This window comes from Ruegeria sp. HKCCD6604, assembly GCF_013110635.1.
In the GTDB taxonomy this organism is placed as follows: Bacteria; Pseudomonadota; Alphaproteobacteria; order Rhodobacterales; family Rhodobacteraceae; genus Ruegeria.
Window position 1 is genome coordinate 225,762 of record NZ_WVQW01000005.1, and the last position, 46,594, is coordinate 272,355.

The following is a 46,594-nucleotide window of genomic DNA, read 5'->3' on the forward strand; positions in this document are numbered from 1 at the left end:
CCCCAGCAAAAACCGCGCCCCTTGCTCCCAAAGCAGAAACTCAGCAGTCGGCGCCCGCTGCTGCGCGGTCAAAACCTGCGGCATCGGCAGAACAATCAAAACCGCAGGCGCGCAAAACGCGACCGCCGTCGAAACCGCCCGCAATGCCGGGAGCGGATACCAAAACAGACACGTAAACCGGGATCATCTGCTTGACACGGTCGGGCTGGCGCGCCAACGCTGCGCGTTATGATGGATCTTCGCCCGGTCGGATATGTGATTGGCTTGCTGGTCGCCATTCTTGGGGCGACCATGCTGTTTCCTATGCTCGCGGACATTATCGAAGGTCGCGGCGAATGGAATGTGTTCCTGGAAAGCGCGATAATCACAATGCTGACCGGATCCGTCCTGGCGATGAGTTGCTCGAACGGTGTGGGCGAGGGGCTGACCATCCGGCAGACCTTTTTGCTGACAACCGGCGTTTGGGTCGCGCTGCCGGTGTTTGGTGCAATCCCGTTTCTGTTCGGTGAAACCGAGCTGCGCTTTGTCGATGCCTATTTTGAGGCGATGTCAGGCCTTACGACGACCGGTTCGACCGTAATATCAGGGTTGGACACGCTGCCAAAGGGCCTTTTGTTGTGGCGCGGTATCCTGCAATGGCTGGGAGGCATCGGTATCATCGTCGTCGCGATGGTATTCCTGCCCGAATTGCGGGTTGGTGGCATGCAAATCTTCCGCTCGGAAGGATTTGAAACCATGGGGAAAATCCTGCCTCGCGCGCAGGAGATTGCGGGGCAGATTTCCCTGATCTACGTCTTCCTGACACTTGTATGCGTGCTGGTCTATGCCGCGTTTGGGATGAGCTTTTTTGACGCGTTGGTCCATGCTTTCACGACGGTGTCCACGGGCGGTTTCTCGAACTATGATGCCTCGTTTGGTACATTTTCAGGCCCGGCCGAATATGCTGCATCCGTCTTCATGATCTTGGCGGCTCTTCCCTTTGTGCGTTATGTGCAATTGGCCAATGGTCATACATCGTCACTGTTGAAAGACAGTCAAATTCGGGCGTTTCTGGCGACCATTCTGGTTCTGGTTGTCATCATGTCAGTCTTTCTGACCTCGGTCTTTCCCCATCACTGGGAACAGGCGTTCCGCGAGTCGTTGTTCAATATTACCTCGATCATCTCGGGGACAGGATATGCCAGTGTCGATTACATGGGGTGGGGCAGCTTTCCGATCATGTTGTTCTTCCTGATCGGATTGATCGGTGGATGCGCGGGGTCGACGGCGTGTTCGATCAAGGTTTTCCGGTATCAGTTGCTGTTTGCCTCGATCAAAAGCCAGATCAAACGGATCCGGTCCCCACATGGCGTGTTCATGCCGCTCTATGATGGAAGGCCGGTCGGACGGGACGTTCTGACCTCGGTGATGAGTTTCTTCATGTTCTTCGTTCTGTCGATGGGCGTATTGTCCTGGGCGTTGGCACTGACAGGTCTGGACTTCATTACTTCGGTGTCCGGGGCCGCGACAGCGCTGGCCAACGTTGGCCCGGGTCTTGGCGATCAGATCGGACCGGCGGGTAATTTCGCAGGTCTCAACGATACGGCCAAATGGCTGCTGACAACTGGAATGCTGGTCGGGCGGCTCGAGCTTTTAGCGGTATACGCGATCTTCACCGTTCAATTCTGGAGAGGCTGATGAAAAGACCCCTTGGCGCGCAAATCTCGCATATGCTCAAGGATCGTGGCGTGGATGTGATTTTCGGTATACCGGGCGTCCACAACCAGGAAATGTATCGTGGTATCGAAGAGGCCGGCATCACGCATGTTCTGGCCCGGCACGAGCAGGGGGCCGGATTCATGGCTGATGGTTACGCGCGCGCAACCGGCCGCCCCGGCGTCGCCTATGTGATCACCGGCCCCGGTTTGTGCAACATCATGACCCCGATCGGACAGGCCTACAGCGACTCGGTTCCGATGCTGATTCTGTCCTCTTGTCTGGATGAAACGCAGGCTGTCCGGGGTCAGTTGCACCAGATGAAAGATCAACGTGCTGCCGCCGGCACGGTTGCGGATTGGTCTGTACAGGCCAACTCTGCCGAAGCTGCCTATGGGCTGATAGAACGGGCGTTTGAAGAATTCGAGCTTTCTCGCCCGCGCCCCAAGCACATTCAGGTGCCCATCGCGCAGTTGCAGGCAGAGGCCGACCCCGCGCCGTTCCCCAACCAGCCTGCGCTGCGCACCAAAGCCTTGCCGCCTGACGTGTCATCGGTCGTGTCCATGTTGAACCTTGCCCGCAGGCCGCTGTTCATCCTGGGCGGCGGATGCAGGTCGAATGATTGGCGTCAGATTTTGACACAGCTGGGGGCGGCCTGTTTTACCACGTATGCCGGGCGCGGGCTGCCGGGCGCAAATTATCCGCTGGACTTCGGGTCCATGTTGCCGCGTCCCGGCAGCGCCGAGGTAATCGCGTCGGCGGATCTGGTCGTTGCGGTGGGGGCCGAGCTGGGCGAGATCGATTTGTGGCGGCAGGATTTGGGGCACAAGGCGACCTTGATACGCGTCGACCTCGACCCCGAAGTTCTTTCCGATCGCCATCGCGCCGCCATCAAGCTGCAAGTCGACAGCCAGAGCTTTGCCCGCGCCTTGTGGCACGCAACTCAGGACATGAAACCAGCAACAGGCTGGTCACCCGAGGAAGTCGCCGAGATGCGCGCCCGCTGGCGTGCCGAGGTGGATGCAGAGCGGCCCGGAATCGTGCCGATCTCGGATGCTTTGCGCGCTGCCATGCCGGCCGACACTATGATCTATTCGGACATGACGCAGTTTGCCTATGTCGCCAAAGAGGTATGGGACATGGCCTATCCTCATCACTGGCATCATCCGACGGGGTTTGGCACCCTTGGCTATGGGTTGCCCGCCGGTATTGGCGGGGCGGTTGCCCGGCGCGGCAAACCCACGGCGGTTATCGCCGGGGATTACGGGTTCCATTACACAATGCAGGAACTGGGCGTGGCGGTTGAGTTGGGATTGTCGCTGCCCATCATTCTATGGGACAATGGCAAACTAAAGGAAATCGAGGACAGTATGGTGCGCAGCCAGATCGCGCCCAACGCGGTCATGGCGCATAATCCCGATTTCTGCAATCTTGCCGAAGCCTTTGGTGCGCGCTCCTCGGCGCCTTCGAATGTGGCAGAGATGCAAAGTGCAGTAAGGGCCGCATTCGATGCGCCTGTGCCGACCTTGATCCACGTGACACCTGATATTCTGTAACGAAAAAGCGCCGCACTTTCATGCGGCGCTTTTTTGCTGAGGTGCTGTCGGATCAATCCCAGCAGTGAACCAGAACCGTCATGCCGGTTGCGCGCCGGTTCAACTCATTGGGTGATATCTGTATGGTTTCTTCGCTCGATTGACCGGACACTCCGGCCTCTGCAAGAATTTCGGTCAACCGATCAACGGTGGCCGCAAGGCTGACCGAAGCGGGCAGGGTGCGCCCTTCGGACGGTGTGGGCAACAACATTCCAACGACGTTGCCGCTGTCGTTGAAGACCGGGCCGCCTGCATCACCGGGTTGGGCGTTCAGCGCCAGACGCTTGACGCCGGTCTCACCGCTCAGCCCACGTATGTCCGCGACCTGCCCGTAGGTCAGGGTGGGGCCACCCAATGCGCCCTGATAGGAAAAGCCGGACACGGCCACCTTTGACTTGATGCGCGGCTTGGCGGCACTGAACGCGGCGACGCTCATGGGGGCGAGCGTTTTTGCAGGGCGCAGGACCGCCACGCCAAGTTCAGGGTCAGTCAGGGCCAGTTGAACCTCTTGATCACCATCCAGAGTGATCCGCGTGCAGCTCTCCGCGGCCTCGGAAACCGTCAGTACTGTCCCGTTCTCATCCGCGAAGAAACCAGAGCGCGTCAGCCGAGGCTTGCGGACCTGAAGGCCCGACACCAGATCGATGCGCTGTTCTGCGGAAGCACCGGCGGCGGCATCCAGAACCGCATCCGTCGTGCTGAAGCTGGACGTCATCGCTGACAGAACTCGCAGGCGACGTGCCTCGTCTCCTTCGGGCCAGACAAGGGTGAAGCCCTTGATTTTTCCATCGGCCAATTGCGCTTGCGTAAAGGACACTTTGCCGTTGCCGCGTCCTTCAAGGGTAAACCGGTCGCGGCCCAGTTCACGAGGGCCATTCAGTGGAACGATCTCAAGCGATTGCATCACCTCGTAAAGCGCGCGGAGCGTGTTCTTGTCCCCCTCCTGGCTGATCAGCAGCGCCTTGGCGTTCAGGTCAGAGCTGCTTTTGAAATGTGCGAAGGGGGCCTCATAGCGATCAAGGCTAACAGCGCCCAGAGGCATGTCGAGCACGATCCCGGCCTTGTCGTCGGAATACCGCTCCATTCCGACAGAGATCAGCGGCGCGTTGTATTCATCCATCAGGGCCTTGCGCTGCAACGTCGTCAGAACGCCCGTGGCGTCAAACCCGTTATAGCGCTGCCAATCGCTCATCGATCGGCGGGTGCCTTGCCCGAACGCACCATCAATGGTCGAGTTGTAAAACCCCGCCGCGCGCAGAGCCGTTTGCAGATCCTTGCGTTCCTGCGCGGTCAACAGACGTTCGGATTGAAGCGCCTGCGCACGGGTTTCATCCGAATCCTGTGGTGTGGCGACTGCCGGAGCTTCTTCCGGTTGTACCGCTTGTTCAATTGGTGCCGCGACGGTGCCACGGTTCAGCACGTTTGCCCCGATGGGCCAGAACTGTTGCCCCATCGCGCTGGAAAACGCGATGTAACTGTCGCGCGGGATCTGGCCTTCCGCCCGATAGACGCGCAGCACCTGTTCGGCGTCGGCCCGCGCATAGGGGCCGATCACGATCGCGTACCAGCCGCTGTTCAGGCGAAACCCGTTCACGTCCGGCAAAGCGCTGGCATAGGCCTGTGCCCGTTCCTGCGCTTCGCGCAGCGAGGGCCGCGCCTCGACCTGGACCCAGACGCCGGGATCTTGTTGTGCGGCTGCGGCGCGCAGGCCGACCAGAAGAAACAATAGGATTGCTGAAAATACGCGTGTCATAGTCTGCCCGTCTTATGCAGTGTTCGTGCTTTGGCGCAGAATACGCGAATTCATTTGCGAAAAGCCATGCCGCGAATGCGGGGAATTTACGGTGTGGCCCTGCAGATACAGGCTTGGCCCCAAGCCCCGTTGACGCCCCTTTGCCCCTTGCATAGGAAGGGCAAAACCGACCGGAACCGGGCGCAAAGGCGCCCAGAGGGAATGCCATGACCGAACCGACCAGCGCACCGCGTTCATTTCAGGAGATCATCCTGCGGCTTCAGACCTATTGGGCTTCTAAAGGCTGTGCCATTCTACAGCCCTATGACATGGAAGTCGGGGCCGGAACGTTCCATCCCGCGACCACCCTGCGCGCGCTTGGCTCGAAAGCCTGGGCTGCGGCTTACGTTCAACCGTCACGCCGCCCGACGGATGGGCGTTATGGCGAGAACCCGAACCGGTTGCAGCACTACTATCAGTACCAGGTGCTGATCAAACCCAGCCCACCGGATTTGCAGGAGCTGTATCTGGGAAGCCTCGAGGCGATTGGCATCGACATGGACCTGCACGACATCCGTTTTGTCGAAGATGACTGGGAAAGCCCGACGCTCGGCGCGTGGGGTCTGGGTTGGGAAGTCTGGTGTGACGGAATGGAAGTCAGCCAGTTCACCTATTTCCAACAGGTTGGCGGCCATGACTGCGCGCCGGTATCAGGCGAGCTGACCTATGGGCTGGAGCGTCTGGCCATGTATGTGCTGGGCATTGATCACGTGATGGACATGCCGTTCAATGACCCCCAGTCGCCGAGTCCTTTGACTTACGGCGATATCTTCAAGCAGACCGAAGAGGAGTATGCCCGCTGGAACTTTGACGTGGCCAACACCGAGGTTCTGCTGCGCCACTTCGAAGAGGCCGAGGCCGAGTGCGCCGCCATTCTGAGCCAGGAGCATGTGGACCCGAAGACGGGCAAACGCATCATCATGGCGCACCCGGCCTATGATCAATGCATCAAGGCCAGTCACATCTTCAACCTGCTGGACGCGCGCGGCGTGATCTCGGTGACCGAACGGCAGGCCTATATCGGGCGCGTCCGGGCGTTGGCCAAACAATGTGCGGATGCGTTCGTGCAGACCGAGGCCGCCGGGTTTCAGGCCTGATGAGGCAATCAGGCCAGTCCGGGCAAAAGTGCTTTGAGTCCGTCTGCGATCATGCTGACGGCAATGGCCGCAAGGATCATGCCCATGAAGCGGCTCATGATCACGCGCGCGTTGCTGGACAGGCGTTCAGCCAGCCATGCGGCGTTCCAGAACGTGATCAGAAGCAGACCGACCACGACAAGAAATACTCCCATAAAAACAAAAGCCTCGACCGTGGTTTTAACCTGATGTGCGTACAGGATCAGGGTGGTTATTGTGCCGGGGCCCACAAGAATGGGAAAGGCCAGCGGGTAAAAGGCGACCGTATCGGTTTCGGGGTAAGCTTCCTTCTCTCCTTTTGTTCCATGATGAGAGGTGCTTTCGTTTCCGTTCAGCATGTTGAGGCCGATCATCATAACGACCAGGCCGCCGGCGACGCGCAGGTGATTGACGCTGATGCCAAAAAGGCCAAGCGCCTGACTTCCGACCAGCGCAAAGGCACCGCCAAGGATCAGGCAATAGATCACCGTCTTCACCGCAATCTTGCGCTGGTCGGCAGCAGGCAGATCCTGAGTGACGCTCAGAAACACCGGCAGGTTGGAAACCGGGTTCATGATGGCAAACAATGCGCCGAAAAAACCGACAGCAAGCGTGGATTCCATGGTGTTGACCTCATTGATGCCTGTACCCGGACGAAACCTGTCCTATTTTACAAGAACTTGAAAGAGGCAGCCTGAAACATGACGGGAAAACTGCTGGCAATTGTTCTGTTGTTGTCGGCCTTGGTGGCCGGGGCCGGAATGTATTATTTGCAGATTTACGGTTTCTACTATGAGGTCGAACCGCAGCCCGGCCAGGACGTGGTCCTGATGACGGACCAAAGCGATGCGCCTGTCCCAATCACCTATTCGGACTTTCAGGCGATCGATGCAGACAGTTCTCCGATCCGCTACCGAGGCTGTTTTGAAACGGATCTGAAGCCGGATCAGATGGCCGGGTTTATTGCTGTTGAAAACCCAGAACCCTTGACCGCGCCGGGTTGGTTTGACTGTTACGACGCCGTTTCGCTGGGCGATGCACTGAAATCGGGGCAGGCGCAGGCGTTTTTGAGTGAGAAGAACATCCATTTCGGCGTCGACCGGATCGTGGCGATTACCAGGGATGGCAAGGGATATGTCTGGCACGCGTTGAACAACTGCGGTGAAAAAGCCTATGACGGTACGGTGGTGGGTGAGGAGTGCCCGAAACGCCCTGAAAACTGAGGAAAACCATGGCTGACGCCGTTTTGATCCCGGACTTCATTACTGCAACTCTGGGGTTTGCGGTGTATTTGTTGGGTGCCCGGATCAACGGCAAAGTCGCAGTTCTGAGGCAGTTCAATATTCCTGAACCGGTCACGGGCGGCCTTTTGGCTTCGCTCGTGGTTTTGCTTCTGTATCTCTTTGCCAATGTAGAACTGTCATTCGAGTTGCAGACCCGGGACGCTCTGCTGGTTCTGTTCTTTGCCGGGATCGGACTGAACGCGCGACTTTCTGACTTGATTGCCGGTGGTAAGCCTTTGTTGATCCTTCTGATTTTGACGCTTGTCACGATTGTTGCGCAGAACGTTATCGGCGCGGCAGGGGCTTCCTTGTTTGGCTATCCGGCGCAAGCTGGCGTTCTGTTCGGTTCGGCCGCGTTGATTGGTGGACACGGAACCGCAATCGCATGGGCACCCGAAGTTGCCAGCGCAACGGGTCTGGACGGTGCAACCGAACTTGGCGTTGCCGTGGCGACGCTCGGACTGGTGCTTGCTGCGCTGGTGGGTGGCCCCATCGCCCGTCTTCTGGTGGAAACACGAGGCCTGTCGCCGGACCGACCTGACGAAGAACATACGGTCGGACTGCCGGAAGAAACGACCGCAGCCACCGAAATTGACCATGTGACTATCATGCGCGTGCTGCTACATCTGAACCTTGCGATTATTCTGGGCTATGCGCTGGGCGAGGCGATTTCGGCCGCTGGGCTGAAACTGCCGCTGTTTGTGCCCTGTCTGATCATGGGCATCGTGATTTCGAATGTCCGAGCGGCCATCGCTCCGTCCGCGCCGCCGGTTGCACGGACACCGTCGCTGGCATTGCTGTCTGAATTTGCGCTTGGGGCCTTTCTGGCAATGTCACTGATGAGCTTGCAGTTGTGGACCATCGCGGAACTGGGTGTGGCAATTGCCGTGATCATGACGGCGCAAACGGTGTTTACGGTCGTCTTCGTGATTTGGGTATTGTTTCCCCTGATGGGCTCGAATTATCGCGGAGCGGTGCTGGCCGCGGGCTTCGGAGGCTTTGCCCTGGGTGCCACACCCACGGCGATTGCAAATATGACGGCAGTAACCAAGCGATATGGGCCGTCGCCTATTGCCTTTATCGTGCTGCCCCTTGTATCCGCCTTCTTTGTGGATATCGCCAATGCCATCGTCATTCAGACGATTGTGAACTTCTAAGGACCGACTATGCCCGACCTGCTGATCGAACTGTTTTCCGAAGAAATTCCCGCGCGGATGCAAACCCGTGCCGGTGAGGATCTGAAAAAGCGGATTACCGATGGTCTGGTCGAGGCCGGTTTGACCTATTCAAACGCGGCCGCACTGACCACACCGCGCCGCCTGACACTGGCGGTGGAAGGTCTGCTGGCGCAAAGCCCGACAATCCGGGAAGAGCGCAAAGGGCCCAAGGTTGGCGCGCCGGACAAGGCGATCGAAGGGTTCCTGCGGGGCGCGGGCCTGACCCGCGACCAACTGGAAGAGCGTGAGACACCCAAGGGCGCTGTCTATTTCGCCACCATCGAGAAACCGGGCCGCCCGGCCGCCGAGATCATTGCCGAAGTGCTGGAAGCCACCATTCGCAATTTCCCATGGCCCAAATCCATGCGTTGGGGCAGCGGCAGTCTGCGGTGGGTGCGCCCGTTGCATTCCATTCTGTGCATCTTGTCGGATGAATCAGGGGCGCAGGTTGTTCCGATGCAGGTCGATGGCATCCGTTCCGGTGACACCACGGCCGGTCATCGTTTCATGACCCCCAACCGGTTCTCGGTTACGTCTTTCGAGGACTATGCTGCCAAGCTGAAACGCGCATTCGTTTTGCTGTCACAGGATGAACGTGCCGAACACATCTGGAATGATGCGCAGAACATGGCTTTTGCCGCCGGTCTGGAAATCGTCGAAGACAAGGGACTGTTGGCCGAGGTTGCCGGGCTGGTGGAATGGCCTGTGGTGTTGATGGGGATAATCGACGAGGAATTCCTCGAATTGCCGCCCGAGGTGTTGCAGACCTCGATGAAAGAACATCAGAAGTTCTTTTCGGTGAAGAACCCAAAGACCGGCCGGATCGAGCGTTTCATCACCGTCGCCAATCGCGAAACCACCGACAACGGCGCGACCATTCTGGCCGGCAATCAAAAGGTGCTGTCGGCGCGTCTGGCCGATGCCAAGTTCTTTTGGGAAAACGACCTGCGCGTCGCCAAAACGGACATCGCCCAATGGACCCGCGCGTTGGAGAATGTGACCTTCCACAACAAGCTGGGCACGCAGGCCGAGCGTATTGATCGCATCGCTGCTCTGGCCCGTGAACTGGCCCCGGTGACAGGCGCGGATGCCGATCAGGCCGAAAAGGCTGCGCGTCTGGCCAAAGCCGATCTGAGTTCCGAGATGGTCTATGAATTCCCGGAACTTCAGGGGCTTATGGGGCGCTACTATATCAAAGCCGCAGGCGAAGACGCCGCCGTGGCCGCCGTAGCGCAGGAACATTATTCGCCTCTTGGCCCCTCGGATGACGTGCCGACCGCGCCACTGTCTGTAACCGTGGCTCTGGCCGACAAGCTGGACACGTTGACCGGATTCTGGGCGATTGATGAGAAGCCGACTGGATCGAAAGACCCGTTTGCGCTGCGCCGAGCGGCATTGGGGGTCGTAAGGCTAGTGTTGGACAACAATTTGAGAGTTGGCCTAACCTCTCGAACGATTGAGCGTCATTTGCTCGCTACTCTTATCGCGGTCAAAGGCAGTGAAGTACGTGCGAAAGGCGATGCTATTGGCCAAAGTGGGATAGCAGAATATCTGTCTAACGATCAGCTGAAGGAACTGGCTTACGCTGTCGTGGACAGCGATGGGGCGGCAACTGAAGAACAGCTTTTGGCACGACTGGACAAGGACAAGCTAAACCTCCTCTCCTTCTTCCACGACCGCCTCAAGGTCTTCCTCCGCGACGAGGGCATCCGCCACGACATCATCGATGCCTGCATCGCGATGGAGGGGAATGACGACCTCAACCTGCTGGTCAAACGCGCCCGCGCCCTGAATGCAGTGATCGCGACTGAAGATGGCGAGAACCTCGTGCAGGGGTTCAAGCGGGCCAACAACATCCTGACCCAGGCCGAGGAAAAGGACGGCGTGGAATACTCTTACGGTGCGGATGTGAAATTTGCCGAGACAGACAGCGAAAAGGCGCTTTTCGCGGCTTTGGATGGGGCGCAGACGCAAATCGACGTGGCCCTGAAATCCGAAGACTTCCCAACTGCAATGGCGGCGATGGCCGGGCTGCGCGGGCCGGTGGATGCGTTCTTTGAGGACGTACAGGTCAACACCGACAATGACGTGATCCGTCGTAACCGGTTGAACCTGCTCAGTCAGATCAGGCAGGTTTGTTCCAGCGTGGCCGATCTGTCGCGGATCGAAGGTTAAAACCTCGGGCACGCAGTGATGCGTGCCCACAACGCCCTTGCACGAAGGGCGCAAGCGCTTATGCTGCACGCAAATCAAAAGGTGCTGCAGTGCAGAATAATCCGCATACCACGCTCATTACATCCGATGCTCCGGTCACGGCCCATACCCATGGCGGGCGGGCCAAGTGTCTGCAACGGCTGGTCCGACTGGACCTGCCGGTGCCCCGGACCGTCGCCTTGTCGTTTGATGCGGTCCATCAGATTGCGGAAGGCGACGTTCCGAACCTTGACGCGATCCTTGAGCAATTCGATCCCACGACCTTGCTGTGCGTCCGACCAAGTTCTGAAGATCCCGACTGGGGTGGGCCCGGTGCGGTTCTAAACATTGGCATGAATGATGCACGCTATGTGGACCTGTCCGACACCATGGGGGCAGAGGCCGCTGCTGCGCTGTATCTAAGGTTCGTTCAAAGCTATGCGATTCACGTGGCGCGGCTGGACGCGGATGTGTTCGATGACATCGACATGGATGGCAGCGAAGGCTTGCGCCATTCCCTGCGCGCCTACGAAGATGAAACGGACGAAGCCTTCCCGCAGGACCGGGGTGAGCAGTTGATCGGGGTTTTGCGCTCGATGGCCCGTGCATGGGACGGGACATCCGCCCGGCTGCTGCGGCAGGCCAAGGGTGCCCCGGCAGATGCGGGTCTTGGGCTTGTCATTCAAGAGATGATCCCGGGCGTCGGGCAGGGTGAATGCGGATCAGGTGTGCTTCAACTGGTCGACTCGACCACCGGAATGCCGCAGATCACGGGGCGCTACCTGAGCCAGAGCCAGGGCCGGGATGCGCTGGGCGAAGATGTGGCAGCGCTGTTTCTTGAAAAAGACCCGCGAGGACCGTCGCTTGAAGAAGTCGCACCCAAGGCCTTTGCCGAGTTGAAAGAACAAGCCGCGCTGATGCGCGAAAAACTGCGCGAAGAAATGCAGGTCGAGTTCGTCATTCAAAACGGCAAAGTGCATATTCTGGATGGCGTCCGGGTTCAGAGAACGTCGCGCGCAGCGATGCGGATCGCCGTTCGTCTGGCTGAAGACGGGATCATACCGCCGCAAGAGGCGGTGATGCGTGTGGACCCCCATGCGTTGAATGAACTATTGCACCGGCAGGTCCATCCGGAAGCGCGGCGTGATGTGCTGACGACGGCCATCGGCGCCAGCCCGGGCGCCTCAACCGGAAAGATCGTGTTTACATCCGCAGAAGCGCAGGCCAGTGCCGCGCGCGGAGAGGCATGCGTTCTGGTCCGCCGCGAAACCTCGCCCGAGGATGTGCGTGGGATGCATGCCGCCGTGGCGGTTCTGACGGAAAAGGGCGGCATGACCAGCCACGCCGCCGTGATAGGTCGCGGACTTGGCCTGCCCTGTATCGTTGGTGCCTCAGACATGCGGTTCCAGACCAAAAAAAAGATGCTGACCGCACCCGATGGTCGTGTTTTCAAAACCGGCGATGTTCTGACCATCGATGGCAGTTCCGGTCAGGTGCTGGCAGGGCAGCCAGCCATGCTTGAGGCCGCGTTGGATGATTGTTTTCAGACATTGATGGCCTGGGCCGATGCCGAGCGTGATATTGACATCCGCGCCAATGCCGACACGCCGGCCGATGCGCAGACGGCGCGCAATTTTCAGGCTCAGGGGATCGGCCTGTGCCGGACGGAACATATGTTCTTTGAACCCGGTCGCCTGATCGTGATGCGCGAGATGATTTTTGCGCAAACGTCCTCGGGCAGGGCGGCTGTGCTGGAACGTTTGCTTCCGATGCAACGCGAAGACTTTGTTCAACTGTTCAGAATCATGGAAGGGCAGCCTGTCTGTATTCGCCTGTTCGACCCGCCCTTGCACGAGTTCCTGCCCACCACGCGCAGCGGTCAACGGGAATTGGCCGAGGCGCTGGATTTGCCGGTTTCCGATGTCGAACGCCGGGTCAATGCGATGACTGAATACAACCCGATGCTGGGTTTGCGCGGCGTTCGTCTGGGCGTAACGGTGCCGGAAATCTATGACATGCAAGCGCGCGCGATCTTTGAAGCCACGCTTGATGCCAGAAAGAACGGCGCCCCGGTCGTGCCCGAAGTGATGATCCCGCTGGTCTCTGCGAAACGAGAGGTCGAACTGGTCAAGTCCCGCATCGATTCGGTGGCGGCCGCGGTCGCGTCAGAACGAGGGCAGGAATTTGAATATCGGCTGGGTGTGATGGTTGAAACCCCGCGTGCCTGTCTGCGCGCAGAAGAGATCGCCCCGCAGACCGCGTTTATGAGTTTCGGTACCAATGACCTGACGCAGATGACATATGGTCTGTCCCGCGACGATGCTGGCCGTTTCATGTCCGCCTATGTTCGCCAGGGTGTCTTCGGCGAAGATCCGTTCCACGTTCTTGATCCGGATGGGGTCGGGGAATTGCTGAAGCTGGGAGCCGAGCGGGGACGAGCCGCAAAACCGGATGTAACCCTGTCCGTTTGCGGAGAACACGGCGGAAACCCCGAATCAATCGCCATTTGCAGGGATCTGGGGTTCGACTATGTTTCGTGTTCGCCGTTCCGGGTTCCTGTCGCTCGGCTGGCTGCCGCTCAACTGGCGATTTCCTCCAGACTTGGGGGTTGACAGGGGCTGAAAACCCAAGGATTAGTGGGTTGTCAGAATACTCGCAGGCGAAATTTATCTTCGCTGCGGGCAAGATTCCACTTGCATTTTCCGAATGACTGGACCTTTGCGCTCGATTGCGTTAGATGCCTCGTCGCGCCCGCCGGGGGAGGGTATGGCGCGTGAAGTGCCTGTGCGAGGTTATCTGATGCTACGTTACATAATGGCTGTTGCCACAATGGCGGCAACCGTGCTGCCGAGTGCGTCCTTCGCCGAGAGGGAAGCAATTGATACTGCAAAGAAAGAACTTGTCGCCCGCAGCGAATTGCCGGCGCAAAGCTTTCGCGACTATTTCAAACTGTTCCAGCCGCGCAAGGCGGCCAAACCTGTTGAAGTAACATACTCCAAGGATTGGCTTGACCAACAGCCCAAGGCGACCGGTGACGAAAACTGGAAGTGCCTGTCCGAGGCGCTGTACTTCGAAGCGCGAGGCGAAAGCGTGCGTGGTCAGTTTGCGGTGGCCGAGGTTATTCTGAACCGGGTCAAAAGCAGCCGCTTTCCAAGCTCACTGTGTGGTGTGATCCGCCAGGGCACCGGCAAGAAATACCAGTGCCAGTTCACCTATACATGTGACGGTCGCAAAGAGGTCATCCACGAGAAGAAAGCCTATGAGCGCGTGTCCAAGGTCGCTCGGGCGGCCATTGATGGTATCGGCCATGAGCTGACCGAAGGGGCGACCCATTACCACACGACCGCGGTTCGGCCATCTTGGTCGCGGGTCTATAAACAGACTGCGCGGATCGGTGTGCACATTTTCTACCGCCACAACTATCGGACAGCGAGCAACTGATTGACGCACCCGCGCTGGAAGCTTGATGGCGCGTGGCAGGTCGCAGTCTATATTACGGGCCAGGAGGCCCGTAATGCTTTTCACCCGACGACACATTCTGAAAACAGCCGCCGCAGTCGCCATTTTGCCGGTCGCGGCCGAGGCTGGTTATCCGCCGCTCAAGGCGCGTCTGAGCCGACAGCGCGTTGCGCCCGATGGGTTTCCTGACACGACGGTCTGGAGTTACGGTGACACAGTCCCCGGTACGATCATAAAGATCGATCAGGGCGCACGCGTTCAGCGCAAGCTGGTGAATGACCTTCCCCAACCCACATCGGTGCATTGGCACGGAATACGCATCGATAACGCCATGGATGGTGTGCCCGGCCTGACGCAGGATGTTGTCGAACCGGGCGGCACTTTTGACTATGATTTCGTTGTCCCGGATGCGGGCACCTATTGGTACCACGCGCACAACCAGTCGATGGAACAAGTTGCCCGCGGGCTTTACGGGCCGCTGATCGTTGCAGAGGCCACGGCACCGGATGTCGATCAGGATCTGGTGCTGATGTTGGATGATTGGCGGTTGAACCCTGAGACCGCGCAGATAACGGATGATTTCGACAATGGCCATGATCTGAGCCATGCAGGTCGGATTGGGAACATCCTGACCGTCAACGGATCATTCGATCCCGCGTTTGCGGTACGCAGAAACGAGCGACTGCGACTTCGATTGGTCAACGCGTCCAATGCCCGGATATTTGATCTGGATCTTGATGGTCTTTCGGGGTGGATCGTCGCCTTGGATGGAATGCCCGTGGAAACACCGCTGCGGCTGTCGGGCTCTTTCCCGCTAGCACCTGCGCAGCGTGCGGATCTGATTGTGGATGTCGTCACCGAGGGCGAAACGGCAAGCCTGGTCAGCGTCGAAAGAGATGGTTCCTTTGGGCTGGCACGGTTCGAGGTTGGTGGATACGCTGCCGGGGCGCACAGGCACGGCGTGTCAGCATTGCCGTCTAACCCTTTGCCTGAGATCGGAAATCTTCAAAATGCCAGAACGCACCGGATGGTTCTGCAAGGTGGCGCAATGCGCTGGCTGGAAAGCGCCCGGCTGGGTGAAACGGAACTGTCAGGCCGCGAGCTGGCGCAGTTGGGCAAATTCTGGGCACTGAACGGTTACGCCGAGCGCCCCGAAGATCCGTTTCTGGATGCGGCCGTCGGTAGTTTGCACAGGATCGAGTTCGTGAATGAAACCGCATTTCCGCACGCAATGCATCTGCACGGGCATCACTTCCGGCTGATCATGGACGATGGCTCTCTGGGCCCCTGGCGTGATACCGTTCTGGTCGGGCGGGGACAGGCGCGCCAAATCGCATTGATCGCGGACAATCCCGGCAACTGGTTGCTGCATTGTCATATGCTTGGGCATGCTGCTTCGGGGATGATGAGCTGGTTTCGGGTCTCGTGACGCCGCATTCGGCGGTTGGAATGGCGCTTGTTTGAATGCTATAGGCCCTCGCGACGCCTATAGTAGGCAAACTATGCAACGAGCCCGAAAAGGCCTGACCCATGAGTTCTGAAATCCGTCTGGCATTCGCACACCCGTCCGAACGGTCCGAGGCGACGTCTCCTCGGGGGCCGTTGGATCGTATCTCGTTGCGCGACCATATCGTCGAAGTCGAAATTGGCGCCTTCCAGGCCGAGCGGGGAACAACCCAGCGGATCTGCTTCAACATCGTGGTCGAAGTCCGGCCTCTGACGGACCCGATTGATGATGATGTGGATCGCATCCTTTCATATGACCGCGTAACGGAATCCATCGCCTATGAGCTGGCAGCCGAGCGCCTGAACCTGCTTGAGACATTGGCCGAACGCGTTGCGGAACGCATCCTGCTTGAACCTCAGGCTGTAAGAGTCTTTGTTCGCATCGAAAAACTGGATCGGGGCCCGGGTGCGTTGGGGGTTGAGATCGTGCGCGGAAAAGACTCGGTCCATCATGAGGTGGCCGAAGAAGAACGTCCGCACCCCCGCCTTGTCTTCCTGTCGAATGACGCCATCGCCTCGGAGAACCTGAAGGGTTGGATCGATCAGTTGGAGAACCGCCAGCGCCCGCTGATCCTGTGTGTCGGGGCGTCCGACCTGGCCGCTCCGCAAACGGGTCATGCGATGACGCAACGCCGAATTGACCTGTTGGCAATTGAACAGAATGCCTGGGTTCTGGCGGCACGGGATCATCGCTGTGTGGTGGTTTCGACGCGGACCGAATTGGATTGGGCGATGAAGAATGGCCAGATCTGTGTCTGGGCCCCATCCAAGATCGTACTGGATGCCGTTGACGGCCCGTCTGCCGCCCCGTCGGATGCCGTGGCGCTGGCTGCATGGTTCGCGGCGACCTTTGAAGCGAGCGAAATGATGGTGATCGGCGGCGCATTGCCGACGGAACCCAAAACGCCCTTGCGCGCTGTTGCGGTGGATCAGGCCCAGCTGTGAGAACCTATTTCAGACCACTGGTCCAGCATGGAGCGACCCGTCCCACAGGCGCTGTGCCGCTGGCGGGCCAACCCCTTTGGTTCACTCATGCCGAGGCCCTGCGGCGCGGGTCCGAACCCGAAATCGTCGCGGCCTCGGACGTTCCGTCAGATTACCTGAGCCGTTTGAGCCAACTGCGGGCTGACGTGACGGGCCTTGATATGCAGCTGCCTCATATCATGGGGATTCTGAATGCCACGCCGGACAGTTTCTCGGATGGCGGTGTTCACAGCTCGGTAGATGCTGCTCGCGTGGCTGCGGTGAATATGGTGGCGCAGGGTGCCACGATTCTGGATATCGGCGGAGAGTCCACCCGTCCGGGTGCGGATTTTGTCCCGGCCGGGGAAGAGATCGCGCGAACCCGCCCGTTGATCGAAGCGATCCGGTCGGAAACAGGCGCTTTGATTTCCATCGATACACGAAAGGTCGATGTCGCCAAGGCTGCCTGCGCGGCCGGGGCAGGGTTGGTCAACGATGTCTCGGGCTTCACCTTCGATCCGGCGTTGGCACCGTTCTGTGCCGCGCATGGAGTGCCTGTCTGTGTCATGCACATGCAGGGTGATCCGGCGACGATGCAGATCAATCCGCGATACGACAATGTATTGCTGGATGTTTACGATTTTCTCGAAGGCCAGATCGCGTTGCTGGAACGTCTTGGCCTGAGCCGCGATCAGGTCGTTGTGGATCCTGGGATCGGGTTTGGGAAGACCGAGGATCATAACCTGACCCTTCTGCGCAATCTCAGCCTGTTCCACGGCTTGGGCTGCCCGATCCTGCTGGGCGTGTCGCGCAAGGGCTTTATTGGTAGCATCGGAAAAGAGCCTCGCAAGACTGCCCGCGCGCCGGGATCAATCGCGGTGGCTCTGGCGGGATTGTCTCAGGGCGTGCAGATCATCCGCGCTCATGACGTGGCCGAGACCTCTCAGGCCTTGCGCCTATGGGCTGCTGTCCGGTAATCCGGTCGCACAGCAAATCACGGAGTGACACCTATGCGCAAGCTGTTCGGAACCGACGGGGTGCGGGGCACCGCCAACACGCATCCGATGACGGCAGAGATGGCGTTGCGTATCGGGGCCGCTGTCGGGCGGTATTTCCGACGGGACGCGACAGGGGTGCACCGGGTTGTCATCGGCAAGGATACGCGTTTGTCCGGCTATATGCTGGAAAACGCGCTGACGGCCGGTTTGACGTCCACTGGAATGAACGTGCTGCTGCTGGGGCCCGTTCCGACGCCCGCCGTTGGCCTCATGACGCGGTCCATGAGGGCTGATCTGGGCGTCATGATCTCGGCCAGCCACAACCCTGCCGAAGACAACGGAATCAAGTTCTTTGGGCCGGACGGCTATAAACTGTCCGATCAGGCCGAGGTCGAGATCGAAAGGCTGATCGACGAAGGCGTCAGACCCGCCCAGGCGCAGAATATCGGCCGGGCACGCCGGGTTGATGACGCACGGTTTCGCTATGGCGAACGTGTGAAATCGTCGTTGCCGCGGAACGTCAGTCTGGATGGTTTGAAGGTGGTGATCGATTGTGCGAACGGCGCAGCCCACCGCACCGCGCCAGAAGTTCTGTGGGAGCTGGGCGCAGAAGTGATCCCCGTGGGAATCGCGCCCAACGGCAAGAACATCAATCTCAACTGCGGATCGACCAAGCCACAACTGGCCGCAGAAACCGTTGTCGCGCATGGCGCCGATGTGGGCATTTGTCTGGACGGCGACGCGGACAGGGTGGTTGTGGTCGACGAAACCGGTCAGGTGGCTGACGGCGATCAGCTGATGGCTTTGCTGGCGACGGCATGGAAGAAATCGGGCCAGTTGAAGGGCGACGCCCTGGTCGCGACCGTCATGTCCAACCTGGGCCTGGAACGCCACCTGACAGCGCAAGGGTTGCGTCTGGAGCGAACGGCCGTCGGTGATCGCTACGTGGTCGAACGGATGCGTGAAGGTGGGTTCAACCTTGGTGGGGAACAGTCCGGCCACATCGTGATGAGCGATTATGCCACCACCGGTGATGGGTTGATGGCAGGGCTGCATTTCCTGGCGGAAATGGTTCTGTCGGGGCGCAAGGCATCTGATCTGTCCAAGCAGTTCGAAACCGTTCCGCAGTTGCTGAAGAATGTGCGCTATTCCAGCGATCAAACACCGTTGGAGGTTCAAAGTGTTCAGGCGGCTATCGCCGATGCCGAGGCGCGGCTGAACGGGCAGGGCCGGTTGTTGATCCGCAAATCCGGGACCGAGCCTCTGATCCGCGTGATGGCTGAATGCGAAGACGATGGGTTGCTGACACAAGTTGTCGACAGCATCGTGGCAGAGGTCGAAGCCGCCACAAGCTAGTGCCCGAACAGAACCTTGCGCAGGCTGAACCATTGACTGATGGCCATGCCTGTCAGGATCAGCGCAAGGGCGATGAAAAAGCGCAGGGGCAGGGCCTCGGACAGAATCCAGGCGCCGAATACCATTGACCAGATGGGTACCTGATAGTTCACCAGTGTCAGAAACACGGAACCTGCGCTGCGGGTGATGGACACGCGCAGCAGGGTGGCGAACGCCGTTGGCACCAAGCCCAGCACGATCAGAGCAAGTGTGGGGCGCGTGCCTTGCCATTTGGGCAAGCCTTCGGTCATCAGCATGATTGGCACCAACAACGCAGCCCCAACCAGCAGGGTCAGCGCAGCAAGCGCCAACGGGTCGACAGGCGGACAGCGACGGGTCAAAACCGACGAAGACGCATAGCACAATGCGGCAGTGATACAGGCCAATTGGGCTAGGGGTTCGGCCCCTTGGCCAAGCTGTGCCAGACCGGGGCCGATCAATACCAAAGCTCCCGAGAAGCCCAAACACACGCCCAGCAGGCGACGTAGATTGAGCGGCTCATCAGAAAAGAAATGCGCAAGTGGCAATACCATCAGCGGAATGGCGGCCATGGATAGCCCCGCAAAGGCTGATGGCACGAATTGCTGCCCCCAGCTGAGCAGCATGAAGGGTACGGCAGTAGACAGCACGCCGATAAGGACAATCGAAACACTCAGCGCCGGCGTCAGAACCGGCAGCTTGCGACCGGTCGCCCTCATCATCAGCAACAGGGTAACTGCGCCCAGCGTAGTTCGTGAGGTGGCAACGGTGATTGGGCCATACCCTTCAAGTGCCATGGCAACGACCATGAAGGTCGCGCCCCAGATCAGGCCAAGCGTGAAGACGCCGCTCCAGTCCTGTTTTGTCGGCTGTTGAACCATTGATTGTCCTGTCGGAACGCGCGGGTGCGCCAGAAATTAAACCTGACCGGCTGTTTATGTGCCTTGCCGGGCCTTTATTCAAACGAAAAGGGCGGCCACATGGGCCGCCCTGTGACAGGCTTCCGCCCTTCTTAGTTCTTTTCTTTGTCGACCATCTTTCCGGCCGAGATCCACGGCATCATGCCGCGCAGCTTGGCGCCGGTTTCCTCGATCATATGCTCGTCATTGGCACGGCGCGCCGCTTTGATGGTCGGCTGGCCAACTGCGTTTTCCAGCATGAAGTCACGAACGAATTTACCCTGCTGGATGTCGTTCAGAACCTCTTTCATGCGCGCTTTGGTCTCGTCGTATTTCAGGATACGCGGCCCGGTGACGTACTGGCCGTATTCGGCGGTGTTCGAGATCGAATAATCCATGTTGGCGATGCCGCCTTCATAGATCAGGTCAACGATCAGCTTCACTTCGTGCAGACACTCGAAATAGGCCATTTCAGGGGCGTAACCGGCTTCGACCAGAGTTTCAAAGCCGCAGCGGATCAGTTCGACCAGACCACCGCACAGAACGGCCTGTTCGCCGAACAGGTCGGTTTCGCATTCTTCCCGGAAGTTGGTTTCGATGATGCCCGAGCGGCCGCCACCGATGGCCGAGCAGTAGGACAGGCCGATTTCCAGCGCCTTGCCGGTTGCATCGTTGTGGACAGCGACCAGGCAGGGCACGCCGCCGCCTTTGGTGTATTCGCCGCGCACGGTGTGGCCGGGGCCCTTGGGGGCCATCATGATGACGTCGACGCCTTCTTTCGGCTCGATCAGGCCGAAGTGGACGTTCAGGCCGTGGGCAAAGGCGATAGCCGCGCCCGGCTTGATGTTGTCGTGGACGTATTTTTTGTAGGTTTCGGCCTGAAGCTCGTCGGGCATGGTGAACATGATCACGTCACACCAGGCGGCCGCCTCGGCGATGCCCATGACTTCCAGGCCCTCGGCTTCGGCTTTCTTGGCCGAAGGCGAACCTTCGCGCAGCGCGATGACCAGGTTCTTCGCGCCTGAATCGCGCAGGTTCAGCGCGTGCGCGTGACCTTGCGAGCCATAGCCCAGGATAGCCACTTTCTTGTCTTTGATCAGGTTGATATCGCAATCGCGATCGTAATAGACGCGCATTTCGCCGGTCCTTTCTGGTTTGATTGCGGCGGTTGTATCTGCCTGTTCGCGCAATGGCGATAGGGTTGGGCTTGAGTATTTGCGAAAAAGATGAAGAATAATTCGCGCTAATCGGAGAATGTGAAAAAATCATGCTTGATGATATTGATCGGCGCATTCTGCGCCACTTTCAAGCAGACCCGAGCCTGACAACAGCGGAACTGGCCGATCTTTGCCGGATCAGCGCGGGCGTTTGCTGGCGGCGAATCGAAAAGATGCAGGCCGCAGGGATCATCGAAGGTCAGGAGGCCGTGATAGACTGGGCCGCGATGGGATATGCCGTCGAGGTTTCGCTTCGGATCACGCTCGACAAGACGCAGGCCCGAGCTTTCGACGATTTCACGCAGGCGGCGCGTGACGTGGCAGAGGTGATCGAAATCCAGACCTTTCTGGGTCGTGTCGATGTTCGTCTTTCCGTCATTGCAAGAGACATGAAGCACTATCAGCAGCTTTATCGCGACCGGATTCTGACCCTGCCGCATATTGCTGATATCGAAGCCCTTATGCACATCGCGCGGGTCAAGCGGGACGAGGTGCTGCCGGTATGATCGAGCTGGATGAGATTGATCGCCGTCTTCTTCGCGCGCTGCAACAGGATGCCACGCAAAGTGCCGGAGCATTGGGGCGCAGGTTCGGGTTATCCCAACCCGCCACCTGGCGTCGCATTCGCCGGCTGGAAGAGGCAGGAATAATCAAGGGCCGTCGGCTGCGTCTGAATGCCGAGGCGCTGGGATTCGGTGTGACAGTCTTTCTGGGCATCAAGCTGGGGCGCAAGGGCCAAGTCAGCCTTGAAGATTTTGAGCGCGCTGTCAGTGCCGTTCCCGAGGTGCAGACCGTCGAGCACGTGCTGGGGCTGTATGATTATCGACTGCGTGTCGTGGCCCGGGACCTGGCCGATTTCGAACGTGTTTTGCGGCGCCGGATCATGACTCTGCCAGGTGCAGGCGACGTCGAGGCCAACGTTCTGCTGAGCGAAGAACGTCTGCCCGGTCCCATCGGCTGAACAGAGTCAGTACTTGGTGCGGATGCAATAGCCCGGATGATGCGTCATACGCGCAAAGGTAAGCGGCCTGTCTTCTTTCCAGGTGGTGCGCTCCATTTGAATCATGGATGTTCCCGCCGTGGTGCCCATGAATTCTGCAAGTCGCGCATCTGCGGAAATGGCGCAGAAAGCGACTTCGGCATCGGTGAAAGGTGCGGCCGTCAACAGCCATTCATGTGGCCCCTGTTCGAACAGGTCGGCGTCCTCCACATCAGGTACGGCCTCGATGTTGATCCACCGTTCTTCCATCTGAAAGGGCCGATTGTCCGCATAGTGCATACAGATTACATGTAGAACACGCGCGTCCGGTGCCACGCTGATCTGCGAGGAAAGCCATCCAGGGCTGGTGACGACATTCCTTTCAACAAGCGCATAACGATAGTTTGCATTCTGGCTTTCGACCACTTGCCGCGCCAGTGACAATTCGAGTTTGGCGTGTTTGCTGGGCTCTTTCTTGACACGTGTGCCGCTCTTGCGTTTGCGCTCGACAAAGCCCTGGTCGGCCAGTTCTCTCAAGGCTCTGTTCACAGTGGCCCGGGCGCAATTGAACTCCTCTGCCAGCTGGGTCTCCGTCGGCAAAAGCGATCCTTGTGGCCAGACACGGCTTTCAATGCGTCGTTTTACTTCGTCTCGAACGAACTGGAAGCTGATCCGCTTTTGTATCGTCACGGGTGAATCTATCCCTTCAAGTATAAAGTGTGCGCATCTGTTCAGAAGCAAGTAGAAGTGTAAAGGGGAAGTGACACTGGTTGGCGTCATTTTCGTGCTTTCACGAATTTAAGCGAAAAAAATTAAGTGTTTGTTAAGCTTTACGTTGGGTCAAATTTTACCGCGAAGGGGCTTTACCCGCACTGACAAAGCGGACAAGACTTCGAAAACGCTTTGGAGAGGATGCGCCATGCCAGGCTTGCTGGAAACCGTTGACCCGAACGGGCTCGAAGAATTCTCGGTCGTATTTACGGACCGCTCGCTGAACCATATGTCGCAGAAGTTTCAGCAGGTGATGCGCGACATTTCGGATATGTTGAAGGGCGTGTACAACGCGGATGGCGTCGCCGTTGTTCCCGGCGGTGGAACCTATGCCATGGAAGCGGTCGCCCGACAGTTCGCGCGCGGCGCAGATGTGCTGGTGGTTCGCAATGGATGGTTCTCGTACCGGTGGAGCCAGATCATTGAAAGCGGGTCTCTGACAAACTTGACCACGGTCATGAAGGCGCGCGAGACTGGCAATTCCAGCCCATCGCCTTTTGCGCCTGCTCCGATCGAAGAGGTCGTCGCCGCGATTCGCGAACAAAAGCCCGGTGTTGTTTTTGCTCCGCATGTTGAAACGTCGGCGGGGGTTATTCTGCCGGGTGACTATGTGACCGCGCTGGCAAGCGCGGCGCATGAGGTGGGTGCGTTGATGGTGTTGGATTGCATTGCGTCGGGTTGCGCCTGGGTGGACATGAAAGCCACCGGTGTCGATGTTCTGATCTCGGCGCCGCAGAAAGGGTGGAGCGCTTCGCCATGTGCCGGTCTGGTTATGTTGTCTGAACGCGGAGAGGCACGTCTGGAGCAGACCAGTTCCGACAGTTTCGCCCTTGATCTGAAGAAATGGCGGCAGATCATGCAAGCCTATGAAAACGGCGGCCACGCCTACCACGCCACGATGCCGACCGATGCGTTGCTGGCCTTCCGCGACACCATGGCAGAGACACGTGAATACGGGTTCGAAAAGTTGCGTGCGGCGCAGTGGGCGCTGGGTGACGGTGTGCGATCGATGCTGAAGGACAAGGGTGTCGTTTCGGTTGCGGCCGACGGTTTCGGCGCGCCCGGAGTTGTGGTCAGCTACACCTCGGATCCCGAAATCCAGAACGGCAAGAAATTTGCGGCACTTGGCATGCAGATTGCCGCGGGTGTTCCGTTGCAATGTGATGAGCCCGAAGGGTTCAGCACGTTCCGGTTGGGTCTGTTCGGGCTCGACAAGCTGTACGACGTGGACGGCACCATCGCGCGTTTGAAACGGGTGCTGGATCAGGTTCTGTAAGCGGACCGGGCCTTAGCGAACGCCAAGGCCCATCTGCATCAAAGTCTTGCGCACTGGTGGCAGGGAATAGAGCGCGCTCAGCCCCATCGCCCGTGCATCTCGCAGCGGCCGCGTCTCAATCATCGAGGCGCGGTTCAGCAGATCAATGCCTTTGACGCGCATCTCGATCTCGGTGTGACGGGCCTTGTGATAGGCACCCAGCATCTGCTCGTCTCCCAGACCTTCGGGCCGGGCCTGTGCCAATTCCAGCAGGCAACGCAGGTCGCCCAGAGACATGTTCAATCCTTGTGCCCCGATGGGAGGCACCACATGCGCCGCCTCGGCCATCAGCGCGATGCGTTCACCCGCCAGCCGTTCCGCCGATTGGCTGATGATGGGCCAGATCGTTCTGCGGGATGCTAATTTCAGCGGGCCGAACAACCCGCAGGACCGAGAGGTCATGGCGGCCTCGAATGCCTCGGGTTCCAGGTTCAGGAGTTCAACGGCCTTCGGTCCGCGTTCCATCCAGACGATGGCGGACGAGGGCTGCCCGTTCCAGTCCGGCAGTGGCACCAGCGTGAACGGCCCCCCGGATCTGTGAATTTCGGTCGAAACATTCTCGTGTGGAATTGGGTGCGTCACCGCAAATGCCAGCGCCTTTTGCCCATATCGTGTTGTGTGCACCTTGATGCCGGCTGCTTCGCGCATTGGCGAGTTGCGACCATCGGCAGCAAGCACAAGCTTGCACCGGACGCGGCTGCCATCACTCAGGCCCACGCGGGCCTCGGCGGTTCGGGTGAAAAGGCTTGTGGTCGCGGTGCCGGTGCGGAAATCGACATTGGGCAATTCAGCCAGTCGCGCCACCATTTCTCGGCGCAGCAACCAGTTGGGCAGGTTCCAACCGAAAGGGTGGTCAGAAATGTCGGCTGCGTTGAAGTCGCGGACAACGCGCGGCTCGGGCACGTCGCCCCCCGCGTCAACGATCCGCATGATTTGCAACGGGGCCGCCTGTGCATCCAGTCTTGCCCACAGACCGCATTGTTCCAGCAGGCCGCGCGCAGGCTGCAAAAAAGCCGTGGTGCGCAGATCTGACCCGTCCACGTCCCGCTCGGTGATTGGAGGGCTCGGATCAACGCAGATCACTTCAAAACCTGCCGTTCCGAATACCGCCGCGGCGGTCAGACCGGCGATCCCGCCACCGGAAATCAGGATGTCACAGCTGTCGGACATGGCGCCTCTCATCATTCTGGGCAGAACCTAGTTCGGATCTGCCCCGAGTGCCAAGTGACATCCTGTCCCGTATTTCAGCCCCGTGAAATCAGGATGAGGATCAGAAACATCAGCGGCACCATCATAAGGGCAGGGATGTAGAGGCCGGGAAGGCCGAACAACATGATGGAACAGCCCCACATGCTGAAAATCGCAGCAGTGGTGTAATACAAGTCTTCTGCCTTGGCGTTGACCGCGTCGCGCGCCAGCCATCCAAAGACGGGAATTGCAAAGAAAATGCGCTGCCAAATCGGCAGGCGCAGCGGCATGTCAATCGCGCTCATCGGGGTCTCCATCTGTTCGTCGCTGACGCGCATATAGGTATGCAGATGCAGGTGCGGAACGTGCAGATCGTCGCACTGTGACAGGCTATCGCAGGCGGGCCAAAAACGCGGTCAGATCGTCCGTATGGTGATGAATGTGATCGGCTTCATGCGGGTCAGGGGCAACATGCACCGTACGCATTCCCATCTCGTGCGGGGCCGCAAGATTGCGTGGGTCATCTTCGAACATGGCCGCCATTTCGGTCTGAAGACCGTCTTTTTCAAAAATCGCTTCGAACGCAGCTTTTTCGGGTTTTGGTCGGTACCCTGCATGTTCAACACCGTATATCGCGTCGAACAGGCCTGTCAGGCCGCGTGCCTCAAGGACCCGTTCCGCATAGGGCGCGCTGCCGTTGGTGTAGACGATCCGCCGGCCGGGAAGGGCGCGGATATGATCGGCCAGTTCCGCATCCGGGTCCATGTGGCTCATGTCAACCTGATGTACCGCGTGCAGGTAGGGGTCGGGGTCCAGATCATGTTCGGCCATCAACCCGGCCAGCGTGGTCCCGTATTCCCGCCAGTAATGCGCGCGCAGCCGGTCGGCCTCGGCCCGGTCAACACCGATGGCTTGCACCACATAATCCGTCATCAGAACTTCTATCTGATCGAACAGCCGCATATGCGGTGGGTATAGGGTGTTGTCCAGATCGAACACCCATTGTGTGACATGACTAAACGAAGGTTTGACCATGGCTTGGGTTTAGGGCGCAGTCGGTCGGTTTTCAATGCTGTACTTGATCGCCGCCCCCTGTCACGGCTAGACATGTCCGAACGAGGAGACAAACGATCCCATGAGCCAGACCCGATCCCCGACCAAGGACGCCTACAGCCTTATCCTGGAAGCCATCGATGTGGGCGTCTATAAGCCCGGTGATCGGTTGGTCGAAAGCGAACTGGCAGAGCGTTTCGGAGTGTCACGCACCCCGATCCGCGAAGCGTTGCAACGGTTGGAAACCCAGTCTTTGCTGGAACGGGACGGGCGGTCGTTGATCGTCGCATCCCTGGATCACAACCAGATGGCCGAGCTTTACATCGTGCGCCGGGAACTTGAGGGGCTGGCTGCGCGCCTTGCCGCAAAACACGCCACCGAAGAAGAAATCAAGGTTCTTCAGGACATGGTCGTCGAAGATGACAAGCTGATCGATGACCCAACGGCCTTGTCGCGCGCCAACCGACGGTTTCACGAACAGATTCATCTGGCGTCACACAACCGCTATCTGGTTCAGCAGCTTGATCTGGTTCACCGGACGATGGCCCTGATGGCGACCACTTCGCTGGCAGTTCAGGGGCGTGGTGAGATTGCGCAAAGTGAGCATAAGGGAATCGTCGATGCCATCGCAGCCCGAGACGAGGAGGCTGCAGGGCAGGCGTTGAAGGAACATATTTCGGTCGCCTTCATGACGCGTCTGAAACAGGATGCCAGTCGTCGCGACAAATGAACGTCAGGTCAGCGGAACGTCTTCGCTGGCCTGCCCGTGTTGGGTTTTGTCCCAAAAAAACGGATTTGTCGCCAGTTCCCACAGGGCTTTGTAGCCGGCAACCACCCCCAGAGGGAAATACAAACACATCGTCGGAACCCACGGCAGCAAAAACCGACGTTCACGCGCGGATACAGCGATGATCCCGACGCATATATTCAGGGCCTCGGTCGCCAGAAACAGGCAGATCAGCGCCGTCGTGATCTGCTGCGGCAGGATCTGCTCCATCGGATTGGGTATACCCAGGGCGTATAGCCAGAAAACCCATAGAACGGGGGCCAGCAGGAACTGACCCAGAGTGCCCAGAAAAAATGCCTGCAGGCCGATAAACTTGGCCGCACCCAAATCAGCATACAGTTTCCGCGGGTCCCGCATGTGCACAAGATAGGTGACCATGAACCCCTTGAGCCAGCGTGAGCGTTGCTTCACCCACGGCCAGGCACGGAAATTCGCCTCTTCGAAGGTGGCGGTGTCCACCATCTCGGTCCGGTAACCCGCCCGGCAAAGCCGCACGCCCAAATCGGCATCTTCGGTGACATTGTGGGCGTCCCAGCCGCCCAGTTCAAACAGCTTTTCGCGGCGGAAAAAGAACGTCGTTCCCCCAAGCGGGACGACCAGCACCATACGTGCGATGCCCGGCAGGATCACGCGAAACCAGCTGTTGTATTCGATGGTGAAACAGCGCGACCGCCAGTTCGTGCGGGGGTTGTAGTAATCCAAAACACCTTGCAGGCAAACCACCTCGGGCGAAGCTTGGGTGAAATGCGCAACCACACGTTCAATCTGATCCGGCTGTGGTGCGTCTTCGGCATCCCAAACGCCAACGATGTCACCGCGGCAAAAGTCCAGCGCGTAATTCATGGCGCGCGGTTTGGTGGTCAACCCGTTCAGTTCGGGGACTTCAACAACACGCATCCAACTGGGCAGAGCCACTCGCGCAAGGGCGTCGCGCGTCACGTCATCCGTCGCCTCAAGCACGAGAATGACGTCCAGCAGCGCTTTGGGATAGGTCAACCTTTGAAGCCGTTGCACCAGAGCATTCGCGATTTCTCGCTCCTTGTACAACGGCACCATGATGGACACGCAGGGGTGACGCAGCGCGATCGCCGCCTCTGTTGGCTCGGTCGGCTTTTTCATGCGGTCGCTGAGGCAGGCCAGGGCGCCCATTATCCGAAAGGCTGCAAAAAGAACCAAACTGCCTACGGCCGCGCTCAACAAAACCATCAATCCAAACGAAGGGAACAGGGCGAAAAGACACAGCACACCCAGCGTTGTTGCTGATGATACGAGCCGGGACCCGGCGGTCCAGTTGCGGCAGCTTTGTGCTGCGTTCACACGGGTTTCGGCCGCTTTTGCGAGTGTCCGCGAGAAGTGCTGTGCAATGACCCTGTCTATGTGATGAGAATCCGCAAGAACGGGCAGGATGGAATAGTCGCAATCCTGCATCTCGGCTGCCACGGTTGCAAAACGATCGGGCCGGGCAGTGGCGACCAAAAGCAACGGGCCGATGCGCATCCAAGGGATAACATTGTGCTCAAGCCAGAAGTCCACCGGCTTCAGGTCACACAATCCGGGCATCGGTGGAATTTGTTCGAGGTCCGCGATCTGCCACCCGAACTGCGTGGACAGAGCTTTCAGAACGTCCTGCCTGGTGGCATACCCCTCGCCAACCAGAATCTCGCCAAGCGGCGCTTTCTGCCTAGTCTGCAAGCTCAACGCATGGTCCAGTTGCGAGCACGTGATGACATTGGCTTCCAGCAGGCAAGTGCCCAGCGGTTTGCGAAATCCGGGCGCCGGGATCGGGGACGCGTTTGTAAAATCCTGAAGGTTAAGTTCAACCATTAAAAAACCCTGGCACAGTTACCTGCGCTCAGGGTTGATCAAACAAGGTTAATGTGCCGTTAACTCTGGTAACTTAAGGGTTTATGCCTGCCCTTTTTTCTTTTCCATCGCTTCGGCGAAACGTTCGAACAGGTAAAAACTGTCCTGGGGTCCGGGCGACGCTTCGGGGTGGTATTGTACCGAGTATACAGGTCTGTCAGTCATGCGAATCCCGCAGTTCGAGCCGTCAAACAGCGATCTGTGGGTCTCGACCACGCCTTCCGGCAAAGATTGTGCGTCCACGGCAAAACCGTGATTCATCGAAGTGATTTCGACCTTGCCGGTTTCCAGATCCTTGACCGGATGGTTCGCGCCGTGGTGGCCGTGGTTCATCTTGACTGTCTGACCGCCCAACGCCAGCGCAAGCATCTGGTGGCCAAGGCAGATACCAAAGACGGGCAGATCGGTTGTGTCCAGAATTTCCTTGATCATCGGCACAGCATAGGCACCCGTTGCGGCCGGGTCGCCGGGACCGTTCGACAGGAAAACGCCATCCGGCTGATGGGCCAGCGCTTCGGCAGCGGTTGCCGTTGCTGGCAGCACGGTTACATCACATCCAGCCGACGCGAGACAGCGCAGAATATTGCGCTTTGCTCCATAGTCGACAGCCACGACTTTGTGGGCGGGGGCCTCTTGCCGCTTGTATCCTTCCGGCCACGCCCAGCGCATTTCATCCCAGCGGTAGCTTTGGGCACAGGTGACATCCTTGGCCAAGTCCATCCCCTCCAGCCCGGCAAAGCCGCGGGCCGCAGCTACCAGTTCTTCGATGTCGAAATTACCCTCGGGATCATGAGCCAGCGCCACATGCGGCGCGCCTTGCTGGCGAATGGCGCGGGTCAGACGGCGGGTATCGACGCCGCCGATGGCGATGCGTCCACGGCGGGCAAGCCAGCCCTTGAGTTCTTCGGCCGAGCGCCAGTTGGACGGCTGGGTCGGATCCCATTTGACGACCATGCCAGCGGCAACCGGATCAGCGGTTTCGTCATCTTCGGGGTTCACGCCGACATTGCCGATATGGGGGAAGGTAAAGGTGACGATCTGCCCGGCATAGGATGGATCGGTCATGATTTCCTGATATCCGGTCATCGCTGTGTTGAAGCAGAGTTCTGCCACGGTCTGTCCGGTTGCACCGAAACCGATGCCGTAAAACAGCGTTCCGTCGGCCAATGCCAGACATGCGGTGGGCTTGGACGGGGCGTTCTGGGCCATGGCGCGACTCTCCTGCAAGGTAAACCGGCGCATACCTAAGGGGGTTAAGCGCTTGGGTCAAGTCTGTTCAATTTTTGGGCTATCGTTATTTTTCAATGGGTTAAGCTTGTTCGCCCCTGGTTGTAACGCGCTTTTTGTTTAGATATGTTCGGGGTTCCGTTGTCATGGGGATGGACAAGCCAAATGGACATGCGATCACGGGTGAATGCCGCCCTGAAGCAAGCAATGAAAGACAAGGCAGCCGAGCGTCTGTCGACACTGCGGTTGATCAACGCGGCCATCAAGGACCGCGACATCGCCGCGCGCGCCTCGGACAATGAAGAAGTCAAAGGCTGTGGTGATGCAGAGGTGCTTGAAATTCTTGGAAAAATGACCAAGCAACGCAAGGAAAGTGCGCGCGCCTATGAAGAGGGTGGTCGCCTGGACCTAGCCGAGCGCGAGATGCAGGAAGTCGCCGTCATCGAAGAGTTTCTGCCCAAACAGTTGGATGATGATGAGGTGTCAAAGGCGATTCAGGCTGCAATCACTTCGACCGGTGCCGGTTCCATTCGCGACATGGGCAAGGTGATGGGCGAGTTGAAAACCCGTTATACCGGACAGATGGATTTCGGCAAGGTCGGGCCTATGGTCAAGGACCACCTCTGCGCCGCGTCAAACGGCGACTGCTGAGACATCAGGCTGAAACACCTACTGCGCGACAGGGTCGCGCAGTTTCCTGGCCAAATCGTCATAGAGCGTGATGCGCTCATCTTCCGACAAAAACGCCCCGATTTCTACTTCACGCCCGTCTCCGACGAGCGTGACATAGTGTGGAACCGGGCCGCCTCTTTCGTACATTTCAGGTCGTGCCCAATAGCGATTGCACGACCATTCCTGTTGGTCTTTGCCCGGAGTGTGATGCACCAGGCGGGCTTGTGAACCGGACAAGGTGAAAACCTCAAACGCACTGCGCGCGCGATAGTTCGCCTGAATCGCCAGCCAAAGCCCAAGCACCGTCAACAGCAGAAACGGTAACAGGCCCCACAACACGACCGACCCAAGCACGGCCAACAATGGGATCAAACCGAACAGAAATACGGACAGGATGGCAATCATCGCCCCACGTCGCGGCAGTGAGTTATGCGGCCAGAGGCGCAGTTCCTGTTCGGTCTCGGATGTCTGATTCCATTTGTACGGCATACCGGAAACATATCGCAGTGCCGCCTCATGTCGACGGATTTTGATCAGACCACGTGGCCCACACGCGCCCAGGACAAGGCGTCATCCAAACGGTCGTCGCCCCAGAACACCTCTTGCCTCACCACGAAGCTGGGGGCGCCGAAAACACCCAGTTTCACGGCGATGTCTGTTTCAGCTTCCAGCGCGGTGACGAAATCCGGGCTGCGCGCGCGGGCCAGTGTCAGGCGAGGATCCTGCTGGCACCGTAGCAAAGCTTCGGACAGGGCGCTTTCGCTGCCGGCCTCGACGCCATCCTCGAACCAGATGCGGTATAGGTTCTGGGTAAATGACTTGCCCCATCCGTCCATCATACCAAGCAGAGCGACCTGATTGGCCAGGGCAAGATCGGAAATCGGATAGGGTGCGGGCAGGCTGGCGTGGATGTGATACTTGGCACAGCGACGTTCGATATCACGCCACATATATGCGGATTTTTCGGGTTTTCCGGCGAACGGGATATTCTGCTGGGCTGACATGACCGTGCGCACATTAAAGGGCCGCCAGTTAACGGTGGCGTCATGTTCTGCGCACCAGTCGTCCAGCCGCATCACGGTAAGGAAGCTGTAAGTGCTGCCGATTGAATACCAAAAGTCGATTTCCGGCATTGCCGATCCTCCGACTGTTCTGTGGGGGTATCATAGCGGATTTTGGTACACTTGGCGAACCGACAGAAGTGGAAAACGAAAACCCCGCCACTTGGGCGGGGTTTTTTTGGGATCAGATCGGGATCAGTGCGCGTGGCCTTTGTCCCAGTCTTCCTGCTTGGGCAGCTGCTCGAACGTGTGTTCGGGCGGCGGTGTCGGCAGGGTCCATTCCAGCGTATCCGCGTATTCATTCCACGGGTTCGGACGTGTCTCTTTCGCACCACGGAACAGGGCGTAGAACACGATCCCGAAGAAGAGCAGGAACGAGGCGAACGAGATAAACGCGCCGATCGACGAAACGAAGTTCCACTGGGCGAATGCCTCGGGGTAGTCGATGTAACGGCGCGGCATGCCCTGACGGCCCAGGAAGTGCTGCGGGAAGAAGGTCAGGTTGGCGCCGATGAAGAACAGCCAGAAATGAACCTTGCCCCAGAACTCGGAGTACTGACGACCCGTCATCTTGCTGAAGTAGAAGTACACCCCAGCAAAGATCGCGAAGACAGCACCCAGCGACATCACGTAGTGGAAATGTGCCACAACATAGTAGGTGTCATGATAGGCACGGTCGACACCGGCCTGCGACAGAACCACACCGGTCACACCGCCGACGGTGAACAGGAACAGGAAGCCGAAGGCGAACAGCATTGGCGTCTTGAACTCGATCGAGCCGCCCCACATGGTGGCGATCCACGAGAACACCTTGACCCCCGTCGGAACCGCGATGACCATCGTGGCCAGCATGAAATAGGCCTGCTGACGCAGCGACATGCCGACGGTGTACATGTGGTGCGCCCACACGACAAAGCCCAGCACGCCGATTGCGATGATCGCCCATACCATCGGCAGATAGCCGAAGATCGGCTTGCGCGAGAAGGTGGCGATCACGTGGCTGATGATGCCGAAACCGGGCAGGATCACGATGTACACTTCGGGGTGGCCGAAGAACCACAGGATGTGCTGATACAGGATAGGGTCACCGCCGCCGGCCGGATCAAAGAAGGTGAAGCCAAAGTTGCGGTCCATCAGCAGCATGGTGATCGCGCCTGCCAGAACCGGCAGCGACAGCAGAATCAGCCATGAGGTGACGAAGATCGACCAGCTGAACAGCGGTACCTTGAACAGGGTCATGCCTGGGGCACGCATGTTCAGAAAGGTGGTGATCATGTTGATCGCGCCGAGGATCGAGGAGGCGCCCGATACGTGCACGGCAAAAATCGCTAGGTCCATGGACATGCCGCCTTCGGTCGTCGACAGCGGCGGATACAGAACCCAGCCCACACCCGAGCCGAGCTGATCGTTCCCACCCGGGCTGAGCAGCGAGGCAACACCCAGCGAGGTGCCGGCGACATACAGCCAGAAGGACAGGTTGTTCATCCGCGGGAACGCCATGTCCGGCGCACCGATCTGCAACGGCATGAAATAGTTGCCAAATCCGCCGAACAGGGCAGGGATGACAACGAAGAACATCATCAGAACACCGTGATAGGTGATCATCACGTTCCACAAGTGTCCGTTGGGGGTACATGGGTCGGCCATGAAGCCTTCCAGGCACATGTACTGAACGCCCGGGTGCATCAGCTCGAGCCGCATGTAAACGGTCATCGCCACCGAGATCAGACCGGCAAGGGCCGAAACGACCAGGTACAGAATCCCGATGTCCTTGTGGTTGGTCGACATGAACCAGCGCTGGAAAAAGCTGCGCTGATCTTCATGGTCGTGACCGTGAATGGCTGCGTCTGCCATTATAGGTGCCTCCTGTTGCAACTGCACCGCGCAGTCGGACCTCTCCAACGCGCGGTATTCCTGCTGGTTTTAGAATGTGAAGAAGGCACCTTCAATGGCCGAGTTTGATCTGGATCAAGATTAATTGTCGCGGGCACGCGGGTGCCGCACGATTTTCCGGCTTTGAACGTGGGGTATCTGGGCATGGCGGATGAGAATTCAAGTCCGGACTGTCGATGCGGCATGGGCGTTGGCAGAGTTCCGCCTTGACCGTCGCCCGCGCGCGTCTCAGAACTGTGCCAACACCCGCAATCCAGAGGTTTGAGATGGCTGACTACGACCCCGACAATATCTTTGCCAAAATCCTGCGCGAAGAAATCCCGTGCATGCGCGTGTACGAGGATGATGAAACGCTGGCTTTCATGGATATCATGCCTCGCGTGGACGGGCATCTTTTGGTGATCCCCAAAACACCATGCCGCAACGTACTGGATGCCACGCCCGAGCAACTGACGGCGGTTATAAAAACGGTGCAGAAGATGGCCCGGGCGGTCAAGTCTGCATTCGACGCGGACGGGGTGACGATTCAGCAATTCAACGAGGCGGCAGGCGGGCAGGAAGTCTTCCACCTGCATTTCCACGTCCTGCCGCGCCACGAAGGGGTTTCCATGCGCCCGCCGGGCAAGATGGGGGATTTCGAGCTTATCGGTGAACACGCGAAAAAGATCAGCGCCGCTCTCGCCTGATCATTCGGCGCCACGCGGCCCCATGCATTCGCCATGATCCTGAAACGCGTGCAGCACGGCACAGACATGATCGTGCTGCCCGTCGCAGGCCGCTGAAATTCGGGTCAGTTCCGCTTCGAGGTTTTGCAGGCGGGCAATTCGGTCCCGCAGATCGGCCAGTTGTTTTTGGGCAATTTCGTGCGCCCGGTTAAGGTCGCTGCCAGACGCGCCCTCAAGGGACAGCAGGCCCACGACGTCAGCCAGTGGCAATCCCAGATCACGGCAATGGCGAATGAAGATCAGCCGTTTCAACGCGGCTGCGTCATAGCGGCGTTGATTGCCCGCGGTTCGCTCTGGCTTGGGGAACAGGCCTTTGTCTTCATAGAACCGGATTGTTGGAATTTTCACCCCGGTTCGGCGCGATAAGTCCCCGATCGAATACATTTTTCGGTTTTGACCTCTTGAACCTCTAGTGGCTAGAGGAATTACATGCTCTGGGAAGCCGTAACAAGGGACATGAAACGATATGGCACACCAGCATTCCCACACCGGGCATGGTCACCAACACAACCACATTGATCCAGACGCTGGCGATGCGCGCGTCGCCTGGGCGATTGCGGTGAACATGTTCCTGACATTGGCTCAGGTCATCGGGGGCATCATTTCGGGTTCTCTGGCGTTGATTGCCGATGCGCTGCACAATTTTTCGGATGCTGTTGCGCTGATCATTGCGTTTTTTGCCCGCAAGATTGCACGGCGTCCGGCCGATCCACGGATGAGCTTTGGCTATGGCCGGGCCGAAGTCGTTGCGGCCTTGGTCAATTACACTACGTTGATCGTGTTGTCGGTCTACCTGTTCTACGAAGGTGTCATGCGGTTTTTTGAACCCGAGCCGATCAACGGATGGCTTGTGGTCTGGGTCGCCGCGCTGGCATTGGTGGTCGATCTCGTAACCGCCGCTCTGACCTATACCATGGCCAAGGACAGCATGAATATCCGGGCCGCATTCATCCATAATGTTGCGGACGCCTTGGGATCAATCGCCGTGATCGTAGCGGGCACCGCAGTGATCCTGTTCGGCTGGACATGGGTGGACCCGGCGGTGACGATCCTGATCTCGGTCTACATCATGTGGCATGTCAAAGAAGAGATAGGCGAGACGGTCCGCGTTCTGATGCTGGGCGCTCCGCCCGACCTGGAGCCAGAGCAGGTAGCCGCGGCGATCGAAGAAACGGATGGGGTGGCCGAAGTGCATCACGTGCATTTGTGGGCCATGCAGGAGCGGCAGCCCGCGCTGACGGCGCATCTGGTCATCGATGCGAACGCGTGGTCAGATGCCGAAATGGTACGGGACAGTGTCAGGCACACGCTGCAAGTTCGTTTCGGGGTGGGCCATGCGACGCTCGAACTGGAACAGGCTGGCCGCGCCTGCGTCGGTTCGTCCCGATTTGGCCACCAGGAAGAATAGCGGTGCCTGAAAGAGAATTGCCGTTCCGATTTGGGGTCGGAACGGCAGACTCGTAACCAAACACTTCTCGGATTTCGAGGGCGAGCCCTGGATCACCGGTTAACATACCACTCACTCTTGATTGGCAGTTCCATATTACTCGTTAACAGGGGCTTTGTATCCACCTGATTTAAAAAATGCTTAAAGACTTCTACAAATCCACCTAATTCAGGGTTAATTGCCTTACGCATGGGAAACAGAGCCAGCCTGTCACAGGGATTGTTGTTTGCAACAGTGGCGCGCAGCGATTCGCTGCGCAGTGATCGACAGATGGATTCAGGGTGCCACTGGGCCAAAAACGTCTGCGAAAGTCTTTTTCAGTGCGGCATCAAGGTCTGCCATCGTTACAGGCAAGCCCAGGTCGACCAATGAGGTCACGCCGTATTCGCTTATCCCGCAAGGGACGATGCCGGAAAAATGTTCCAGATCCGGTTCGACATTCACCGAGATTCCGTGAAAACTGACCCATTTGCGCAGGCGCAAACCAATGGCGGCGATCTTGTCTTCCGCCGGTTTGCCGGTCGCTGTCAACGGCTTGTCATCACGCCGAACCCAAACCCCCACGCGCCCTTCACGGATCTCGCCTTGCACGTTGAATTCCGCCAGCGCCGAGATCACCCAGGTCTCCAGCTGTTTCACAAACTGACGCACGTCGCGACCACGTTTGTTCAAATCCAGCATGACATAGGCCACACGTTGACCGGGCCCGTGATAGGTGTATTCGCCGCCGCGTTTGCTTGCGTAAACCGGAAACCGATCGGGGTCGGTCAGATCCTCGATCCTGGCCGAAGTGCCGGCCGTATAAAGTGGCGGGTGTTCCAGCAGCCAGACACACTCTTGGGCTTCGCCATTTGCGATTGCGGCGACGCGCGCCTCCATAAAGGCAACGGCGTCGTCATAGCTGGTCAGACCATCGGTGATTTTCCATTCCATGCCGGTCTCATATCCGTCTGAATCGGTCAAGAAAAGGGGTCAGGCGGCCTCGGACAGGCAACGTTGCAGCACCTGGGCATAGGTTTCAGAACCCTGTGCGCCGGTCAGCAGGTATTTCCCGCCAAAAACCATGGATGGCACGCCTGAAATTCCCCGGCTGGTCCAGAACAGCTGCTTTTCACGCACCGGGGCTATGAGTTCTCCGCTTTCAAGTGCTTGTCGCGCCGTATCCGCGTCCAGCCCGATGGATCGAACAACTTCCAGCAGAACATCCATATCGGAAACATCCCGCTGCGCTGTGAAATACGCGTCGAACAGAGCCAGTTTCAAAGGATGCTGTCGGCCGACTGTTTCCGCCCAATCCAGCAGCTGATGCGCTGCGAATGTGTTCACCATTCTGCTGTCATCGTCGAAGTTGAAGGCAAAGCCGAGCTCGGCCCCGATCGAGGTAAGCTTGTCCCGTGCCTGCTGACTTTGCTCGGCGGTCGAGCCGTATTTCGCCATGATATGTTCACGCAGGTTCTGGCCTTTGGGTGGCATGTCCGGGTTCAACTCGAACGGATGCCAGCGAAGCCGGGCAAGGACACCCTGTTGCTGCAACGCCATGTCAAGCTGTCGAAACCCGACAATGCACCAGGGGCACACAACATCCGAGACGATATCGATCTGAACGATCGGGAGGTTTTCGGGCGGGGGCATCGGCGGCTCCTGTCAGGTCAATGGCGTGTTGTCCAGTGGCAGAGATAAGCCCGTGGTGAAGGAATTTAAACCACTGCGTTTTTGCCTCTTCACATCGCGCGCACCAACGTCTATACGCCGCTTTACCAAGTCATTGGCAGTGCGGTCGTGGCGGAATTGGTAGACGCGCAGCGTTGAGGTCGCTGTGGGGTAACTCCCGTGGAAGTTCGAGTCTTCTCGACCGCACCAAAAAATTGAAATAATTGTTTTATTACAATATTATAATTGAATCCTTTAAGAATTAGGCCACCTCTTGGACCACCTTCTTGTGCCCGCTAGAAGTGGACGGAAAAAATCGATAGCAGCTGCTTGCTGACATAGTGACTGAAATGCGCAGAAAGCTGACTTTGCAAAGTTTGAGTAATTTTCCTCTATTCGACGTTTAGAACCTAATGATTGGTCCGTATGTTATCGGCCTATTTGGCGTTGCCAATATTTCACTTCCGCACCTATGCAGCGATTTGCCTTCAACCTTTCATAATCCATAGTTGAAGGTGTTCTTTAGACTGATGTTTGAACTGGTGAAATCCGGAAGCAAAAAGCACTCAACCGAGTACGAGGATCCAGAACGGTCGCAAGAGGAAAGGCGACGTTGTCAGTACACGTCGCCTTTTTCGTTGTTTTGAAACTACTCCAAGATAGCGAGGATCTACTCGATTAGTGTGATCTCACCGGGCCGCCATGTTCCTTCAAACCAAGGCTCCAAAGGACCGTAGAGTCTTAGAACCGTGGACCAGGATTTTCCGGGCATTGTCTGTATCCAATTGCCCTCTTTGCCTTCTGGCGCTTCTGGCGCAAACCAAACCGTAAAACTGCCGTCCTCGTTTGCTTCCAAAGTGGGTTGGTTGCTATCGACCCCTGCAAGTTTCTGGTCCGTTTCGAGAAGTGAACGGGTTTGCGTGTCGTAGACAACGAATGACCAATAGTCTTTTGCTGGCGGGTTTGGGGGAATTGTCACCGAGTAAGTTTTACCGCCGTCGAAGTAGTTTCCATCGCTGTCGCGATTCGCGAGTGCGTATTGCGATCCGACCCCTACCTTTTGAGCGACCATCGCAGGCGTGATTCCGGTCGCGTAGTAGTGGAACAGAGTCCGCGCATCTAGAATTTTGACGTCACCGGCTTGGAACTCGTGATTGCCCCCGACAAACGCGGTCTTCCAATACCCGTCGTCATAGTAGAAAGGTGCGCGGGATCGTGGGGCAAAGTTAAGAGATTTCGCGGCAGCAGTGCCAAGTGCCACGGCTTCGCTCAGCAAGGACTTCAGTTCATCATCAGGTTCAAAAGGCTCTCCCTTGCGAATCCCTATCGAGAACATTGCGCCCATCAACTCTTCCGGCAGCGCACCTTCGGCTTCGCTATCGACGACGGCTTTCATTTCATCGAAAAAGCTGAAATCGTTTGCGTGGATTGTGTTGAACTGTTTGTCCGTTAGATTCACGAACTCTTGCTCTGGTGGGTTCTCTCTGTCTTCCCAGCGATAGACACGCAAAGTTTCTTTGACCCGTTTTACCGCCGCTTCAACACCGTCATCCCCGTAGAACGCACGAAGCAAAAACCAGTTACGATAGCTTGGTGGCTGAACGATAAAATAGCCCTCTTCCGGCAAATCTCCTTCGAATCCGGGAGGCACGATCAGAAATTTTCCGCCTTTGCCTTCGTCAGGGCCAGCATTACCGATATCGGTGACGTATCGCATGTATGCGTCGTTCACGAAACCCAGCATACCTTCGGGCACTTCATATACCACCGGACCTTCGGAGAGATCGGTACAGTTCAATATATAAATTGTTGTCGTGTTGGGTGTCAGCAGTAGCGAACGCGCGTTATACAAATCTTCAAAGATGCCGATTTTCATCGGATCAACCCCAGCGCCTTCTTCAAGACCATGACACATCGCATAGGTCGATGCGGCGGGCATACCATCCATGAAAATCTGCATACCCCGCACGAAGTTAAGCGCGTTGTACGACAACTTCGCGGTTTCTGGCGTTGGAAGTCCATCGAAATACTCCAACGCACCAAAACGTGTTTCCACTGTGTCCGGCACAATGATGCTGTCGGGGACGTTTGCACTGTATTCCTGTGCTAAGGCCGGGATCGCAAGAGACAATGCGGCTACACCTGCGAACATCAGTCTTTTCATACCGTTTTCTCCTAGTGGGATAAGTCTACTAGTCAATTCACTTTTTCCAGATCGGGTAGTTTCCAACCGCTTTCTATCCAGCCTTCAGCTGGTCCATAGAGACGAAAAAGCAAGAAAAAGTCCTCGCCGGTCGGAATCCAATTGCTTTCCAGCCCATCCGGAGCAATTGGGCCGAAATACACGTCAGCCGAGCCATCTTCGTTAACCTGTATGTCAGGGAGGTCAGGCGTCGCCAATCCCACCCGCTCGTTGCCTTTTACAAAGCCCTTAGTTTTCATGCTGTATACAATGACGGACCAAAAATCCTCGGCGGGCGTGTCTGATGGAACTGTCAGTTTGTAGGTATCTTCACCGTTGAGCATGGCGCCATCACTGTCGGTTAAACCTGTCAGGTAGAACGTGCCTCCACCGAGCTTTTTGGGCAGGTAAGTGATCCAAGAATATGACCCGCCCGCGCGGTCGTCGATCAAAACCATATCTGTCGTAACATAGGGAAATCCGGCTTCCGGTTGGCCTTCGGCGAATGCCCAGACACCCCATTGGCGATCTTCCCACAAAGGCACGACAGAGCGCGTTATGAAGTGTTCTTGCATCGTATCGTAGGCACATTGGAGACCATCCAGCATGGCCGCTTGTGTCTCCTCGTCAGGTTCAAAAGGATGGCCTCGCACAATACCCAGAGACGCCAGCATCGCCATCATTACCTTGTCTTGCTCCAAAACAGGCTCGCGCTGAATGACCGCATTCAGATCAGTGAAGAAAGTCATGTCGTATACAGGCAACGTGTTGATGGGGTTCTCTTTTACATCGATGAACCGTGTTGCCGGAGGATTGTCCGCATCCGACAAGGCATAGACTCGGAGCGTTTGGGCATATGCGGCCTGGTCTGCGCTTGTGCCGCCATCTTTTGCAACTGGACGGAAAGCAAAATGAACGCCATAGGTGTTGGACTGGTGAACGTAGTACCCGTCTGACGGTACGTCTCCGTCGTAACCAGGCGGAAGGATGAGGTATTTGCCACCTTCCCCCGCATCTTCGCCTGTCGTTCCGACGTCTGCCAGCGGGACTTGCCAGGCATTCACGATGGTTCCAAAGAAGGCCGCCTTATCACCGGCAGGGGGCACATCAATGACTACAGGCTCGTCAACAGTGATTCCGCCGCCGAATACATAGGGCGTGACATCGTTGGCCGTTAGAAAGCCGTGGCGACTGTCCATTGGCTCGCTCATATAGGCGATAACGCCCCGATCAGCGCCGGCATCGCGCTGGATTGCAAGTTCGATGTCATAAACGCCGACCGCCGGCATGCCCCAAATCGCAGCTTCACACGCGCGACGTTCGATCAGGTTCCGTTGTGCGTCTGACATCTCGGCGCTTGCGCTAATGGGTAAAAACAGGATCGCCGCGGTGGCCCAAGTTGAAAGGCATCCAATTCTGGGAACGTTATTCGACATTGCTTTCTCCACGTATGCTTGGATGTGAATTTATTGCACAAAGCCAAATGGGATGCGTATCATTTCACGACAGCGGCCTTGTAGAAGCGAGACAATCTGGCATGAGCTTACCCCCAATGATTTCGGCGAAAGCACTTGGAGCAATGCCGCAGTTTGTCTTGGATGTGGCAGGGGAGAGAAGGCTTATCGCCGCGATGAGGGCAGCCGAACTGTCGTATAAATTCGTGGATGAACGTTCCGGCTATATTTCGGCTCATTCGCTGGCGACGTTCATACACGAAGCGGCTTGGTCAACCGGGCTACAGAACATCGGTCTTTTTTGGTCTCCTCACCTGACTGTCGCAGAGTACGGCGCATGGGGGCGCTATGTTCTTTCGGCCCCGAACTTGGGTACGGCCCTCAATCGTGCTTCTTTTGTGATGCCGCTTCACTCGTCCACAGATAGGGCATGGTTGGAAAGCCCTGGATCACCCGCCAGGTTTTGCTACGATTTTGGTATTAAATCTCACCGCGCCTATCCCGATGTCGGCTTCTCCGCGATAGGAGTCATTCTTAGTATTTTTAAAGCTTATCTCGGAGCGAATTGGACGCCGCGTGCCGTTCTGTTGAATTTCCACAAAGTGACGAACGCGAACGAAGCTGAAGATGTGTTTAGGTGCCCGGTTATTTGGGACGCGCCGCGGTTGGGGATAGAGTTTGATAGGTGTTGTTTGCAAGCCAGCCGCTCAAGTCGACCCAACGCCGAAAATCCAACCACAGTCGACGACATAGCTAGGGAGCGTCTGGGAGGACCTCCTGAGACGCTTTCTGAACGTGTTGCAGAACTCGCGCGCCAGCAACTTCATGATGATGCGGTTTCGATTGATTCAATTGCGCGTTCTCTAGATGTGGGAGTGCGAACCCTTCAGCGTAGGCTTGAAGCGGAGGGCGGACGTTATCGTAATATTATCAATAGAGTCCGCATAGAACGCGCGACTGAACTTTTGGCTTTACCAACGGAAGCGGTATCCGACATCGCTACCGCGCTGGGATATGAAACGTCCAATAATTTTAGCCGGTCATTTAAAAGGCAAATGGGCATTTCACCCACCGAATTCAGAAGCACTCTTTATCGCAAATAAAATAGGACACAGAGTTCTCGATTAGAAGGTCTTGTATGGGCTGCCACTCGTCACTGATGGAAGAAGAAGGAAACGGCAACTTCGAGCATCGTTGCCCGACGTCTTAAGCGGAGCGAGATAGCGGCATCACCGCCCCATTTTTCAACCTTCTAAGCAATCATCGCCGCCAGGTTATCAAGCGCCTTCTTGTAGTTTAATCCAAAAGCGCCTTTTAACCGCACGACCAAGTTTTTTTAGCGTCACTTTGTTCGCCTATCAAAAGTGGGTACTCGTGCAACAACTCTGAACGAAATCTTTGACGAACCTAAGCTCTGATTTCGGCCTTCATGAATTCAACAAAGGCTTTCACGCGCGGTTTGCGAAAAGCTGATGGCAAATGGACACCTTGGATCGGGAGCGTGCGGGAGTGGATTCCAGAGAACAGCTCGACCAACCGCCCTGTTTCCAGGTCATCCCCGAGGAATACATCGGGGCAGATAAAGATACCCCGCCCTGCGCGTGTTGGCACGAGACAGGCAGGAGGGCTATTGGCGAGAAACGGCCCGGATACGGGCACTTGTATGGTTTGGCCTTCGACCTGAAACGGCCAGCGGTTCGGTTCGGGGTTGTTCGCATCCCTGATACAGATGTGTTCGGAAAGCTCAGCGGGATGTGAAGGCGTGCCATGCTCTGCAAGATAGGCCGGTGCAGCCACGACCTTCATGTGCGTCTCGCCCAGCTTGCGGACAATCAGGCTTGAGTCATCAAGGTTCCCAATCCTGATTGCAATGTCAAAGCCACCCTTGGCCAGATCAGCATAGTGATCTGACAGGTCCAGCTCGACCGTGACACTCGGGTGTTTTTCAACAAAACGAGTTGCGGCTACCGCCACCGCGGTGTCGCCATAGGTGAGGGGTGCCGCAACGCGAATAACACCTTTCAAACCACCTGAAGTATCGAATTCGGCTTCCAGCTGTTCAAGCTCGGCAAGCACACGTCGCGCCCCTTCCAGGTATTTTTCTCCTTCGTGAGACAGAGACATTGAGCGCGTGGTCCGGTGAAGGAGCGTCATGCCAAGCAGGTTTTCGAGCCCGGCGACACGCTTGCTCACCAATTTGTTCGAAATCCCCAAGCGTTGCCCAGCAGCAGCGAAGGAACCGGTTTCCACGACAGCCACGAAGCTTCGCATTCCATCAATCCGGTCCAATCATTTATCTCCAGAATGACGATACATACTCTCAATTATCGCCATTTCAGCGAGCAAAAGCCACATCTAAGTTCTTCTCAAGCTCAAACGCAGGAGACAAGAACATGGCAAATTCGCATGCCCCGATCTCGATTGGTCAGGTTGCCCTGACAGTGCGCGACCTTGATGGCATGGCCGCGTTTTATGAAGACGTGATTGGCCTTGGCCTGATCGAACGCAACGGCGAAACCGCCTGTCTGGGGACCGGCAACGGGACACTGATCGAGCTCCGCCAGGACCGCAAAGCCAGGCCTTTCCCGCGCGAAGCCGGGCTGTTTCACACTGCCTTCTTGCTGCCAACCCAGCAGGACCTCGCCGCTTGGTTGATCCATGTAGAGGAACGCGGACTCCAACTTGATGGCGCATCACATCACGGCGTTAGCGAAGCTCTCTATTTGAGTGATCCGGAGGGGAATGGCATCGAAATCTACCGGGACCTGCCGCGCGAGACCTGGAAGCGCAGCGGCGAGCAAGTGCAAATGACAACGCAACCGCTTGAACTGAATTCGCTGAAGCAAAATGCCACGCCGTGGCACGGCGCGCCTAGCGGCACTGTCATCGGACATGTCCATCTGCGTGTTGGAGACGTGGATGAGGCCGCGCGATTTGTTACTCAGGCCATTGGAATGGTGCAGACGTTCCAACTGCCCTCGGCGCGTTGGTTCGGGTCAGGCGGCTACCACCATCACCTTGCTGTCAACGAATGGCAATCCAAAGGGGCAAAGAAGCGCACAGAATGGAGCACAGGCCTCGCGAGTGTCGAACTTCTGGCGGAATCTGAAAGCCTAAACCCTGGTCGCCTGATCGACCCGTGGGGAACTGAATTCGAAATCACCGCGACGCAAGCTCGCGCCGCGTGAATTCCTATCACCACCGCTTCAAAACAAGGAGAAAATCAATGACCCCCAAAGAACTCGTACTGGAGGCTGTTGCAGCCATTTTTATCAATTTCGACCCATCCGCAGCGCAGCAACTGCTGGCGCCGGACTACATCCAGCACAACCCCGCCGTGCCGACAGGTGCAGCCCCCATACTTGGCTTCATTCCGGGCTTGAAGGACAGTGGGATCGAAGTGAACATTCACCGCGTGATCGCCGAAGGGGACATGGTTGTTTTGCACACGACCTACAACAATGCGCAGGCTTTTGGCGCAGATACGTTGGTTGGCTTCGACGTCTTCCGCGTGGAAGATGGAAAGGTTGCAGAGCATTGGGACAATCTGACTCCGCTCGCCCCGCCAAACCCTTCCGGTCACACGCAAACCGATGGCCCGACCGACATCACTGATCTGGACAGGACAGAAGAGAACAAAGCACTGGTCACGGATTTCGTTGAAACCATCCTGAAAGGTGGTGAAACTGATCGGATCACCGACTTCCTGTCCACCGAAACCTACATTCAGCACAACAGCCAGATCGCTGATGGTCTGGACGGTTTGGGTGCCGCTTTGATGGCGATGGCGGATCAGGGCATCCAGATGATCTATTCCGATGTGCACATGGTTGTGGCCGAGGGTAATTTTGTCTTCACCGCATCCGAGGGCACATTGGGCGGCGTACCGACCGCGTTCTATGACCTGTTCCGCGTTGAGGACGGCAAGATCGTCGAGCACTGGGATGTGATCGCAGACATCCCATCCGAGATGGCCCATGACAACGGCAAGTTCTGATCGGACGGCAACATGAAAACGTTCTTGATCACTCTAACGATGATGCTGGGAAGTATAGCCATGGCGCAAGATGCTGGTGTAATTGAGATCGTGACTATGAACCTCGCAGAAGATGTCACGGCACAAGAATTCGAACCGATCGATAAGGCCATCGAAGAAGAGCATGTCAGCCAGCAGCCCGGCTTCATCTCACGCCAAGCGGCCTTCGCGGACGGCAAATGGGCTGTCGTGGTGAACTGGGAAAGCGCGGAGGCCGCGCAAGCGTCGATGGACAGTTTTGCTTCCGCCCAAGCAGCCGAGAAGTTCATGAGTATGATCGACGCAACCTCAATGTCGATGAAACGCTATGAATTGGCGCGATAGCGTATAAACCTCCACAGCATCCGTAGGAATTACGGGTGCTGTACACTGAGCCTCCCCAACTGAACGGGTCCACCGTTATGTTTAGGAAACGGAGGACTGAGAATGGTAAACAAGCGACCGAGGCCCGAAGAGATTGTCTCGAAGTTACGGCAGGTTGAAGTTCTGATGGGGCAAGGGATGTCCCGTCTTGATGCGATCAGACAGATTGGCGTTGTTGAACAAACCTACTACCGCTGGCGAAAGAAGTACGGCGGAATGGGTGTGGATCAGTTGAAGGAACTGAAGCGGCTTCAGAAAGAGAACGAGCGGCTGCGACGCGCGGTGTCTGACCTGACGTTGGACAAACTGATCCTCACGGAGGCGGCCAAGGGAAACTATTGAGCCCCGCTCGTCGTCGTGCCTGCATCGATCATGTCCGCAGCCAGCTCAAAGTATCTGAGCGACGCGCCTGCCGCGTGCCTGGACAACACCGGTCCACGCAACGACGTGTACCACAAGGTCGCGCAGACGAAGACCGATTGGTGGCCGACATGATTGAGCTGACCCGTCAATACGGCCGATATGGCTATCGCAGGATCGCTGCACTACTGCGAGAGGCTGGATGGTCTGTCAGCGATGGGCGAATTGAACGGCTTTGGCGACGAGAGGGGCTGAAAGTGCC

The 46,594-nt window shown here is 57.6% G+C and carries 43 protein-coding genes, 1 tRNA gene and 1 pseudogene (1 of these 45 running past the window's edge); 26 read left to right on the forward strand and 19 right to left on the reverse strand.

Annotated features, from left to right (window positions below; genetic code table 11):
• The 3 genes in view from GS614_RS14135 to GS614_RS14145 are tightly spaced (at most 52 nt apart) and all read left to right on the forward strand, a layout consistent with a single transcriptional unit that may run on beyond the window.
• Window positions 1-176: the 3' portion of a hypothetical protein gene (locus tag GS614_RS14135; RefSeq protein WP_216601180.1), read on the forward strand. Its footprint begins 748 nt before the window's first position; only the last 176 of its 924 coding nucleotides appear in the window; the start codon falls outside the window, past its left edge; its stop codon occupies window positions 174-176.
• Between the two features lie 52 nt (window positions 177-228).
• Complete coding sequence (locus GS614_RS14140) at window positions 229-1,677, forward strand: TrkH family potassium uptake protein (RefSeq protein ID WP_171726602.1); 1,449 nt, start codon at window positions 229-231, stop codon at window positions 1,675-1,677.
• Window positions 1,677-3,251 (forward strand): thiamine pyrophosphate-binding protein, encoded by a 1,575-nt coding sequence (locus GS614_RS14145; RefSeq protein WP_171726603.1) that lies wholly within the window; start codon window positions 1,677-1,679, stop codon window positions 3,249-3,251. Before GS614_RS14140 ends, GS614_RS14145 begins: the two co-directional genes overlap by 1 nt.
• 52 nt (window positions 3,252-3,303) lie before the next feature.
• Here the strand turns inward: GS614_RS14145 and GS614_RS14150 are convergent, their stop codons facing one another.
• On the reverse strand, window positions 3,304-5,043 hold the full coding sequence (locus GS614_RS14150) for a serine protease (protein WP_171726604.1): 1,740 nt from the start codon (window positions 5,041-5,043) through the stop codon (window positions 3,304-3,306).
• A gap of 206 nt (window positions 5,044-5,249) precedes the next feature.
• Here GS614_RS14150 and GS614_RS14155 point away from each other — a divergent pair, with 206 nt between their 5' ends.
• Window positions 5,250-6,179: a glycine--tRNA ligase subunit alpha gene (locus GS614_RS14155; RefSeq protein WP_152457612.1), complete on the forward strand. Its 930-nt coding sequence runs from the start codon at window positions 5,250-5,252 to the stop codon at window positions 6,177-6,179.
• 8 nt (window positions 6,180-6,187) lie between these two features.
• On the opposite strand, the gene GS614_RS14160 is transcribed toward GS614_RS14155, so the two are convergent.
• Window positions 6,188-6,820 (reverse strand): MarC family protein, encoded by a 633-nt coding sequence (locus GS614_RS14160; protein WP_171206867.1) that lies wholly within the window; start codon window positions 6,818-6,820, stop codon window positions 6,188-6,190.
• Window positions 6,821-6,898: 78 nt separating this feature from the next.
• Between GS614_RS14160 and GS614_RS14165 the strand changes: the two genes are divergently transcribed.
• From GS614_RS14165 to glmM, 9 genes are all read left to right on the forward strand, one after another.
• The gene (locus tag GS614_RS14165; RefSeq protein ID WP_171170622.1) at window positions 6,899-7,420 is read left to right on the forward strand and encodes a DUF6446 family protein; all 522 of its coding nucleotides are present in this window, start codon (window positions 6,899-6,901) and stop codon (window positions 7,418-7,420) included.
• Between the two features lie 8 nt (window positions 7,421-7,428).
• On the forward strand, window positions 7,429-8,637 hold the full coding sequence (gene gltS / locus GS614_RS14170) for a sodium/glutamate symporter (protein ID WP_171119581.1): 1,209 nt from the start codon (window positions 7,429-7,431) through the stop codon (window positions 8,635-8,637).
• A 9-nt stretch (window positions 8,638-8,646) separates the two neighbouring features.
• Window positions 8,647-10,872, forward strand: a complete 2,226-nt coding sequence (glyS, locus tag GS614_RS14175) for a glycine--tRNA ligase subunit beta (RefSeq protein ID WP_171726605.1) — start codon at window positions 8,647-8,649, stop codon at window positions 10,870-10,872.
• An 89-nt stretch (window positions 10,873-10,961) separates the two neighbouring features.
• Window positions 10,962-13,502, forward strand: a complete 2,541-nt coding sequence (locus GS614_RS14180; RefSeq protein ID WP_152457617.1) for a putative PEP-binding protein — start codon at window positions 10,962-10,964, stop codon at window positions 13,500-13,502.
• Window positions 13,503-13,656: 154 nt separating this feature from the next.
• Window positions 13,657-14,331, forward strand: coding sequence for a cell wall hydrolase (locus GS614_RS14185; protein WP_253285376.1), 675 nt, complete (start codon window positions 13,657-13,659; stop codon window positions 14,329-14,331).
• Between the two features lie 73 nt (window positions 14,332-14,404).
• Complete coding sequence (locus tag GS614_RS14190; protein ID WP_171726606.1) at window positions 14,405-15,778, forward strand: multicopper oxidase family protein; 1,374 nt, start codon at window positions 14,405-14,407, stop codon at window positions 15,776-15,778.
• A gap of 101 nt (window positions 15,779-15,879) precedes the next feature.
• Window positions 15,880-16,800 carry a dihydroneopterin aldolase gene (locus GS614_RS14195; protein ID WP_152457620.1) on the forward strand — a complete coding sequence of 307 codons (921 nt, stop codon included), beginning with the start codon at window positions 15,880-15,882 and terminating at the stop codon, window positions 16,798-16,800.
• Window positions 16,797-17,795, forward strand: a complete 999-nt coding sequence (folP, locus tag GS614_RS14200; RefSeq protein WP_171726607.1) for a dihydropteroate synthase — start codon at window positions 16,797-16,799, stop codon at window positions 17,793-17,795. The genes GS614_RS14195 and folP overlap by 4 nt, the downstream gene beginning before the upstream one ends.
• A gap of 33 nt (window positions 17,796-17,828) precedes the next feature.
• Window positions 17,829-19,172 carry a phosphoglucosamine mutase gene (gene glmM, locus GS614_RS14205; RefSeq protein ID WP_171228515.1) on the forward strand — a complete coding sequence of 448 codons (1,344 nt, stop codon included), beginning with the start codon at window positions 17,829-17,831 and terminating at the stop codon, window positions 19,170-19,172.
• Here glmM and GS614_RS14210 read toward each other — a convergent pair.
• The gene (locus GS614_RS14210) at window positions 19,169-20,071 is read right to left on the reverse strand and encodes a DMT family transporter (protein ID WP_171363191.1); all 903 of its coding nucleotides are present in this window, start codon (window positions 20,069-20,071) and stop codon (window positions 19,169-19,171) included. The two genes, glmM and GS614_RS14210, sit on opposite strands and share 4 nt — an antisense overlap.
• Window positions 20,072-20,202: 131 nt before the next feature.
• Entirely contained in the window at window positions 20,203-21,225 is a 1,023-nt protein-coding gene (gene ilvC / locus GS614_RS14215; protein WP_171170636.1) for a ketol-acid reductoisomerase, read from the reverse strand.
• Window positions 21,226-21,356: 131 nt separating this feature from the next.
• Between ilvC and GS614_RS14220 the strand changes: the two genes are divergently transcribed.
• Complete coding sequence (locus GS614_RS14220; protein ID WP_171119589.1) at window positions 21,357-21,812, forward strand: Lrp/AsnC family transcriptional regulator; 456 nt, start codon at window positions 21,357-21,359, stop codon at window positions 21,810-21,812.
• Window positions 21,809-22,267, forward strand: a complete 459-nt coding sequence (locus tag GS614_RS14225; protein ID WP_152457626.1) for an Lrp/AsnC family transcriptional regulator — start codon at window positions 21,809-21,811, stop codon at window positions 22,265-22,267. Before GS614_RS14220 ends, GS614_RS14225 begins: the two co-directional genes overlap by 4 nt.
• A gap of 6 nt (window positions 22,268-22,273) precedes the next feature.
• On the opposite strand, the gene GS614_RS14230 is transcribed toward GS614_RS14225, so the two are convergent.
• The gene (locus tag GS614_RS14230) at window positions 22,274-22,975 is read right to left on the reverse strand and encodes a GntR family transcriptional regulator (protein WP_371809403.1); all 702 of its coding nucleotides are present in this window, start codon (window positions 22,973-22,975) and stop codon (window positions 22,274-22,276) included.
• A gap of 229 nt (window positions 22,976-23,204) precedes the next feature.
• Between GS614_RS14230 and GS614_RS14235 the strand changes: the two genes are divergently transcribed.
• Complete coding sequence (locus tag GS614_RS14235; RefSeq protein WP_171726609.1) at window positions 23,205-24,332, forward strand: aminotransferase class V-fold PLP-dependent enzyme; 1,128 nt, start codon at window positions 23,205-23,207, stop codon at window positions 24,330-24,332.
• Window positions 24,333-24,344: 12 nt separating this feature from the next.
• On the opposite strand, the gene GS614_RS14240 is transcribed toward GS614_RS14235, so the two are convergent.
• The 3 genes from GS614_RS14240 to GS614_RS14250 form a co-directional block, all read right to left on the reverse strand.
• Window positions 24,345-25,541 (reverse strand): UbiH/UbiF family hydroxylase, encoded by a 1,197-nt coding sequence (locus GS614_RS14240; RefSeq protein WP_171726610.1) that lies wholly within the window; start codon window positions 25,539-25,541, stop codon window positions 24,345-24,347.
• A gap of 74 nt (window positions 25,542-25,615) precedes the next feature.
• Window positions 25,616-25,864 (reverse strand): hypothetical protein, encoded by a 249-nt coding sequence (locus GS614_RS14245; RefSeq protein WP_171206858.1) that lies wholly within the window; start codon window positions 25,862-25,864, stop codon window positions 25,616-25,618.
• Window positions 25,865-25,949: 85 nt separating this feature from the next.
• Window positions 25,950-26,594: a pyrimidine 5'-nucleotidase gene (locus tag GS614_RS14250; RefSeq protein ID WP_171726611.1), complete on the reverse strand. Its 645-nt coding sequence runs from the start codon at window positions 26,592-26,594 to the stop codon at window positions 25,950-25,952.
• Between the two features lie 100 nt (window positions 26,595-26,694).
• Here GS614_RS14250 and GS614_RS14255 point away from each other — a divergent pair, with 100 nt between their 5' ends.
• Entirely contained in the window at window positions 26,695-27,342 is a 648-nt protein-coding gene (locus GS614_RS14255) for a GntR family transcriptional regulator (RefSeq protein WP_152457632.1), read from the forward strand.
• A 3-nt stretch (window positions 27,343-27,345) separates the two neighbouring features.
• Here GS614_RS14255 and GS614_RS14260 read toward each other — a convergent pair whose 3' ends face one another.
• Both GS614_RS14260 and carA read right to left on the reverse strand, forming a co-directional pair.
• On the reverse strand, window positions 27,346-29,223 hold the full coding sequence (locus GS614_RS14260) for a glycosyltransferase (protein WP_171726612.1): 1,878 nt from the start codon (window positions 29,221-29,223) through the stop codon (window positions 27,346-27,348).
• Between the two features lie 81 nt (window positions 29,224-29,304).
• Window positions 29,305-30,471, reverse strand: a complete 1,167-nt coding sequence (gene carA / locus GS614_RS14265; RefSeq protein ID WP_171726613.1) for a glutamine-hydrolyzing carbamoyl-phosphate synthase small subunit — start codon at window positions 30,469-30,471, stop codon at window positions 29,305-29,307.
• 183 nt (window positions 30,472-30,654) lie between these two features.
• Here carA and GS614_RS14270 point away from each other — a divergent pair, with 183 nt between their 5' ends.
• The gene (locus GS614_RS14270; RefSeq protein WP_152457635.1) at window positions 30,655-31,140 is read left to right on the forward strand and encodes a GatB/YqeY domain-containing protein; all 486 of its coding nucleotides are present in this window, start codon (window positions 30,655-30,657) and stop codon (window positions 31,138-31,140) included.
• Between the two features lie 18 nt (window positions 31,141-31,158).
• Here GS614_RS14270 and GS614_RS14275 read toward each other — a convergent pair whose 3' ends face one another.
• From GS614_RS14275 to ctaD, 3 genes are all read right to left on the reverse strand, one after another.
• Entirely contained in the window at window positions 31,159-31,650 is a 492-nt protein-coding gene (locus GS614_RS14275; RefSeq protein WP_171119599.1) for a DUF2244 domain-containing protein, read from the reverse strand.
• Between the two features lie 44 nt (window positions 31,651-31,694).
• Window positions 31,695-32,294, reverse strand: coding sequence for a 2-hydroxychromene-2-carboxylate isomerase (locus GS614_RS14280; RefSeq protein WP_171726614.1), 600 nt, complete (start codon window positions 32,292-32,294; stop codon window positions 31,695-31,697).
• A 123-nt stretch (window positions 32,295-32,417) separates the two neighbouring features.
• Window positions 32,418-34,076 carry a cytochrome c oxidase subunit I gene (ctaD, locus tag GS614_RS14285; RefSeq protein WP_170346621.1) on the reverse strand — a complete coding sequence of 553 codons (1,659 nt, stop codon included), beginning with the start codon at window positions 34,074-34,076 and terminating at the stop codon, window positions 32,418-32,420.
• A gap of 305 nt (window positions 34,077-34,381) precedes the next feature.
• On the opposite strand from ctaD, the gene GS614_RS14290 reads away from it, so the two are divergent.
• On the forward strand, window positions 34,382-34,801 hold the full coding sequence (locus GS614_RS14290) for an HIT family protein (protein ID WP_171170655.1): 420 nt from the start codon (window positions 34,382-34,384) through the stop codon (window positions 34,799-34,801).
• On the opposite strand, the gene GS614_RS14295 is transcribed toward GS614_RS14290, so the two are convergent.
• Window positions 34,802-35,224 carry a helix-turn-helix domain-containing protein gene (locus GS614_RS14295; protein ID WP_171726615.1) on the reverse strand — a complete coding sequence of 141 codons (423 nt, stop codon included), beginning with the start codon at window positions 35,222-35,224 and terminating at the stop codon, window positions 34,802-34,804. It abuts the gene before it with no gap.
• A gap of 82 nt (window positions 35,225-35,306) precedes the next feature.
• On the opposite strand from GS614_RS14295, the gene GS614_RS14300 reads away from it, so the two are divergent.
• Complete coding sequence (locus GS614_RS14300) at window positions 35,307-36,248, forward strand: cation diffusion facilitator family transporter (protein WP_171228529.1); 942 nt, start codon at window positions 35,307-35,309, stop codon at window positions 36,246-36,248.
• Between the two features lie 315 nt (window positions 36,249-36,563).
• Here GS614_RS14300 and lipB read toward each other — a convergent pair whose 3' ends face one another.
• The gene (gene lipB, locus GS614_RS14305; RefSeq protein WP_171119604.1) at window positions 36,564-37,220 is read right to left on the reverse strand and encodes a lipoyl(octanoyl) transferase LipB; all 657 of its coding nucleotides are present in this window, start codon (window positions 37,218-37,220) and stop codon (window positions 36,564-36,566) included.
• 39 nt (window positions 37,221-37,259) lie between these two features.
• Window positions 37,260-37,919: a DsbA family oxidoreductase gene (locus GS614_RS14310; protein ID WP_171726616.1), complete on the reverse strand. Its 660-nt coding sequence runs from the start codon at window positions 37,917-37,919 to the stop codon at window positions 37,260-37,262.
• A 141-nt stretch (window positions 37,920-38,060) separates the two neighbouring features.
• On the opposite strand from GS614_RS14310, the gene GS614_RS14315 reads away from it, so the two are divergent.
• A tRNA-Leu gene (locus tag GS614_RS14315) sits at window positions 38,061-38,147 on the forward strand.
• Window positions 38,148-38,607: 460 nt separating this feature from the next.
• Here the strand turns inward: GS614_RS14315 and GS614_RS14320 are convergent.
• Complete coding sequence (locus tag GS614_RS14320; RefSeq protein ID WP_174829437.1) at window positions 38,608-40,101, reverse strand: DUF1254 domain-containing protein; 1,494 nt, start codon at window positions 40,099-40,101, stop codon at window positions 38,608-38,610.
• Between the two features lie 32 nt (window positions 40,102-40,133).
• Window positions 40,134-41,468 carry a DUF1254 domain-containing protein gene (locus tag GS614_RS14325; protein WP_171206852.1) on the reverse strand — a complete coding sequence of 445 codons (1,335 nt, stop codon included), beginning with the start codon at window positions 41,466-41,468 and terminating at the stop codon, window positions 40,134-40,136.
• 50 nt (window positions 41,469-41,518) lie between these two features.
• On the opposite strand from GS614_RS14325, the gene GS614_RS14330 reads away from it, so the two are divergent.
• A complete protein-coding gene (locus GS614_RS14330) occupies window positions 41,519-42,676 on the forward strand; it encodes an AraC family transcriptional regulator (protein ID WP_171726617.1) in 1,158 nt (385 codons plus the stop codon).
• A gap of 304 nt (window positions 42,677-42,980) precedes the next feature.
• Here the strand turns inward: GS614_RS14330 and GS614_RS14335 are convergent, their stop codons facing one another.
• Window positions 42,981-43,862 carry a LysR family transcriptional regulator gene (locus tag GS614_RS14335; RefSeq protein WP_171119608.1) on the reverse strand — a complete coding sequence of 294 codons (882 nt, stop codon included), beginning with the start codon at window positions 43,860-43,862 and terminating at the stop codon, window positions 42,981-42,983.
• A gap of 104 nt (window positions 43,863-43,966) precedes the next feature.
• On the opposite strand from GS614_RS14335, the gene GS614_RS14340 reads away from it, so the two are divergent.
• From GS614_RS14340 to GS614_RS14355, 4 genes and pseudogenes are all read left to right on the forward strand, one after another.
• On the forward strand, window positions 43,967-44,761 hold the full coding sequence (locus tag GS614_RS14340) for a VOC family protein (RefSeq protein ID WP_171726618.1): 795 nt from the start codon (window positions 43,967-43,969) through the stop codon (window positions 44,759-44,761).
• Between the two features lie 38 nt (window positions 44,762-44,799).
• A complete protein-coding gene (locus GS614_RS14345) occupies window positions 44,800-45,570 on the forward strand; it encodes a nuclear transport factor 2 family protein (protein ID WP_171726619.1) in 771 nt (256 codons plus the stop codon).
• 12 nt (window positions 45,571-45,582) lie between these two features.
• Window positions 45,583-45,933, forward strand: coding sequence for an antibiotic biosynthesis monooxygenase (locus GS614_RS14350; protein ID WP_171206850.1), 351 nt, complete (start codon window positions 45,583-45,585; stop codon window positions 45,931-45,933).
• Window positions 45,934-46,035: 102 nt separating this feature from the next.
• Window positions 46,036-46,594, forward strand: a pseudogene (locus GS614_RS14355) (transposase); the annotation flags it as partial.

Excerpts from the sequence above, each read along its gene's own strand:
- GS614_RS14350 (WP_171206850.1), top strand. The coding sequence starts at position 45,583 with ATGAAAACGTTCTTGATCACTCTAACGATGATGCTGGGAAGTATAGCC.
- GS614_RS14210 (WP_171363191.1), bottom strand. The coding sequence starts at position 20,071 with ATGGTTCAACAGCCGACAAAACAGGACTGGAGCGGCGTCTTCACGCTT.
- GS614_RS14340 (WP_171726618.1), top strand. The coding sequence starts at position 43,967 with ATGGCAAATTCGCATGCCCCGATCTCGATTGGTCAGGTTGCCCTGACA.
- GS614_RS14185 (WP_253285376.1), top strand. The coding sequence starts at position 13,657 with ATGGCGCGTGAAGTGCCTGTGCGAGGTTATCTGATGCTACGTTACATA.
- lipB (WP_171119604.1), bottom strand. The coding sequence starts at position 37,220 with ATGGAATGGAAAATCACCGATGGTCTGACCAGCTATGACGACGCCGTT.
- GS614_RS14245 (WP_171206858.1), bottom strand. The coding sequence starts at position 25,864 with ATGAGCGCGATTGACATGCCGCTGCGCCTGCCGATTTGGCAGCGCATT.
- GS614_RS14225 (WP_152457626.1), top strand. The coding sequence starts at position 21,809 with ATGATCGAGCTGGATGAGATTGATCGCCGTCTTCTTCGCGCGCTGCAA.
- GS614_RS14195 (WP_152457620.1), top strand. The coding sequence starts at position 15,880 with ATGAGTTCTGAAATCCGTCTGGCATTCGCACACCCGTCCGAACGGTCC.
- glyS (WP_171726605.1), top strand. The coding sequence starts at position 8,647 with ATGCCCGACCTGCTGATCGAACTGTTTTCCGAAGAAATTCCCGCGCGG.
- carA (WP_171726613.1), bottom strand. The coding sequence starts at position 30,471 with ATGGCCCAGAACGCCCCGTCCAAGCCCACCGCATGTCTGGCATTGGCC.
- GS614_RS14255 (WP_152457632.1), top strand. The coding sequence starts at position 26,695 with ATGAGCCAGACCCGATCCCCGACCAAGGACGCCTACAGCCTTATCCTG.
- GS614_RS14155 (WP_152457612.1), top strand. The coding sequence starts at position 5,250 with ATGACCGAACCGACCAGCGCACCGCGTTCATTTCAGGAGATCATCCTG.
- GS614_RS14165 (WP_171170622.1), top strand. The coding sequence starts at position 6,899 with ATGACGGGAAAACTGCTGGCAATTGTTCTGTTGTTGTCGGCCTTGGTG.
- GS614_RS14345 (WP_171726619.1), top strand. The coding sequence starts at position 44,800 with ATGACCCCCAAAGAACTCGTACTGGAGGCTGTTGCAGCCATTTTTATC.
- GS614_RS14150 (WP_171726604.1), bottom strand. The coding sequence starts at position 5,043 with ATGACACGCGTATTTTCAGCAATCCTATTGTTTCTTCTGGTCGGCCTG.
- GS614_RS14235 (WP_171726609.1), top strand. The coding sequence starts at position 23,205 with ATGCCAGGCTTGCTGGAAACCGTTGACCCGAACGGGCTCGAAGAATTC.
- GS614_RS14160 (WP_171206867.1), bottom strand. The coding sequence starts at position 6,820 with ATGGAATCCACGCTTGCTGTCGGTTTTTTCGGCGCATTGTTTGCCATC.
- GS614_RS14250 (WP_171726611.1), bottom strand. The coding sequence starts at position 26,594 with ATGGTCAAACCTTCGTTTAGTCATGTCACACAATGGGTGTTCGATCTG.
- GS614_RS14220 (WP_171119589.1), top strand. The coding sequence starts at position 21,357 with ATGCTTGATGATATTGATCGGCGCATTCTGCGCCACTTTCAAGCAGAC.
- GS614_RS14320 (WP_174829437.1), bottom strand. The coding sequence starts at position 40,101 with ATGAAAAGACTGATGTTCGCAGGTGTAGCCGCATTGTCTCTTGCGATC.
- GS614_RS14145 (WP_171726603.1), top strand. The coding sequence starts at position 1,677 with ATGAAAAGACCCCTTGGCGCGCAAATCTCGCATATGCTCAAGGATCGT.
- glmM (WP_171228515.1), top strand. The coding sequence starts at position 17,829 with ATGCGCAAGCTGTTCGGAACCGACGGGGTGCGGGGCACCGCCAACACG.
- GS614_RS14295 (WP_171726615.1), bottom strand. The coding sequence starts at position 35,224 with ATGTATTCGATCGGGGACTTATCGCGCCGAACCGGGGTGAAAATTCCA.
- GS614_RS14140 (WP_171726602.1), top strand. The coding sequence starts at position 229 with ATGATGGATCTTCGCCCGGTCGGATATGTGATTGGCTTGCTGGTCGCC.
- gltS (WP_171119581.1), top strand. The coding sequence starts at position 7,429 with ATGGCTGACGCCGTTTTGATCCCGGACTTCATTACTGCAACTCTGGGG.
- GS614_RS14190 (WP_171726606.1), top strand. The coding sequence starts at position 14,405 with ATGCTTTTCACCCGACGACACATTCTGAAAACAGCCGCCGCAGTCGCC.
- GS614_RS14280 (WP_171726614.1), bottom strand. The coding sequence starts at position 32,294 with ATGCCGGAAATCGACTTTTGGTATTCAATCGGCAGCACTTACAGCTTC.
- GS614_RS14240 (WP_171726610.1), bottom strand. The coding sequence starts at position 25,541 with ATGTCCGACAGCTGTGACATCCTGATTTCCGGTGGCGGGATCGCCGGT.
- GS614_RS14310 (WP_171726616.1), bottom strand. The coding sequence starts at position 37,919 with ATGCCCCCGCCCGAAAACCTCCCGATCGTTCAGATCGATATCGTCTCG.
- ilvC (WP_171170636.1), bottom strand. The coding sequence starts at position 21,225 with ATGCGCGTCTATTACGATCGCGATTGCGATATCAACCTGATCAAAGAC.
- GS614_RS14260 (WP_171726612.1), bottom strand. The coding sequence starts at position 29,223 with ATGGTTGAACTTAACCTTCAGGATTTTACAAACGCGTCCCCGATCCCG.
- GS614_RS14325 (WP_171206852.1), bottom strand. The coding sequence starts at position 41,468 with ATGTCAGACGCACAACGGAACCTGATCGAACGTCGCGCGTGTGAAGCT.
- GS614_RS14270 (WP_152457635.1), top strand. The coding sequence starts at position 30,655 with ATGGACATGCGATCACGGGTGAATGCCGCCCTGAAGCAAGCAATGAAA.
- GS614_RS14290 (WP_171170655.1), top strand. The coding sequence starts at position 34,382 with ATGGCTGACTACGACCCCGACAATATCTTTGCCAAAATCCTGCGCGAA.
- ctaD (WP_170346621.1), bottom strand. The coding sequence starts at position 34,076 with ATGGCAGACGCAGCCATTCACGGTCACGACCATGAAGATCAGCGCAGC.
- GS614_RS14300 (WP_171228529.1), top strand. The coding sequence starts at position 35,307 with ATGGCACACCAGCATTCCCACACCGGGCATGGTCACCAACACAACCAC.
- GS614_RS14275 (WP_171119599.1), bottom strand. The coding sequence starts at position 31,650 with ATGCCGTACAAATGGAATCAGACATCCGAGACCGAACAGGAACTGCGC.